Consider the following 57,671-nt stretch of genomic DNA (forward strand, 5'->3'; position numbering starts at 1 on the left):
CCGCCGGCCGCGCCGCCTACGACAAGGAGGCAGAAGGCTGGTATTTCGACGCGGCGGACAGGCAAGGCACCCTGCACGTGAAAGTGGCGGCGCAGGACATCCGCCAGCCTTTAGCTTTGCAGGTTGCCGGCGCGCTGGCCGTGGCCAGAGTCGATGCCGACTTCCCCGCCGCCCCCGTGCCGGGCCGCGCCTTGCCGGCCGATGCCATGCAGGTGGTGGCGCGCCCCGCGGAAGAAAGCGGTTATCCGTTGGAAAACGCCTTCGATGGCAAGCCGGAGACGTGGTTCCGCACCGTGCGCAGCCCGTCCGTGAAAAGCGGTCCGCACGAATGGGTGATCGGCTTTACGGAACGGCGCCTGGTCGATGGCATCGAACTGGCGCCGCGCAACGACCAGCACTGGAAGCATGGCCAGGTGCGCGATTATGAAATCTACATCGGCGACAACAATGGCGAGTGGGGCGCGCCGCTGGTGCGCGGCACCTTGAAGCTGCAGGAAGGCATGCAGACGATCAATTTCCCTGCCACGGCCGGACGCCTGCTGCGCTTCCGCGTCATGAGCACGCAAAATCCGGAAGGCGATGGCGCCGCATCTCTGGACCCGATGGTGACGGCGGCGCAAAGTGCGCCGGTGGCGCGCGCGTTCGATGCGGCGCTGGCCACCGACGTGGCGCCCGTCACCTTGTCTGCATTCCGCGTGCTCGAACACAGAGTGGCCGACGGCGAGGAAGTGCAGCGTTATCTGTCGGACCTGGCGCTGCCGAAGCATATCGCGAAAGACCGGCCGGCCGGCAAGGCGGCCGAGATGCGCATGAACGGGCTGTGGTTCCGCAAGGGCCTCGGCGTGGGACCAGCCAGCCGCATCGACTTGCAGCTGGCGGGCAACTGGAATCTGCTGCGCGCCGACCTGGGCGTGGACGATAGCTGCCGCAGCGCGGGCGGCTTGCAATTCCAGGTATGGAGCGGTGAGCGGCTGCTGTACGACAGCGGCCTGGTCACGGCTCCCGGGGTGGTCAAACCCGAAATCGACGTGCGCGGCCTGAGCCAGCTCAGTTTGCGCACCCTGGGCGCGCGCGGCGCCCACCCGGCCCAGGTCTGCGGCAACTGGGCCAACGCCGTACTCACCGGCACGGAAGGCGCGACAGTCAAGCCGCGCTAACTACTTCAATCATTTCACTAAAAAAGAGCCCCTCTTCGGACCGGGGAGGGGCTCTTGCAGCCTTGCGAAAACAAATCACTTATAAAAGGGGAGTTGAGAATGCACTTGAAAAAACTGATGGCCGCGATGGTGGCGGTAGGATTGGCGTCGACGGCGCTGGCGGCGGAGGAGGATAAACTGGCGCGTGTCGAAGTGACGGGATCGAGCCTGAAGCGCATCAACGCGGAAACGGCGTCGCCGGTGCAGGTGATCAACGCCAAGCAGATCGAAAACATGGGCGCGCTCACCTTGCTGCAAGTGCTGGACAACCTGCCCGCCGCCCGCCCGGCGCAGCAGGATTTCCGCTCGATGTTCACGGGTTCCGATGGCGGTTCGCAAGCGAACTTGCGCGGCATGGGCGCGCAGGGCACCCTGGTGCTTTTGAATGGCCGCCGCCTGTCGTTCTATGGTGCGCCGGCCGGCTTCCAGACCATGTTCGTCAATATCGACGCCATCCCCGCCGCCGCCATCGAACGCATGGAAATTTTGACGGATGGCGCCTCGGCCGTGTATGGCTCCGACGCCGTGGCCGGCGTCATCAACGTGATCACCAAGAAATCGTATCAGGGCCTGGAAGCGCGCGCCAACGGCGAGTTTTCGCCGAGCGTGAAAGCCTATGGCGAGCGCCAGGCCAGCGTGCTGTATGGCCTGGGCGACCTGGCCAGCGACGGCTACAACATCTATGGTTCCGTGAACGTCTACCAGCGCGACCGCATCGCGCTGGCCGATACGTACCAGAAGCGCCCCTCGTATTTTTATGTGAACAATCCCAATTTCATCCCGAATATGCGCGTGGGCGTCGGCAGCGAACCGGGCCTGATGAATCCCGGGACCTTCTTTGTCTTCGACAAAGCGAAGAACAATGCGCGCACCCAGCGCGCCGTGAATGGCTGCAACACCAGCATTACCGAAGCGTCGGGCACGCGCTGCGTGTGGAATGCGCTGCCCAACCAGCTTGACACGGGTCCCACCTCGGAGCGCGCCACGGCCTACGTGAGCGGCCGGCTGAAACTCGGCGGCGACATGGAAGCGTTCGCGGAAGGCGCTTTCACCCACATCAAGATGCGCGGCGAGAACGGCCCGTCCAGCTTCAACAGCGGCAGCACGAACAACTGGTTCGCGCGCAACACGGGCAATACCCTGAACACGTTTGCCACGCCTTTCCTGAGCCCCAACAACGTCTACCTGAAAGGCAAGCTCGATGCCGACATGGTGGCCAAGATGGGCGGCGCGGCCGGTCTGAACTACCTGCTGCAGGATGCGCAAGGCCACTTCGGCCAGAAGAACGTCGATGAAAACTACCGCGCGCTCGTCGGCCTGCGCGGCAGCATCGGCGGCGGCTGGGATTTTGAAACGGCGCTCAGCGTGGCGGGCAGCCATTCGACGCTGTTCCAGACGGCGAACATCAACATCAAGGGCTTCGAGCAGGCATTCGGGCCGTTCACGAAAGACCCCGTCAGCGGTCGCACGTATATCTCCGACAATCCCGCTTACAAGTTCGGCGAAATCAGCGAAGCGAATGCGGCGCTGGTGCGTGCCGCCTATCCGACCTTCGCCATCGAATCGTGGACCAAGCTGATGACGTGGGATGCGAAGCTGGAAGGCACCCTGTTCAAGCTGGGCGAGCGCGAAGTGCGCGCCGCCGTGGGCACCAACGTGATGCGCGAAAGCTTCCTCACGCCCGGCAACGCGGATGCGGCCAATGGCCTGATCACGCAGCAGGGCGGTTCCTGGTTCGACGGCCGGCGCACCATCGCGGCCGTGTTTGGCGAAGTGGTGGTGCCGCTCAGCGACACCCTGGAAGTCAACGCGGCCGCGCGACTGGACAAATATCCGCATTTCTCGGCCAACCTGGCGCCCAAGCTGGGCGTGATCTGGCGCGCGCGGCCCGACCTGATGCTGCGCGGGACGTATTCGGAAGGCTTCCGCGCGCCCAACCTGGCCGAATCGGGCACGGGCGGCGTCTTTGCGCAGGTGGGCGGCATCCGCGACACGGTGCGCTGCGATGAAACGAACGCCATGGCGCGCGCGCTGATGAAGTCGAAGGTGGCGACGGATGCGGACCTGGGCAAGAGCCTGCTCAATTCGAACTGCTCCACGACGGTGGGCGGCCTGACGCCGCCGAACCAGAACCTGCGCCCGGAAAAGGCCAAGATTTCCACCGTGGGCCTGGTGCTGCAGCCGGCCAAGGACGTGAGCATCTCCATCGATTACTGGTTCATCAACCGCCGCGACGAAATCGTGCGGCAGGACTTCAACGAGCTGTTTACGGAACTGGTGGACAAGTACGGCCCGACCCTGGCCGGCACGCCCAGCGCCATCCGCAACGAACTGACGGATACGGACCGGGGCAACGTGGCGGCGGTAGCGGCCATGTGCGCCAATCCCGCCAACGCGGGCGTGTGCGCGGGCGGCGTGCCCGGTTACTCGGTGGGCAACCTGGGCGGCTTGATCAACTCGTATTCGAACCGGGGCCGCACCCTGATGGATGGCGTGGACATCGATGCGCGCACGCGCTTCGGGCTCGGCGACTGGGGCAAGCTGAGCACGGGCATCGCAGCCACCATCCGCAAGCGCGACACCCACGACAGCGAAGACGGCAGCGACATCAAGGGCAACACCGTCGGCTACTACGATTCGCCGCGCTATCGCGCGACGGTCAACGCAGACTGGAGCTACCGCAACTTCGTCAGCAGCGTCTTCATCAACTATTCGGGCAAGACGCGCTGGGCCTATGGTCCCTGGGACAAGGACAACACGCCGGAAAACTGCACCGCCGCTTCGGTGGCGCTGCCGGCCGGCCAGTGCAAGGGCGCGCCGTCGTACACGACGGTCAACCTGGCCTTCAGCTGGAAGCCGGTGAAGAACCTCGACGTGGGCCTGAACGTGAAAAACGCGTTCAACAAGCAGCCGTACTACGACCCGAACGGCTGGGAAGGCTACAACCATAGCCAGGACCTGTTTGGCCGCCAGTTCGCCCTGTCGGCCAGCTACAAGTTCTTTTAATACGTGATGCTGCCCCGGCCCACCGAAGCGGGCCGGGGTATTGCCATAGAAAAGAAAAGACAATATTCCGAAATGCGCAATACGAAAGATAAACGTAAGTGAAAGCAGATGGCCATGGCTGCTTTCGCGTTTTTCTCCCCGGTTTTTGCGCCGATTCACCATTTCTGCTCACATCACTGCAGTCGCGTGTATCTGTCATACCACGATAACGAAAGTTATAGGACGCATCACAGATTAAATCGAAAGATAAAATGCCTTTATTTGCCGGATTTGGCGATAAATTGCCGTTATAACTTTCTTTTTGTTGACGATACTTATTTTTCTTTTTAAAGTAATCCCAAGAAAACGAAAATCAGCCGATGCGGACTGATTTCCCGGAAGGTGCAACTGCCTGGAGCTACCTTCCGACGACCACCATAAAAATTGCATCCCCCCGACTTCGCCCTGGAGCGGGGAGGGCGCGCATAACCCTCGATATAGACGGAGAGACACCATGCATACCACCCGACTCAAATTGCGCGACATCAGCCGCGCCGCCGCGATCGTGATCGCACTGGCGGCCGGCGTGCCAGGCCAGGCCTGGGCACAGTCGAACGCCACCAGCACCATTTTCGGCGAAGTGAGCGCACCGGCCGGCGCCACCGTGGTGCTGGAAAACCTGGCGACGGGCGTGCAGCGCACCTTGACGCCCGATACGTCGGGCCGCTATGTGGCCAACTCCATGCCGCCAGGGCGCTATGCGGTGCGCGTGCTGCGTGCCGGTTCGGTGGAAGCATCGCAGGAAGTCGAAGCCCTGATCGGCGCGGGCGCGGAAGCGAACTTCGGTCCGGCCAGCGCGGCTGGCGCCGTGGGCCAGGAGCAGACCGTCGTGGTGAAAGCGTCGCGCAATCCGATCGACGTGTCGAACACGAACAATGGCGTGATCTTCACGGCCAAGGAATTGAAGGCGCTGCCGGTCGGCAATGACGTCGCGTCCATCGTGCAGCTGACGCCGGGCGTTTCGCGCGGCACCAACAGCGTGTATGGCAATGCGCCATCGATCGGCGGCTCGGGCCAGTCTGAAAACGCGTTCTACGTCAACGGTTTCCCCATCACGAACATCCTGACGCAGGTGGGCGCGTCGGAGCTGCCATTTGGCGCGATCTCGAACCTGCAGGTGCTGTCGGGCGGCTACGGTTCCGAATTTGGCCGCTCCACGGGCGGCGTGATCAACATCACCACCAAGAGCGGCGGCAACAAGGTCGAATTCGGCGGCAAGGTCTCGATCATCCCCCGTTCGCTCAAAGGCGAGCCGGAAAACACCTATTATCCGAACACGGGCGCCAATCCCAAGACGGACGGCAATCTGCTGTACTGGAACCGCGACAATGGCAGCACCAGCAAGGTGGTGGGCCTGTACGGCAGCGGCCCGCTGATCAAGAACAAGCTGTTCGCCTTCGTGGCGCTGGAACAGACGCGCACGGACAGCCAGGCCGTTGCCGCCACCGCGGACTCGGGCACGGCCCTGGCGCGCGGCTGGAGCACGAGCCAGAGCAAGGTGGACCGCATGATGGCCAAGCTGGACTACAACCTGACGGACGACCATCACTTCGAATACACTAAATTGTATGACCGTACGAAAACAGACAGCCAGGCGTATGGCTACAGCTACGCCACGCACGCGAGCAATGGCGTACAGGCAGGCAAGGGCGAGACGACGGTCAACTGCTGCGGTTCGTCGGCCGCGCCGGGCGCCAACATCGACATCTTCAAGTACACGGGCTACCTGACGGACAACCTGACCGTGACGGCCATGATGGGCGAATCGCGCACCTCGCACACCCGCACGCCGAATGGCTACAATCCGCTGCTGGCGCAAACGTCGTCGAATACCTCGACCCAGGTGCCCGGCCTGACGTACGCCAATCCGCAAACGGTGACGGGCACCCTGGTCGACCCGTCGTCGGAAGACCGCCAGAAAGCCAAGCGCCTGGATCTCGAATACAAGCTGGGCAAGCACTCGCTGCGCGGCGGCATCGACCGCATCGACGTGGAATCGAAAGTGGGCCTGAGCCTGGCCGGCGGCTACCGCTGGAGCTATCAGCGTGCGACCGATCCGAACCGGGCCATCAACGGCGCCTTTGAAACGCCGGCCCAGGGCGGCGGCTACGGCGCGCAGGGCTATTACGTCAGCAAGGACTTGAACGCCAACCTGGCGCGTCCGACCAGCGTGCAATCGGCGCAATACATCCAGGACCATTACCAGGTCACGGAACGGGTGCTGCTGGACCTGGGCCTGCGCCGCGAGCAGTTCACCAACTACAGCACCGATGGCGTGGCCTTCATTTCGCAGCGCAACATGATCGCCCCGCGCGTGGGCGCCACCTGGGATTACCTGGGCGACGGCACCCTGAAATTCTTCGCCAACGGCGGCCGCTACCACCTGCCCGTGCCATCGAATTTGTCGAGCAACATGGCCAGCCCCTTCCTGGCCACGAGCGAGATGTACACGTACACGGGCATCGATCCCGTCACGGGCGCGCCGACGGGCCTGCACGCGATCAGCAAGCCGTATTCGGCCAACAATGCGTATGGCCAGAGCCGCGATGCGCGCGAAGTGACGGCCGTCGGCCTGAAACCGCTGTCGCAGGATGAATTCTCGCTGGGCTTCGAACGCGCCCTGAGCAAGAAGCTGGTGGTGGGCGCCAGCGTCCTGTACCGCAAGCTCAATGACACCAACGACGACACCTGCGACGCGCGTCCGCTGCAAGCCTGGGCCACGCGCAACAGCGTCGACACGAGCAACTGGGGCGGCTTCCAGTGCGCCATCATCAATCCGGGCCGCGACAACAGCCTGATGGTCGATTTTGACGACGGCAAAGGCTTGCGCCGCGTGGATATTTCGGCGGCGGAGTGGGGCAATCCGAAACCGGCACGCACCTACCGCGCCCTGAACCTGTTCGTCGAGCACCCGTACACGAACGGCTGGTACGGCAAGCTGACCTACACCTTGTCCGGCTTGAAGGGCAATATGGAAGGCCAGACAGACAGCATCGGCGGCGGCGACGTGGGCCTGACGGTCAGCGACGACCACAAGGAACTGATGTACAACGCCTATGGCTACCTGCCGGGCGACCACCGCCACGCCTTCAAGGCCTACGGCTTCATGCAGGTCATCCCGGACGTGATGGTCGGCGCCAACCTGTCGCTGACGTCGGGCGCGCCGCGCAACTGCATCGGCGCGCTGCCCGACAACCTGAAGTTCGAAAACGACTACGGCGATTCCTACTTCTATTGCGATGGCAAGCCGGCGCCGCGCGGCAGCCAGGGCCGCCTGCCTTGGCAAGCCCAGCTGGACATGAATCTGGCCTATACTCCCAGCGCCGTCAAGGGCCTGAGCCTGAAAGTGGACGTGTTCAATGTGTTCAACAGCCAGACCGTGACCCGCTACAACGAGACGCGCGAAGACCATGGCGCCATCGCCCGCAGCTATCTGCAGGTGGCCGGCCGCACGGCGCCGCGTTCCGTGCGCTTCACGGCGGAATACACCTATTAAACTGCAGCCGGCCTGCCGCGCGGCGGGCCGGCGACGATCATTACCAATGGAAGCGAGAAGAGACCAATGACGACACAAATCAATCGACGCAATTTCCTGTCCGCCAGCGCTGCGCTGGCCGGTGGCGCCATGGCCGGCAGCGCACTGCTGCCTGGCGAGGCCAACGCCGCACCCGCCGCCGGCCGCGACAAAGTCCGCCTGGGCCTGATCGGCACGGGCATGCGCGGCCAGGTGCTGCTGGCTGAACTGGTGCGCCGCGATGACGTGGAAGTGGTGGCCCTGTGCGATATCGAACCGATCATGCTGAAACATGCGCTGGGCCAGGTGGCCAAAGCCGGCAAGCCCCGTCCCCGCACGTACGGCGAAGACCGCGACCAGAAAGCCTACAAGCGCATGCTGGACGCGGGCGGCCTCGATGGCGTGATCATCGCCACGCCGTGGGAATTCCACGCGCCGATGGCGATTGCCGCCATGCAGGCGAAGATCGCCGTCGGCTGCGAAGTGGTGGCCGGCATCACCCTGCAAGACCACTGGGATGTGCTCAATACCCAGTTGAAGACTGGCACGCCGTACATGCTGCTGGAAAACGTGTGCTACCGCCGCGATGTGATGGCCGCGCTGCAGATGGTGCGCGCGGGCCTGTTCGGCGAACTGCTGCACCTTCAGGGCGGCTACCAGCACGATTTGCGCGCCGTGAAATTCAACAGCGGCAATCCGGCCAAGCCGTATGGCGGCGGCGTGGAATTCGGCGAGAAGGGCTGGTCGGAAGCCCATTGGCGCACGCAGCACTCGGTCGAGCGCAATGGCGAACTGTATCCGAGCCACGGCATCGGCCCGTGCGCCATGTACACCAATATCAACCGCGGCAACCGTTTTACGCGCATCAACGCCTTCGCCACCAAGGCGCGCGGCTTGCACGACTACATCGTCAAGCAGCCGGGCGGCGCCCAGCATGCGAACGCCAAGGTCAAATTCAAGCTGGGCGACATCGTCACCACCACGCTGGCGTGCGAGAACGGCGAAACCATCATCCTGCAGCACGATACGAGCCTGCCACGCCCATATTCGCTGGGCTTCCGCGTGCAAGGCACGGACGGCCTGTGGATGGACTTGAACAATTCGATCCACATCGAAGGCGTCAGCAAGCCGCACCAGTGGGACGACTTCAAGGCTTACCAGGACAAGTATGAGCACCCGGTCTGGCGCAAATACGCGGCGCAAGCGGAAGGTGCGGGCCACGGCGGCATGGACTTCTTCGTCATCCACGCCTTTGTCGAAGCCCTGAAGGCCAACGCGCCGATGCCGATCGATATCTACGATGCCGTGACGTGGAGCGCCATCACGCCCCTGTCCGAGCAATCGATCGCCGCCAACTTCCAGACCCTGGACTTCCCGGATTTCACGGGCGGACAGTGGAAATCGCGCAAGCCGATCTTCGCCCTCGACGGCAAGTACTAAGCTCCATTCGCCCGCTACCGCACCAGTTGCCGTAGCGGGTTTTTTCTATCCATCCAGTTTTTCAACCGCGGCGCAGGCGCGCAGGCCCGTGTTCGCCCGCCGCAAAGCTGTACCACCAGGAGACGTTGATGAAACACAGAAGTTCATTACTCTATGCCATCCTTCCCGCCATGCCCTTGCTGCTGGCAGCTTGCGGCGGCGCCACCGCCACGGGCAACGGCAATACGGCCTTGCTGGCCGCCAGTGTGGCGGCACCGGCCACGACGGCAACCGTGGAGCTGGCCGGCAACGCCTTCATCACCAGCGGGAACGCGGGCGCCGTCATCAACGATCGTGGCCTGGCCGGCTGGAGTGATCCGAATGCCGTCGCCAGCACGTATTTCCGCGTGGCCGAGGCGGGACCCGTGCAGGTGGCGCTCGACGCCAGCCTGGCCGATGGCGGCAACAGCACCATCCGCGTGAAGATCAACGGCACGCCGTTCGACGTCAAGCTGGCCGGAAAGGAACGCAAGACCTATGCCGTTGGCACGGTCAATGTGCCGGCAGCCGGCTATGTGAAGGTCGACATGCAGGGCTTGAAGCGCGTGAAGGGCACGTTCGGCGATGTCTCGGCGCTGAAGGTGACGTCGAACGCCGCGCTCACCTACGCGAATGACTCCGCCAATTACTACTGGTCGCGGCGCGGCCCGTCCGTGCACATGGGTTACACGGTGCCGGCCAATACCGAGTATTTCTATAACGAGATGACGATTCCCCAGGGCCAGGATGCCATCGGCTCCTACTTCATGGCCAACGGCTTCAGCCAGGGTTACATGGGTATCCAGGTGAAGTCGCCGAGCGAGCGCTGGATCTTGTTCTCCGTGTGGGACGCCGACAATGGCGCCAAGACCACCCTGGTCAGCAAGGGTGCCGGCGTGGTCGACAACGCATTTGGCGGGGAGGGCACCGGCGGGCAGACGTACCTGTCGTATAACTGGACGGCCGGCACGACCTACCGCTTCATCACGCGCGCGCGGCCAGACGGCAATGGCGGCAGCGATTATTCGGCCTGGTTCTTCGCGCCCGAAACGGGCAAGTGGCGCTACATCGCCACCTGGAAGCGGCCCGCGATCTCCACGTATCTGACGGGCGTGCATTCCTTCCTCGAGAACTTCATCGACACCCTGGGCTACACGGAGCGCCGCGTCCAGTTTGACAACCAGTGGGCGAGGAATGCATCGGGCACGTGGTCGGAAGTGACGGCGGGAAGGTTCACGGGCGACGCCACGGCCACGAATGCGCAGCGCATGGATTATGCGGGCGGGCTGGAGAACGGCAAGTTCTACCTGCATAACGGCGGTTTCTTTGCCGATTTCGTGAAAACCAGCCAGAACTTCACGCGCCCGGCCGCGGGCCAGGCGCCTGCCGTCGACGTGAGCGCCTTGCCGATGCAGTAAGTCTTACCCTGGCCGCTTGCCCACCATCGCATCGATGCCGCGATAGTAGGCGAGCGGCCGGCCTATCGTCACGCCCATCAGTGCCGCCGCCTGGATGATGTCGTCTGTATCGCGCCGGTAGACGATCAGCGCATCCATTTCATCGGAGCCGTTGCCGTCGATCTGGATCAGGTCATAGCCGCCTTCGTCCACGGCGCGCTGCGCCAGTTCCGTATCGAGCCACTCGAAATAGGGCAGCACGCTGCCGTCGCTTTCCTTGAGCAGTGCGTACGGGAAGTCGGGGAATTCGTCGAACATGTCCTGTATCTGTTCGTGCAGTTCATCGATCTTGTCGCTCGACGCCATGTAGCCGCCCAGTTGCGAGAGGAGTTCCACCGCGTAGGCTTGCGCATCGCTGTCGATCCACTCGTCGCGCGGGGCGGAATGCGCATCGGTGATGGCGGCGACGGCGTGGTCGAGTTCCTCGCCTTCCAGGTCGCCGCAGGTCAGCTTGGTCAGCAATTCGGATAGCAGCATGTTTGCCTTTCAGGGTGATGCGGGGCCAAGGTGGCCCGCCTGTCGATGAAGTTGCAAATATTATCATTGCTCTCCACTTGGGTGCGTCCGGTAGAACTGGGGCGCGCCGCAATCGCTCAGAGCGGCCAGGCCTGCTTGGTGACGGCCACGGCAACGATGTAGGCAAATACCAGCACGGCGAGCGCGAAGGCAGTGCCGCGCACGGCTGGCGTCTTGCCCCGTTTTAGCGCGATGGTGCCCAGCACGATGTAGGCGACCAGCGCGCACAGCTTGGCGGCCAGCCAGGGCTGGCTGCCCGGCGACTGGCCGCTCCACACGGCCAGGGTGATGGCGCTGGCCAGCAAGGCCGTGTCGACCAGGTGCGGCAGGATTTTTACCCAGCGCTGCTGCAAGGCGGGCGAGGCGCGCAGCATCCATGCGCCGCGCAAGAGGAAAAGCAAGCCGCTGGCGGCGGCGCAACCCATGTGGAAATGCTTGAGGCTCAGATAGTCCATGCGTGATGTGGTGGGCGTTGATTGACGGTGGCGCCAGCATAGCCGCCTTTGGCGCGCCGCGCCATACACCGTCGGGAGGAGACGACCTAAGGCAGGAATTTGACGTACACGAGCTCCGGGTCTCCGTCGTCGAGATGGTCGATCTGCCCGCTGCGCACGAAACCCGCGCTGGCGAACAGCCGTTGCGCGGCCAGGTTGGACTGGTTTGTCGACGTGAAAAGCTTCGCCGTCGTGCACGCGGCTTCGGCGGCGGCCAGCAGGCGCACGCCCACGCCGCAGCGCTGATGCGCGGGCGAGACCACCACCAGCGAGACAAAGCCGTAATCGAAGAAATCGTCGCGCGTGAGGACATAGCCTGTCACCTGGCCGGCCCGGATGGCCACCTGGCAATGGCCTTTGCCGACGGCGGTGCGCACGGCCTCGCCCCGGCTGGCGTGCGCCTGCGCATACGCGTCGCAGGCCAGCATGGCGTCCACATCGCTTGGCAGCGCGGCGCGCGTGATGATCCCGTCTGTTTCGTCTCTGTTCCGCATGGCGTTCCTTTTCTCCAGGCGCCGAGTGTGCCAAAAAAGCGTCCGTTTGTAAAACACCCGCCATCCAGGCTAGGTTCATACCCCGCCATCTAGTCACTTTTGCCGATGCGGCTATCCAGATTGCCTTTCCAGAATCACCCTGTGGCCGATAGTGCCTTTCGACTCTGCCACGTAAGCTGGTCGGGACGGCTGGCCAGACGGCCAGTGCATTCATGGAGAAACATCGTGGCTACCCTAGATGGCACTAAGAACAACAGTAGTAACAAGGCAGTCGAACCCGGCAAGCGGCGCAAGCAGGCGTCCGTGCTGATCAGCAGCACCTTCGCCTTCACCATCTGCTTCGCGGTATGGATGATGTTTGCCGTACTGGGCATCCCCATCAAGACCAGCCTGGGCTTGACTGAAACACAATTCGGCCTGCTGGCCGCCATGCCCGTGCTGACGGGCTCTCTCGTGCGCGTGCCCCTGGGCATCTGGACGGACAAATACGGCGGACGCCGCGTCTTCTTTTGGCTGATGCTGGCCAGCGTGCTGCCGATCTACCTGATCTCCTACGCCACCGCCTACTGGCACTTCCTCGTGCTGGGCATGTTCGTGGGCCTGGCGGGCGGCTCGTTTTCCGTCGGCACGCCCTACGTGGCGCGCTGGTATGAAAAGGAGCGCCGCGGCCTGGCGATGGGTATCTTCGGCGCCGGCAATTCCGGTTCCGCGCTGACGAAGTTCGTCGCACCCGGCATCGTCGCCGCCTTCGGCTGGCAGATGCTGCCCAAGGTGTATGCGGTAGCCATGCTGGCCACGGCCATCATCTTCTGGCTGTTTTCGTACACGGACAAATCGCATCTGGCGCCATCGGGCGAAAGCTTTTCGGCGCAGATGAAGGTGCTGAAGGACCCGCGCGTGTGGCGCTACTGCCAGTACTACTCGGTGGTGTTCGGCGGCTACGTGGCGCTGGCGCTGTGGATGACGAAGTACTACGTGGCCGAATACGGTTTCGACCTGAAACACGCGGCGCTGCTGGCCGCCTGCTTCTCGCTGCCGGGCGGCGTGCTGCGCGCCATGGGCGGCTGGATCTCCGACAAATATGGTGCGGCGAAAGTCACCTGGGCCGTGATGTGGGTGTGCTGGGTGTGCTTCTTCCTGCTGTCGTATCCGCAAACGCAGATGGTCGTGGAAACCGTCACTGGCCCGCTGGCCTTCCATATCGGCCTGTCGCCGCTGTGGTTCACCGTGCTGCTGTTCATCGTCGGCATCGCCATGGCCGTGGGCAAGGCGTCCGTCTTCAAGTTCATCGGCGATGATTTTTCCGACAATATCGGCGCCGTCTCGGGCGTGGTCGGCCTGGCCGGCGGCCTCGGTGGCTTCATCCTGCCCGTGATGTTCGGCGCCCTGGTGGACTTCACGGGCGTGCGTTCGAGTTCCTTCATGCTCCTGTACGGCACCGTCTGCGTCTCCCTCGTCTGGATGCATTTCTCGTTCAAGCCGCAGCGCGCGGCACCTACCAACCAACTCGCAGGAGCTAAAGCATGAGCCGCTACATGATCAATACGTGGGAGCCGGAAACCCCGAGCTTCTGGCAAAACACGGGCAAGGCCACGGCCGCGCGCAATCTGTGGATTTCGATCCCCGCGCTGCTGCTGGCATTTGCCGTGTGGATGGTGTGGAGCGTGGTGGTGGTCAACCTGCCCAACATCGGCTTCACCTACAGTAACAACCAGCTGTTCTGGCTGACGGCGTTGCCGGGCCTGTCCGGCGCCACCTTGCGCATCTTTTATTCGTTCATGGTGCCGATCTTCGGCGGGCGCCGCTGGACGGCCATTTCCACGGGTTCCTTGCTGATTCCCGCCATCGGTATCGGCCTGGCCGTGCAGGATGTGAACACCGGCTATCCGACCATGCTGATCCTGGCCTTGCTGTGCGGCTTCGGCGGCGGCAATTTCGCCTCGTCGATGGCCAACATCAGCTTTTTCTATCCGAAGGCCAGCAAGGGTTTCGCACTGGGCATGAATGCGGGCCTGGGCAACCTGGGCGTGTCGGTGGTGCAGTTCGTCGTACCGCTGGTGATCACGTTTGCCGTTTTCGGCGCCTGGGGCGGCGATTCGCTCACCTGGGTCAAGAATGGCGTGAGCAAGGAAATGTGGCTGCAAAACGCGGGCTTCATCTGGGTGCCGTTCATTGCGCTGTCGACCTTGCTGGCCTGGTTCGGCATGAATGACCTGGCGTCAGCGAAAGCCTCGTTTTCCGAGCAGGCCGTGATCTTCAAGCGCAAGCATAACTGGCTCATGTGCTGGCTGTACACGGGCACTTTCGGCTCCTTCATCGGTTATTCGGCCGCGTTTCCACTGCTGATCAAGATCCAGTTTCCCGACGTGAATCCGCTCGATTACGCCTTCCTGGGACCATTGGTCGGCGCGCTGGCGCGCGTGGCCGGCGGCGTGATTTCCGATAAACTGGGCGGCGCCCGCGTCACCCTGTGGTCTTTCCTGCTGATGATAGCCGCCGTGTTGGGCGTGCTGTACTTCATGCCGCAAGCGGGAGTGGGCGGAAGCTTCAGCGGCTTCTTCTGGATGTTCATGCTGCTGTTCGCCGGCACGGGCATCGGCAACGCGTCGACCTTCCGCATGATCCCCGTGATCTTTTTGACGGAGCATCAGCGCGCGGCCGCCGGCAAGGGCAAGGCGGTACAGGAGCAAGCCATCGTCGACGCCAACAAGGAAGGCGCTGCCGTCCTGGGCTTCACCTCGGCCGTGGCCGCGTATGGCGCCTTCTTCATCCCGAAAAGCTATGGCACGTCGATTGCGCTGACGGGCAGCCCCGACGCGGCCCTGTGGTGCTTCATCGGCTTTTATGTCAGCTGCATCGCGATCACCTGGTGGTGCTATGCGCGCAAGAATGCGCCGATGCCTTGCTAGTCAGCGTCAGAACGCCGGGCGAGTCCTGCTTGCCCGGCGTTGAACACAGTAAGAGGTAGTCATGGAAGAACTGGAAAAATTCGTCAACGGCTTCAGCCTGTTTCAGCAGCAGTACTTCAGCGAGCCGCAAACCCTGTACGACAGCCTGCGCGACGGGCAGCGGCCTTCGACCTTGCTGATCGGCTGCTGCGATTCACGGGTCGATCCCATGCTGCTGACGGGCAGCGACCCGGGCGACATGTTCGTCGTGCGCAATATCGCGAACCTCGTGCCGCCGTGCACGCCCGATGCGCCGCCCGGTGTCAGTTCGGCCATCGAGTTCGCCGTTTGCAAGCTGGAAGTGGCCAGGGTCATCGTGCTCGGACATGCGCGCTGCGGCGGCATCCGCGCGCTGCTGGAACCGCAGCCGCGCGCGGAGGGGCAGGAAACGGACTTCGTGGGCCAGTGGATGCGCATCGCCGAACCGGTGGCGCAAAGGGTGCGGCGCGAGCTGGCGCACCGCTCGTCGGCGGAACAGCACCACGCGTGCGAGCTGGCCAGCATATTGCAGTCGCTGGACAACCTGCTCACTTACCCGTGGCTGAAGCGCCGGGTGGAGCAGGGGGCGTTGAAACTGCATGGATGGTATTTCGACATCGACAGCGGGGCGCTGATGGCGTATTCGGCGCGCCAGCAGCAGTTTTTGCCCTTGGTCTGTCCGATAGAAAGGGCGCGTCATCTGCATGAGCGCCCTTGGCCGGATACGGGCAGGTAATCAAAACGTGCGGCCAACAAGGTGTCGGATTACGCTACGCTAATCCGACCTACCTTGCTCTACATCAATCACCTAGGTCGGATTAGGCCGCAGGCCGTAATCCGACAAGTTCCCTCAGCTAAAACGCAATAAATCCCCGCTGCGGTCAAACGCCAGCAGGCTGTCGATGCGGCCTTGCTCGATGGCCGTCACCATGGCGCGCAGGGGCGCTTCGCATTCCTGCGCGGCGGGCGGCTGGCCCTCGCGACCCGCCAGTCCCGCCACGAAGACCACGTCCCAGTGCGTCTGCATCTGTTTCGACTCCTCCTTCAATGTCTCGAAGCTGTCCAGTTCCTCGGGCAGCTTGTCGGCGCACATCACGGGCGTGAGGGACTTGCCCTGGCCGCCAGGCTGGGCCTGCGCCTGGGTAAAGGTGAACAGCAGGCGTTGCGGCTGCTCCTGGTTGCGGGCGCTGCTCAGCAGGCTGGCGTAATCGGTAATGCTCATTGTTTTCTCCTGATTGAACGATGGCGACAGGTATACCGCAGCTCCGCCTTGCCGCCCATAGGCAATAGTGACTATCCGGGTGACTACGCGCCTATGCATTCCTGGTGCCGGAAACCGACTTCTTGCCAATACCGCCGGGCGCGGCGCGTCGATAGACTGTTTGTATCGACGCTTGAGCCATCCTGCTTGCAGCGTTTTTTAAGACCTGGCGCCGCTGTCGGCGGCGCAATGTGGAGGTAGCATGAGTCACTTTCTGGACCGCCTGAAATTTTTTAGCAAGCCCGCCGAGTCGTTTTCAAACGGCCACGGCACCGTGGTCGATGAAGACCGTACCTGGGAAAACGCCTACCGCCAGCGCTGGCAGCACGACAAGATCGTGCGCTCCACGCATGGCGTGAACTGTACCGGCTCGTGCAGCTGGAAGGTATATGTCAAGAATGGCCTGATTACCTGGGAAACCCAGCAAACCGATTACCCGCGCACGCGGCCCGACCTGCCCAACCACGAACCGCGCGGCTGCCCGCGCGGCGCCAGCTATTCCTGGTACGTGTATTCGGCGCAGCGCGTGAAATACCCGATGGTGCGTGGCCGCCTGATGGAAATGTGGCGCGAAGCGCGCAAGACCATGGACCCCGTCACGGCCTGGGACTGGATCAGCCAGGACCCCGTACGCTCGCAGCAGTACAAGTCCATCCGCGGCCTGGGCGGCTTCGTGCGCGCCACGTGGGAAGAGTCGAATGAAATCATCGCCGCCGCGAATGCGCTGACGATCAAGAAATACGGCCCGGACCGCATCGTCGGCTTCTCGCCGATTCCCGCCATGTCCATGGTCAGCTATGCTTCCGGCACGCGCTACCTGTCGCTGATCGGCGGCGTGGCCCTGAGCTTCTACGACTGGTACTGCGATTTGCCGCCAGCCAGCCCGCAAGTGTGGGGCGAACAGACGGACGTGCCGGAATCGGCCGACTGGTACAACTCGACCTATCTGATGGTGTGGGGCTCGAACGTGCCGATGACGCGCACGCCGGACGCCCACTTTTATACGGAAGTGCGCTACAAGGGCACGAAAACCGTCGCCATCTCGCCTGACTATGGCGAAATGGTGAAGTTCGGCGACATCTGGCTGGCGCCGAAGCAGGGCACGGACGCCGCGCTGGCGCTGGCCATGGGCCACGTCATCCTCAAGGAATTCCATTCGGAAGGGCAGAGCGCCTACTTCCGCGACTATGCGCGCCAGTACACGGACTTCCCCATGCTGGTGCTGCTCAAGGAGCACAACGGCACCCTCGTGCCCGACTACTTCCTGCGCGCTTCGCACCTGGACAACAACCTCGACGAAACGAATAACCCGGAATGGAAAACCCTCGTCATCGACGAGACGACGGGTGCGATCACGGCGCCGGCCGGCTCCATCGGCTTCCGCTGGGGCGAGTCGGGCAAGTGGAACCTGGAACAGAAGGCCGGCGGCAGCGGCGCGCCCATCGTGCCGATGCTCTCCATGATCAACGACAGCGACGCCGTCACGGAAGTGGGCTTTGCCTACTTCGGCGGCAAGGATGCGTCCGACATGTTGCTGCGCAAGGTGCCGGTGAAAACCATCCGCCTGGCCGACGGCACGACGGGCCTGGTGACCACCGTGTTCGACCTGACGCTGGCCAACTACGGCATCGACCGCGGCCTGGGCGGCGAAAACGTGGCGGAAAGCTATGACGACGACGTGCCGTACACCCCCGCGTGGCAAGAGAAGCACACGGGCGTGAAACGCGCCGACGTCATCACCGTGGCGCGCCAGTTCGCGGAAAACGCGGACCAGACGCGCGGCAAGAGCATGGTCATCGTGGGCGCCGGCCTGAATCACTGGTACCACATGGACATGACCTACCGCGGCATCATCAACATGCTGATGATGTGCGGCTGTATCGGCCAGTCGGGCGGCGGCTGGGCCCATTACGTGGGCCAGGAAAAACTGCGTCCGCAAACGGGCTGGACGCCATTGGCCTTCGCCCAGGACTGGGTACGTCCGATGCGCCAGATGAACGGCACCTCGTTCTTCTATGCCCACACGAGCCAATGGCGCCACGAAAAGCTGGAAACGGGCGACATCGCCTCGCCATCGGCGGCCGGCGGCACGGGCGACCTGACTCTGCTCGACTACAACGCCAAGGCTGAACGCATGGGCTGGCTGCCATCGGCGCCGCAGCTGCAAACGAATCCGCTGGAAGTGGCCAAGGCCGCTGCCGCCGCAGGCCAGAAGCCGGCCGCGTATGCGCTCGACCAGATCAAGGCGGGCCAGCTGCAGTTTTCGTGCGATGACCCGGACAATCCGGCCAACTTCCCGCGCAATATGTTCGTGTGGCGCTCGAATATCCTCGGCAGCTCGGGCAAGGGCCACGAGTACTTCCTGAAATACCTGCTTGGCACGCAAAACGGCTTGCTCAGCGATGAAGACGACTGCCTCACGCCGAAACAGGTGAAAGTGCGCCCGGCCGCCGAAGGCAAGCTCGATCTGCTCGTGGTGCTGGACTTCCGCATGTCGACCACGTGTTTGTATGGCGACGTGGTGCTGCCGACGGCCACCTGGTATGAAAAAGACGATCTGAACACGTCGGACATGCATCCGTTCATCCATCCGCTGTCGGAAGCCGTGCAGCCGCTGTGGCAATCGAAGTCGGACTGGGAAATCTACAAGGGCATCGCCGAGAAATTCTCGGAAATCGGCGGCGAGCTGCTGGGCACCCAGCAAGACATCATCCTCACGCCGCTGATGCACGACACGCCCGGTGAACTGGGTCAGCCTTTCGATCCCAAGGATTGGCGCGCCGGCGAATGCGAAGCGATTCCCGGCAAGACCATGCCGAACATGACGGTAGTCGAGCGCAATTACCGCGACGTGTACAAAAAGTTCACCTCGATCGGCCCGCTGCTGGAAACCATCGGCAACGGCGGCAAGGGCATTTCCTGGAAAACGGGGCATGAAGTCGACGTCCTGCGCGGCATCAACCGCACGGTGCTGGACGAGGGCGTGTCGAAGGGCCAGCCGCGCCTCGATACGGCCATCGATGCGGCCGAGATGATCCTGTCGCTGGCGCCGGAAACGAATGGCCACGTGGCCGTGAAAGCCTGGGCCGCGCTGTCCTCCATCACGGGACGCGACCATACGCACCTCGCATTGCCGCGCGAGCATGACAGCATCCGCTTCCGCGATGTGCAGGCGCAGCCGCGCAAGATCATTTCCTCGCCCACCTGGTCGGGCCTGGAAAGCGAAGAAGTCAGCTACACGGCCGGCTATACCAACGTGCATGAACTGATCCCTTGGCGCACCCTGACGGGCCGCCAGCAGTTCTACCAGGATCATTTGTGGATGCGCGATTTCGGCGAGGGGCTGTGCGTGTACAAGCCGGCCATCAACACGAAGACGACGGAAGCGCTGCTGGGCACCAAGCCGAACGGCAACAAGGAACTGGCGCTGAACTTTTTGACGCCGCACCAGAAGTGGGGCATCCACTCCACGTATTCGGACAACCTGCGCATGCTGACATTGTCGCGCGGCGGACCGCACGTGTGGCTGTCGGAGACGGACGCGCAAGCTGCCGGCATCGTCGACAACGACTGGATCGAAGTCTTCAACGTCAATGGCAGCCTGACGGCGCGCGCCATCGTCAGCCAGCGCATCCCGGCCGGCATGACGATGATGTACCACGCCCAGGAAAAGATCATCAACGTGCCTGGCGCGGAGATGACGGGCAAGCGGGGCGGCATCCATAACTCGGTGACGCGGGCCGTGCCCAAGCCGACGCACATGATCGGCGGCTACGCCCAGCTGGCGTACGGCTTCAATTACTACGGCACGGTGGGCTCCAACCGCGATGAATTCGTATTGGTGCGCAAGATGAACAAGGTCGACTGGCTCGAAGGCCCGTTGCAGGAACAAGGAGCATAGTATGAAAATCAGAGCGCAAATCGGCATGGTGCTGAACCTGGACAAGTGCATCGGCTGCCACACCTGTTCCGTCACCTGCAAGAACGTATGGACCAGCCGCGACGGCGTCGAGTACGCATGGTTCAACAACGTGGAAACCAAGCCCGGCATCGGCTATCCGAAGCAGTGGGAAAACCAGGACAAGTGGAACGGCGGCTGGCGCCGCACGGATGCGGGCAAGATCGAGCCGCGCCAGGGCAGCCGTCTGAAAATCCTCGCGAATATCTTCGCCAACCCGAACCTGCCCGCCATCGACGAGTACTACGAGCCGTTCACCTACGACTACGAGCACCTGCAAAGCGCGCCGCTGTCGCAGACGCCGCCGACGGCCCGTCCGATCTCCGTGCTGACGGGGAAAAAGATGGAAAAAATCGAGTGGGGTCCGAACTGGGAAGATGACCTGGGCGGCGAGTTTGCCCAGCGCAGCAAGGACAAGCTGTTCGACAACATGCAGAAGGAGATGTACGGCACGTTCGAAAACACCTTCATGATGTACTTGCCGCGCCTGTGCGAGCATTGCCTCAATCCGACGTGCGTGGCGTCTTGCCCGTCCGGCTCGGTGTACAAGCGCGAAGACGACGGCATCGTGCTGATCGACCAGGACAAGTGCCGCGGCTGGCGCATGTGCATCTCCGGTTGCCCGTACAAGAAGATTTACTACAATTGGTCGTCCGGCAAGGCGGAGAAGTGCACGTTCTGCTTCCCCCGCATCGAAGCGGGCCAGCCTACCGTGTGCTCGGAGACGTGCGTGGGCCGTATCCGCTACCTGGGCGTGCTGCTGTACGACGCGGACAAGATCGAGGCTGCCGCCTCCGTGCCGCAAGAGCAGGACTTGTACCAGGCGCAGCTCGATCTGTTCCTCGATCCGCACGACCCGGCCATCATCGCCGAGGCGCGCCGTCAGGGCATCCCCGACCTTTGGCTGGAAGCGGCCGTCAAGTCGCCCGTCTACAAGATGGCCGTCGAGTGGAAAGTGGCGTTCCCGCTGCATCCCGAATACCGCACCTTGCCGATGGTGTGGTACGTGCCGCCCCTGTCGCCGATCCAGGCGGCCGCCGAATCGGGCAAGCTGGGCGTGAACGGCATGCTGCCGGACACCCAAAGCCTGCGCATTCCCGTGCAGTACCTGGCCAATCTGCTGACGGCCGGCGACCAGCCGCCCATCGTCTCGGCGCTGGACCGCATGCTGGCCATGCGTGCCTACATGCGCAGCAAGACCGTCGAGAAGGTGGAAAACCTCACGGTCCTCAAGCAAGTGGGCTTGAGCAAGGCGCAGGTGGAGGACATGTACCACATCATGGCCATCGCCAATTACGAAGACCGCTTCGTCATCCCCAGCAGCCACAAGGAAATGGCCGAGGACAGCTTCAACGAGAAGGGTTCGTGCGGCTTCAGCTTCGGCAACGGCTGTTCGGACGGCACCAGCGAACCGACCTTGTTCGGCAAGAAAAAACACGGTTCGGCCATCTTCATGCAGATGCCGAAGTCGCGCAAAACGGCGCCAGGCGCTTAAGGAGCTGATATGGAACACGCTATGCATCACTACCAAGTCCTCTCGCGCCTGCTGCTGTATCCGGAGCCCGAGCTGATCGCCCACCTGCCGCAGCTGGACGCCGCGCTGGCGGCCGTGCCGGAACAGCACGCGCTGCTGCGGCCCTTGCTGGCGCACCTGGAAAGCAGCAGCCTGATCGACCTGCAGCAGCAGTACGTGGCCACGTTCGACCGCAATCCGTCGCACTCGCTGCATCTGTTCGAGCATATCCACGGCGAATCGCGCGACCGGGGCCAGGCCATGGTCGACCTGATGGAGGAATACAAGCGTCACGGCCTGCAAATGGTGGGCGACGACTTGCCCGACTTCGTGCCCCTGTTCCTGGAGTTCCTGGCGCAGCTCGACGAGGAAGTCTCGGCGCCGCTGCTGGGCGACGCCGTCCACGTGCTGGCGCACATCGGCCGCAAGCTGACGGCCAACGGCAGCCCGTATGCACCCGTCTTCACCTTGCTCGAACGCCTGAGCCCCGTGCCGGCGGAAATGCTGGCCGAACCGCCGGTGCGCGACATGGATGAAGCGCTGGAAACATTCGGTCCCGGTGCGGACGGCGTCGAGCCCCTGCTGCGCCAAGGTCCGGCCCAGGTTCCGGGCGGCGTCCATCCCGTGCATTTTCACCCGCAGCCGCGGCGCGCCGCTTGAAGCGCGCCCGCATGAGGAGAGTACATCATGAGTAATTACTTGCATCAATTTGTGTATGGCATTTATCCATACATCGCGCTGGCCATCTTTTTCCTCGGTAGCCTGATCCGTTTCGACCGCGAGCAATACACGTGGAAGTCCGATTCCAGCCAGCTGCTGCACCGCGGCAGCCTGCGCCTGGGCAATATCCTGTTCCACATCGGCATCATCGGCCTGCTGTTCGGCCATGCGGCCGGCTTGCTGACCCCCGTCTGGGTGTGGGACACCCTGGGCGTGTCGCACAGCCTGAAGCAGGGCGTGGCCATGGCGGCCGGCGGCGTGATGGGCGGCCTGTGCCTGGTCGGCATCCTGATCCTGCTGGTGCGCCGCTTCAGTAACGACCGGCTGCGCGCGGTCACCACGGCAGGCGACAAGCTGGTGATGCTGTGGATCCTGCTGACCTTGCTGTTGGGCCTGTCCTCGATCTTCGTCTCGGCTTCGCACATGGATGGCCACATGATGGTCTTGCTGATGAACTGGGCGCAGCACATCGTGACCTTCCGCGGCGACGCGGCCAGCTTCATCGTCGATGCGCCGCTGGTGTTCAAGCTGCACCTGTTCATGGGCATGTCGCTGTTCGTCATCTTCCCGTTCACCCGCCTGGTGCACGTGTGGAGCGGATTCGGCGCCATCGGATATCTGGGCCGCGCCTATCAACTGGTGCGCCGCCGCTAAGAAAGGAGTCACATCATGGGAATCTCCGTCAATGGCATCGATATCGATGATGCCGACATCGCGCAGGAACTGCCGCATCACGACGGTGCCGGCAACCCTTTGAAACAGGCCGTGCATGAACTGGTGCTGCGCCGGCTGCTGCTGGACGAGGCCGAACGCCTCGGCGTGCAGGGCGGCAGTATTGACGACCGCATCGAAGCGCTGTTCGCGCAGGAAGTGCGCGTGCCGCCCGCCGACGATGCGGCTTGCCGCACCTTCTATGCGCAGCGCCCGCAGCTGTTTTGCAGCGGGGCGCTGGTCGAGGCGCGCCACATCCTGTTCCAGGTAACGCCCGAGGCGCCCCTCGAATTGCTGCGCACGACGGCGCAAGCCGTGCTCGACGCCCTCAAACTGGCGCCCGAGCGCTTCGGCGAACTGGCGGCGCAGTATTCGAACTGCCCGTCGGGCGCCCTGGGGGGGAATTTGGGCCAGCTGTCGCCGGGCCAGAGCGTGCCGGAATTCGACGCGCTGCTGTTCCGCCTGGAAGCGGGTGCGCTGGCCGGCCATTTGCTGGAAACGCGCTTCGGCTACCACATCGTGCAAGTGCTGCGCCGGGTCGAAGGCCAGCCCATCGCCTACGAGGCCGTGCAGGCGCAGATCGCCGACCGCCTGTCGCGGGCCGCGTGGCAGCGCGCCGTGCACCAGTATCTGCACCTGCTGGTGGGGCGCGCCGAGATCGCCGGCATCGAGCTCGAAGGCACGGCCAGCCCGCTGGTGCAGTAGGTAGAAATGCGTAGACCGAAAGGCGTAGGCCGCTAGGCCTTCTGGGGCACAGCCAGATCGTGCCCCAGCCTTTACAATCAAGGAAGAAACAGGAGTAGCGTCATGGGTAGCGTCAAGTTGCAGGACCGTTTTGGCCGTTCGATCGATTATGTGCGGCTGTCCGTCACCGACCGCTGCGACTTGCGCTGCAGTTACTGCATGCCCAAGGGCTTTCGCGGTTTCGAAGAGCCGAAGGACTGGCTGACGTTCGACGAGATCGAGCGCCTGATGGGCATCTTCGTTCGCCTCGGCACGCGCCGCGTGCGCCTGACGGGCGGCGAACCACTGTTGCGGCGCAACCTGCCGGAACTGGCGCGCAAGCTGACGGCGCTGCCCGGTCTGCAGGACTTGTCGCTGTCGACCAACGCCACCCAGTTGGGCAAGCACGCCGTGGCCTTGCGCGCGGCGGGCGTGGACCGCATCAACGTCAGCCTCGATTCGCTGGACCGCGCCTGCATGCAGCAGATCACGGGGCGCGACAGCCTGCAGCCGATTTTGGATGGGCTGATGGCGGGCAAGGCGGCCGGTTTCGACCCGATCAAGATCAATATGGTGGCCATGCGCGGCATCAATGACGGCCAGATCGAGGCCATGGCGGCGTTCTGCATCGAGCAGCAGTTCATCCTGCGCCTGATCGAAGCCATGCCGATGGGCAGCACGGGCCGCAATGCCAGCTATATGCCGCTCGGTCCCGTGCGCGAGCGCCTGGCGGCCCGCTTTGGCCTGGTGCCGCAGGCAACGGAGCTCGGTGGCGGGCCGGCACGCTACATGGCGACAGCCGATGGCCGCTCGAGCATCGGCTTCATTACGCCCATGTCGCAGCATTTTTGCGCCAGTTGCAACCGCGTGCGCCTGTCCGTCGATGGTACCCTGTATTTGTGCCTGGGGCAGGAAGAGAAATTCGCCCTCGGCCCCATGCTGCGCGGCGGGGCCACGGATGCGGAGATCGAAGCGGCGATCCGCGCCGCCATCGAACTGAAGCCGCAGCAGCATGATTTCAATACGCAGCCCGACAAGATTATCCGGTTCATGGCGCAGACGGGCGGCTGAGGCAGTTTGCATTTACATTCAAGGGCGGTATGAAATTCAAGGCGATGTTTTCCTCCTGGCAGAAGCTGTCGACCAAGATCGTCGGCGCGCTGCTGCTCATGCTGGTGCTGGCCTTGAGCGCCATCGGCTGCACCCTGTTTTTGTCGTGGCAGCTCGAAGGCAGTTCGGCCGCCATCAACGAGACGGGCCGGCTGCGCATGCAGACCTACCGCCTGACCCTGCTCCTTGCCAGCGACGCGCGCGAACAGGCGCGCCAGCAAGTGCTGCTGATCGACGAAACCCTGGCCAAGATCGGCCACGGCGACCCGCAGCGCCCCTTGTTCCTGCCTCCCAGCATGGCCATCAAGTCCGAATTCGAACGCATCGGCACGGCCTGGCGCGGCGCCTTGCGCCCGTCGGCCCTGGCCGCCGATTCCACCGCGCGCGCGCGCCAGTTCGAGCATGACGCCGATACCTTCGTCGGCCAGGTCGATCAACTGGTGCGCCTGATCGAGCACGATAGCGAACAGCGCACCTTCTGGCTGCGCGCCTCGCAGCTGATCCTCGTCGGCATGGCCGTCATCGGCACGGTCAGCATGATTTACCTGATGTTCATGCTCATCATCGAACCGGTGACGCGCCTGCGCCTGGGCATGCAGCGCATGAAGGAGCGCGATTTCAGCGTGCGCCTGGCCGTGGAAAGCAACGACGAATTCGGCCAGCTGGCCAGCGGCTTCAACCAGATGGCCGACCGCCTGCAGGCCCTGTACGGCAACCTGGAAGAGGGCGTGCGCAGCAAGACGGCCACCCTCGAATACCGCAACCGCGAACTGGCGCTGCTGTACGAAAGCGCCGCCTTTTTGCAGCGCCCGCAGCCGCTGGAAGATATCTGCGGCGGCTTCATGCAGCGCATCGTCGATTATTTCGAGGCGGACGGCTCCACCGTGCGCGTGCTCGACGCCGAGCGGGGCAACTTGCACATGGTCGTGCATACGGGACTGTCCGAGGAGCTGGTGGCGTCCGAACATTGCCTGAAGGTGGGCGACTGCCTGTGCGGCACGGCCGTCGAGATGAAGGTGGCGAAGGTGCACGACATGCGCCGCATCGACAAGGCGCACGAGCTGCGCTGCCACCGCGAAGGCTTTGCCACCGTTTCCGTCTTCCATATCCATGCGCACGAGCAGCACCTGGGCTTTTTCAACCTGCATTTCCGCCATGCGCGCGTGTTTTCCGCGCGCGAGCTGGCCTTGCTGGAAACCCTGGGCCAGCTGCTGGGCATCGCGCTGGAAAACCTGCGCCTGGCCGCACGCGAACGCGAAATGGCAATTTCCGAAGAGCGCAACCTGGTGGCGCAGGGCCTGCACGACAGCATCGCGCAAAGCCTCAATTTCCTCAACCTGCAAGTGCAGATGCTCGACGACTCCGTGCGCAACGCCCGTTTCGACGAGGTGGCGGGCATCGTGCCGGCCCTGCATGCTGGCGTGAAGGAAAGCTACGAAGACGTGCGCGAACTGCTGGCCAACTTCCGCAGCCGCCTGATGGAGGACGATCTGATCGGCTCCCTGCGCGCGGCCGTGGACAAATTCCGCCGCCAGACGGGCATCGACGCCGAACTGCTGGCCGACGTCGATGGCGCGCCATTCCCCCGCGAGCAGCAATTGCAGCTATTATTCATCGTGCAGGAAGCGCTGTCGAACATCCGCAAGCACGCCCAGGCCAGCCACGTCGAAGTGCGCCTCGCCGATCACCAGGACTTTACCTTGACGATCAGCGATAATGGCGTCGGCTTCGATGCTGCCGCCGTGCTGGAAAAGGGCGACAGCCATGTCGGCATCCATATCATGCGCGAACGCGCGCAGCGCATCGAGGCCACGTTCGACGTGCATGCCTGCCAGGGCGGCGGCACCACGGTCGAACTGCATTTGTCGCGCGAGCAGCGCCGCGCCGCTTGAGTAACTATCTGAAAGTACAAAACATGGAGACACCCGATAAACCGATCACCGTCATGCTGGTCGACGACCACGCGCTGTTCCGCAGCGGCATACGCTCGCTGCTGCAGCGGCATACGGAGTTTGCCGTCGTGGGCGAGGCGGCCGATGGCGTGGAAGGCATCAAGCGCGCCATCCAGCTGCAGCCCGACGTGGTGCTGCTGGACTTGAACATGGCCGGCATGTCCGGCGTGGAAGCGCTGCAGCTGATGCAGCACGACTGCCCCGATACGGCCATCGTCATGCTGACCGTGTCCGAAGACGCGGAAGACCTGGCCACGGCCCTGCGCGCGGGCGCCTGTGGTTACCTGATCAAGAACATCGACGCCGACTACCTGGTGCGCGCCATCCGCCGCGCGGCGGCCGGCGAAGTCGTCATCGCCGAAGCCATGACGGGCAAGCTGGTGGCGCAGCTGCAGGCGGGCACGCGGCGCGAGGAACCCGTGTCGGAGCTGGACAAGCTCACGCCCCGTGAAAAGGAAATCATCGATTGCCTGTCGCGCGGCGAGAGCAACAAGGGCATCGCGCGCACCCTCGACCTGGCTGAAAGCACGGTCAAGATCCACGTGCAGAACGTGCTGAAAAAACTCAATCTCACCAGCCGCGTGCAGGCGGCCGTGTACGCGGTCGAGCACCGGCAGGGCAAGTAGCCGCCGTTATCCCCGGTCTAGTTCTTTTTGCCGATGGCCGTCGCTGCGCTTTTAAAGTAGCATATTGAATATATCTTTAATAGCGAGTCCATCATGGCCATTACTCCCATCAGCGGACCATCCGCCCGCCGCCCCGCATCGGGCGCGGCGCCCTGGCAGGCCGGCCACGCCGTCTGGCAACTGGGTTTCCGCCCGTTCTATTTGCTGGCGGCCGTGTTTGCGGCCATCGGCATTCCCCTGTGGCTGGCCAGTTATGCGGGCTGGCTGACGGGCGGCCTGCAGGTGGGTCTGGGCTGGCACATGCACGAAATGGTGTTCGGTTTCGCGCTGGCCGTCGTCGTCGGTTTCCTCTACACGGCGGGGCGCAACTGGACGGGCTTGCCCACGCCGCACGGCGCGCAGCTGATGGCGCTGGTGGGGCTGTGGCTGGCCGGGCGCGTGGCCATGCTGTGCGGTACGGGCCTGCTGCCGGCGCTGGTCGACTGGCTGTTCCTGCCGCTGGCCGCCTGGCCTTTGTACCAGGTGCTGCGCCGCTCGGGCAATACGCGCAACCTGTTCCTCGTCGGCTTGCTGGCCTTGCTGGCGCTGGCCAATGGCCTGTTCCACGCGGCCGTGCTGGGCGCTCTGCCGCTGTCGCTGTTCCTGCCCGTGCAGGCGGCCATCTTCATCATCGTGCTGATTGAATCGGTGATCGGCGCGCGCGTGATCCCCATGTTTACCCGCAATGGCGCGCCGGGCAGCTCGCCCGTGGCCAGTCCGCAGCGAGCCGTGATCGCCGTGGCCTGCATGGCGGCCGCCGCAGTCGCGTGGCTGGCCGGCGCGCCGGCCTGGCTGACGGCGCCGCTGGCCTTCTGTGCCGCCGGCGTGTCGCTGGCCAACCTGCTGGCATGGCAGCCGCAGCGCACGGTGCGCGTGCCGCTGCTGTGGATTTTGCACCTGTCGTATGCGTGGATAGGCATCGGCTTCGCGCTGCTTGCGCTGGCCAGCCTGGGCCTGCTGCCGGCCAGCGCCGCCTTGCACGCGCTGACGGTGGGCTCGATGGCGGGCCTGATCATCGGCATGATGACGCGCACCACGCTGGGCCACACGGGCCGTGCGCTCAAGGGCGGCAGGGCGGAAGCGGCGATGTACTGGCTGATCCAGCTGGGCGCGCTGGCGCGCCTGCTGGCCGCCGTCGGTCCCGCCGCGCTATCCATGCCGCTGCTGCTGGCGGCGGGCGTGTGCTGGTCGCTGGCCTTTGGCCTGTATGCGTGCGTGTATGCGCCTTACCTGTGGCGCGCCAGGGTGGATGGCCGCGAAGGCTAGGCTGGTATCAGGAAGGGCGCCAGGCCAGCAGTTCCCTGATTTCCGGCGCCCAGTAGGACAGCGATTCGCCCACGACGAATAGCAGCATGCCCAGCATGAAGGCTCTCAGCAATAAATCCCTGCACCAGATCATGGCGTCTCCCGAAATTTCATGTTGACAGGTTTGGCATAGGCACGGGCGTCTGGTCTGCCGGTGTCTGTGCCGTGAATGCGGCGACGGCCTCGATGGCGTGCGCCAGCGCCTGTTCCAGGGCATCGAGCGCGGCTGACGCATCGTCGCCCGCGTGCAGCAGCTGTTCGGCTTGTTGGGCCGCATGCAGGGTGGCGGGCAGGGCCAGGCTGCCGGCCACGCCGGCCAACTGGTGCGCCAGCGCGGCGGCGTCGCCCCGTGCATTGGCCGCCAGCAGCGCGCGCATGGCGTCCACCGTGTCGCGGTAGGTGCTGCCGAAGTGCGACAGGTGCTGGCGGTAGGGTGTTTCATCGAGCCACTGCGCCATGCCTTGCGCTACGTCGATCGCGGGCGCCGCGCCGCTCGGAGGCACGGGCATCGCCATTTCGGCCACGGCCGGCAGCCCGTGCGCATGGCGCCGGTGCGCGCGCGCGATCAGGGCGATGGTCTCCGGCACGTCGAACGGCTTGCTGATGAAATGGTTCACGCCCGCTTCGAGGGCCGCGGCGCGCTGCGTCTGGAATGCCCCGGCTGTCAGCGCCACCACGGGCAAGTCCTGGAACTGCGGCAGCTGGCGCAGCGCGCGCGTCGCCTGCAAGCCATCCATGACAGGCATCTGCACATCCATCAGCACGATATCGACGTCGGTCGGGTGGGCCAGCAGCCAGTCCAGCGCCTGCTGGCCGTCGCAGGCGAACGAGGGCAGGGCGCCCTGGTCGCACAGGATATGGTTGACCACGTCGCGGTTGATGTCGCTGTCGTCGACCACCAGCACGCGCACGCCGGCCAGCACGCGCTCGCCCGGCGCTGCGTGGCGAGAGCCCAGGCCGGCCGCTTCGGCGCGCCGCTGGCGCGCTTCCATCGTCGCGTTGTACAGGCTGGAAGCCGTCACCGGTTCGTTGAGGATGGCGTCGGCCGGATTGGCCGGGTCCGTATGGCGGCGCGCGGGCGCTGCCGTCGGCGCGCCGCTGGCCGCCAGGATGACGATGGGGCAATCCTGCGGCGGCAGGTGCTCGCGCAGCGCGCGCGCCGTGGTCTCTCCGTCCATGTCCGGCATGCGCGCGGCCAGCACGATGACGCCGGGCCGCGCATCCTCGGCGCAGGCCAGCGCATGCTCGAAGGCCGCCTGGCCGCCGGACACGGCATGCACGCTCCAGCCCAGGCCTTGCGCCACGGCGGCCACGGCGCCGCGCGTGTCGGCCTTGCCATCGGCCAGCAAGACGCGCAAGCCCTGCATGTCGGGCGAGGATGGGGCGCTGGCGTGCAGCAGCTGCAGCGGCACCGTGAAACTGAATGCGCTGCCCTGGCCCAGGCCGCTTGTCAGGCGCAGGGAGCCGCCCATCAGGCGTACCAGCTGGCGGCAGATGGTCAGCCCCAGGCCCGTGCCGCCGAAGCGGCGCGTGGTGGAGGTGTCAGCCTGGGCGAAGGCGGAAAAGATCGCTTCCTGCACTTCGGGGGCGATGCCGATGCCCGTGTCGCGCACGCAAAAGCACAGCATGGCGGCGTCGCCGTCGCGGCTTTCCAGTGCGCTCGTCAGCTCGACCGTGCCTTGCGCGGTGAACTTGATGGCATTGCTGGTCAGGTTGACCAGCACCTGTTCCAGCCGCAGCGCGTCGCCCATCACGTGGTCGACGCCATCGGGCAGCGGCCCGATGCGCACCGCAATCGGCTTGTCATGCGCGGCCACGCCCATGCTGGCGGAGATCTTCTCGATCACGTCGGACAGGCGAAACGGCGCCTGCTCGATGGTCATGTGGCCCGCCTCGATTTTCGATACGTCCAGCACGTCGTTGATGATGCCCAGCAGGGACTGGCCGGCGGCGCGGATCTTGCGCGCCATCTGCAGCGCTTCGCCATCGAGGCCGTTCCGTTCCAGCAGCCAGGCCATGCCGAGGATGGCGTTGAGCGGGGAGCGGATTTCATGGCTCATGTTGGCGAGGAATTCCGCCTTGCTGCGGTTGGCCGCTTCGGCCGCGTCGCGCGCCAGCAGCATGGCTTCCTCGGCCTGCTTTTGCGCGGAGATATCCTGGGCAAAGATCAGGGTGGCCGGTCCATCCTTGAGCATGACGCGCGTGGTGGTCTTGAACATGGGCACGGGCAGGCCCTGCTTGCCCAGGCCGACGGCCTCGAACACCTGTTCGCTGGGCGAGTCCGCCTCGATCAGCGCTTCGTTGGCGGCCAGCGCCGCCAGCGATGGTTCGAAAATCATGGCGGACCAGGGCAGGCCGTTCAGATTGTCTTCCATCGTGTAGCCGTGCAGCCTGCGGTAGCGGGGATTCGAGTAGATGAAGCGGCCGTGGCGCAGGATGGCGATGGCCACGGGCGCATCTTCGATCAGGGTGCGAAAGCGCGTTTCACTGTCGGACACGGCTTGCATGGCCTGGCGCTCCCTTTCCTGTTCCGCATGCCAGGCGGCCTGCTGCCGGCGCCGCCGCTGGCTCCAGAACAGCAGGCTGGCCGTGGCCAGCGCCAGCATGGCAAAGGAGAGGATGTAGCCGAGCGCCTGGCGCCGCAGCGGAGCGGCGATGGCCGCTTCCTCGCGGCTCAGGCCAATGATCAGGGAGCGGTCCATGTGCAGCGCGGCGGGGGCGATGGTCGCCATGGCCATGACGCGGGGGGCGGCGCCGGCAATCTCGACACCGTTCAGGACGCCCGCCTGGTAGCGGCTGTCGCGAAAGCGCCGCAGGAAGCTGCCGGGGACGTCCATGTTGCCGCCATTGGCAATCCTGGCCGGATAGTTGAGGAATTGCCGGCCATCGCCATGCAGCACCACGGCCCAGACGTCGGGGGCGTACATGGCGGTGCGGAACTTGGCCGTAAAGTATTCGGGGGCGAAGGTGGCCACCACCACGCCGGCAAAGCGTCCCTGTTGATCCTGCACCATGCGCGATGCCGTGATGACCAGGTCGCCCTTGAAGGAATGGAAGGGCGCCGAAATGTACAGCATGCGCGCATCGGGGGCGTCGCGCGCCGTCTGGAAGTAGCCGCGGCGGGAAAAATCCTGGTCCGCCAGTTCCGGGACGCTGGTGGCGACCGGCTTGCCCTGCGCATCGATGACGAGCATGGTGCGCACGCCCGGCATGGCGTCGACCAGCGCGGCCAGGCGCCGGGGCAAGGCTTGCCCGACATCCGGGGCGGCGCCGGCGGCAAGATAGTCGCGGATCACGCCGCCGAGCACCAGGTTGGTCGCCTCCAGGTCGACTTCGATATTTTTTGCCAGCAGCGCCGTCAGCACGCTCAGGCGCTCGCGCTCGGCCTCGTCATGCCGTGTCGCTTCGGCCAGATGCGCATAGGCGAGGGCGGCAGCGACGATCAGCAGCCCGAGGAGCAGGAACAGCCATTCGATCCATTGCCTGCGCAGCGCCGCCGCATCTGTGTGATAGCTCATGTGGCGATGCTATACCCGATATGCACGGAGAACAACTTTTGCGCATCACTACGCAGATGATAGTGTGGTCAATTTGCCGCCTAGCGGCAGCCGCAGGCGGAAGACGGCGCCCTGGCCCGGCGCGGACGCCACGCCGAGGCTGCCGCCCATCAGCGCGACGAGCTGGCGCGCGATGGCCAGGCCCATGCCGGCGCCGTCATGGGCGCGGCTGGGCGAGTCGTCCGCCTGCGAGAATTTGTCGAAGATGACGCCCTGCTGCGCCTGCGCGATGCCGATGCCCGTATCGCGCACCTCGATCTGCAGGTCCGCGCCGCTGTGCATGACGTGCACGTCGACCCGCCCCGCGGGCGTGTAGCGGATGGCGTTATCGAGCAGGATATCGAGCACGCGCACGAGGCGGACGCGGTCGCAATCGATGCTGGGCGGCGTGGCGGGCGCGACCTGCGCGGCCAGCTGCAAGCCCTTGTGCGCCGCGCGCGGCCGGTGCGGCGCCAGCGCCAGTTCCAGCAACTGGTCCAATGGCGCGGCGGCCCGCTCCAGTCGCACCTTGTCGTGCTCGAGCGCGCTCAATTCCATCGCCGCCTCGACCATGGCCAGCAACTGGCGGCCGCTGTCGTGTATCGTTTGCGCGTAGGCGGCCTGCTCCGGCTCGCGCAGCTGTTCCTGCAGCAGTTCGGAGAAGCCGAGGATGCCGTTGAGGGGCGTGCGCAATTCATGCGACATGTTCGACAGGAAGCGCGACTTGGCCTCGCTGGCGGCGATGGCCCTGGCGCGGCTGTCGACCAGGCGGCCGATCAGCAGCACCAGCGCGGCCCACGCCAGCACGATCAGCGCGCTCGTGATGGCCGCCATCAGCAAGGCCTGGTTGCGGCGCGAGACGTAGTCGGCCAGTATCGTGTCGCGGTCCAGCCCGACCAGCATGTAAAGCGGGTAGCCGGCCAGTTTTTCAAACGCGTATAAACGCAGGGTGCCGTCGACGGGACTGCGCTCGGTGAAGCCGCCCCGCGCTTTACCCTGCATCAGGGAAAATACCTGGCTGCCGCCGATATCCTGGCCGATGGTGTCGACGGCGCCGACCCGGCGCGCGCGCACCACGCCGTCGCTGCCGACCAGTTCGGTGGAGCTGTTGTTGCCCAGGTCGACTTCGTCGTACAGGCGCGTAAAGTAATACGGGTCCATCGAGACCACCACCACGCCCTTGAAGCGGCCATCGGCATGGTTGATGCGGCGCGTCATCTGGATCGACCATTTTTTCGATACGCGGCCCAGCACCGGCTTGCTGATATACAGTTCGCCGCTGTCGCGCTGCATGTGTACGCGGATGTGCTCGCGGTCGGCCAGCCTGGTCGGCTGGAATGGACGGCTCGACAGCACCATGTCGCCCTGTTCGTCGACGATGGTAAACAGGTTGTACAGGGGGCCGGGTTTGAGGCCTTGCCGCAGGTCCGCCACGATGTCGAGGCTACTGCCCAGCGCCTGGTAGCGGCCGCGCAAATACGTGGCCGCCTGGTCCGCCGCTTCGATCGTGCGGATCGCGTGCTCGTCGAAGACGCGCGCCATGCCGCGCGCGTCGCGCCCGGCGCCGGCGATGGCGGCGTCGTAGGCGTGCCGCAGTTGCAGCACGGTGATGCTCCACAGCGCCGCCAGCAGGAAGGCCATGAAGAGCGACAGCAGGGTGCGCGCATCCCAACGCTCCCAACGCTCCCAACGTTCCCAGGCCAGGGCCTTCCAGTGTCTGTGCTGCCGCATGCTGCCTCCGCAAGGTCTGCCAGGTTTGCCGTTATGCGCGGATGCCCGGCGTCACCGGCGCGCCAGCCAGCGGTCGACCATGTCGCGCAGCTGGGCGGCCGTAAACGGCTTGGACAGGTAATCGTCCATGCCGGCCGCCACGCAGCGCTGCCGGTCGTCTTCGGTGACGCCGGCCGTGAGGGCGATGACGGGCAGGCGCGGCGCGCCGCTGGCCGCTTCGCGGGCGCGCAGGGCCTGGCACGCCTGGTAGCCGTCCATGACGGGCATCATGCAGTCCATCAGCACCAGGTCGTATTGCTGCCCGGCCAGCGCTTGCAAGCCCAGCGCGCCGTTCTCCGCCGTGTCGATGCCGTAGCCGCGGGCGGCCAGCTGCAGGCACACCAGCTGGCGGTTCAGCGCCGTATCCTCGACCAGCAGGATGCGCGCGCCGGGCTCCGAGGCGGGGGCCGGCCTGGCGGCATACGCCGCTTCCTCGCGCTCGTTCATGCTTGGGCTCCCGTATATTCCTGCATGCTATGGCGGACTTCCTGCTCCACTGCGCCGACCAGCGCCGCCGTCTCGTCCAGCCAGCCCGCTGCCGCCACGCCCTGGTGGCGTACCAGCTGCTCGAGTGCAGCCAGACGCGCCACCAGGGCGCTGGCGCCCAGCAGAGCCACGGTGCCGCGCAAGGTATGGCAGCTATGCACGATGGCTGGCACCGCGCCGCCGCGCACGGCCTGCTCGATGCGCGCAAACATGGCCGGCGACGTATCGAGGTAGGTCTGCGACAGGGCGCGGAACATCTCCAGGTCGTGGCCGGTGGCCTGGAACAGCACGGCAGGATCGATGTGGCGATAGGCTGGCATGGCGGCTCCAGGGAGAGGGGATGCGGTGGCGGGTCAGGCGGCCAGGCTGTTGCGCCGCGCATGGCCGGCGCAGCAGGCGCGCAGGTAGCCGCGCAGCTCGTCGTAATTGACGGGCTTGGCAAAGAACACGACGCCGGGCGGCACGCCGCCCCGTTCTTCCAGTTCTTCCTGCGTCAGGCTCGACAGCATGGCGATGTGCATGTCCGCCAGCAGCGGGTCGGCCAGGATGGTGCGGATCACTTCGTAGCCGTCGATGCCTTCCATGATGATGTCGGCCAGCAGGATGTCGGGCTGGTCGCGGGCGATTTCCATCAGCGCCTGGTAGCCGTTCTCGCAAAAGCGCAAGCCTGCCTGCAAGTCCCATGAACCGATCTGTTTTTCATACAGCGCGCGCTCGATGGGATTGTCTTCGATGACCAGGATGGACGGCGGGCGGCCCGATGGGGCGGGGCGGCTGGCGCGTGCCGCGCGCTGGTCCTGGCCCGGCTGGCCGGGATTGCCTTTGTAGGCTTCGACGGCCGCGAGGGGAATGCGCCGGTGGCCGCCCTTGGTCTTCCAGGCTTCGATCACGCCGGCTTCGACCAGTTGCTGCACCGATGTCACCGAAATGCCGAGGATTTCGGCGGCTTTTTGGGTAGTGCAAACGTCTGCAGTGTGCATGATGGGCTTTATGGTCGCGGATGTAGTTGAAGGGAATGATACGCAATCGGCCTTAAAAAATCAATTTCAACGAATTAGATGAATTCACTAAAAAACCTGGCATGTCGCGGACCGTGGCCTGGCGCGCTCATGGCCGGCTTCCCACGCCGCTGCGGTCGTCGGCCAGCGCCGCGTCCGTTTGCAGGACCGTGACGGCTTGCGACAGCACATCGAGCGCCATCAGCAGCTCAGCGTGCAGGCGGCGCAGCGCGTCGATATCGTTGGAAAAGCCCGCATGCACGGCCTGGCGCGAAAGTGCCTGCAAGGGGAGCAGGCTCATGGACTGGCTGCCGTCGAGGATTTCCTGTGCCAGCACTCTTGCCGGGGCCGCCCGCTCGCAGCGCAGCGCATGGGCGATGCCGGCCAGGCGGTCGCGCGTCTCGGCCACGAACAGGGCGAGAATTTCCCCTTGCAGGCGGCGGTCGTGGCCGAACATGGCGTCCAGGCGGGCTTGCTCGAACGGCGGCGCGTCCGGCGCCCTGGGCGCAGGCGGGGCGCTGTCAGCCACCTTGGCCGGCGGAGCCGCTTTGCGCAGCTGCAGCAGCGCATGCAGATCGGCCGGCGCCGCGCTGGCGGCTGGCCCGCTGCCAGCCTGCCAGCGGGTGCGGCGCCAGAGCAGGGCGGCCAGCAGCAACAGCAGGCCTGCCAGCGCCAGCGCCGGGCGCATCAGCGACAGGTCTTCGCAGCGAAGGAAGGGGTGAATGGCGAGGAAGGCGTTCATGGCAGTGCTCCAGTGCGGTCGATGCAAGTGGTCTGCGCGATGGCGGACCTGACGTGCTTGGCTTGGATGTTTTTTCATTCTACGATAAAAATTCGTTTTATTCGAGAAATTTGTTATTTATCTATTTTATTTAATTTTTTCCATAAAAATCGCATAATTGTGGCGGGCTGGACGGTAAGCGCGTGTATAAAAAGCCACACCGTACGCACGGGGCGTTGTGGCGTGTGGCACGCTTTAGCGATTAGTGAAAAAATGGAATTTCGTTGATCGCCATCAAATACGGTGCGCAGGCGCGTGCCGCCGACTGACTCTTGTAAAGGAGCATCATGACTGCCTCTGCCCGGCCTGGACCCTTGCTTGTCATCACCGCAGTCATCTTCATCTTGCTGGGCCTGGCGCTTGCCGGCGGCGGCGCCTGGCTCGTCAGCCTCGGCGGTTCCTGGTATTACGTCGTGGCCGGCATCGGCATGCTCGTCGCGGGCGCGCTCGTGTGGAAGGGGCGGCGCAGCGCCCAGCTGTTTCTCGCGCTGCTGCTGTTTGCCACCCTGATCTGGTCCGTCATTGAAGTGAAGTTCGACTGGTGGCAATTGCTGCCGCGCCTCGATATCTGGTTCGCCGCGGCCGTCTGGCTGCTGCTGCCCTTCGTCGACCGCCGCCTCGATCCGCCATTGACGGCCGGGGCCAAACCGCGCGACGCGGGCAAGAGCGCGCTGGCCGCCGCCGTGGTACTGACGGCTGCCGTGGGCGTGTTCTCGCTGTTCCAGGACTACACCACCTTGCATGGCGAAGTGCCGGCCGAAAACATGGCGGCCGCGCCGCAAGGCGATTTCGCGCCTGGCGTGGCGCCCAACGACTGGGCCGCGTATGGCCGCTCCGGCTATGGCGACCGCTATGCGCCGGCCGCGCAGATCACACCGGCCAACGCGTCGCAGCTGAAACAGGCGTGGGTGTACAACACGGGCGACTTCAAGGGGCCGAACGACCCGGGCGAGATCGCCAACGAAGTCACGCCGCTGAAAGTAAACGGCATGCTGTACCTGTGCACGCCGCATAACATCGTCATCGCGCTGGACCCGGACACGGGCAAGGAGATATGGCGCCACGATCCGAAGATCAACCGCGACGCATCGAGCTATCAGCACATGATCTGCCGCGGCGTGGCCTACTGGGACGTCAACGCGGGCCGCGCCAAGGACGACCCGGCGCCCGAGGCGGCCGGCATGGAGTGCCCGCGCCGTATCCTCGCGCCCACCATGGATGCCACCCTGATCGCCGTCAACGCCGATACGGGCGTAGCCTGCAAAAGCTTCGGCGAAAACGGCGTGATCGGCCTGTACCACGGCATGGGCATGAAGAAGCGGGGCTTTTTGATGCCGACGTCGCCGCCGGCCGTGGCGCAAAACGTGGTGGTGATGGCCGCCAGCGTCACCGATAACTTTTCCACGGAAGAACCGTCGGGCGTGATCCGCGGCTACGATCCCGTCACTGGCAAGCTGATGTGGAACTGGGATGCCTCGAACCCCGACGACACGGCGCCGATTGCCGACGGCAAGACGTACACCAACAACTCGCCCAATTCCTGGGGCGTGTCCAGCATCGATGAAAAACTGGGCATGGTGTACATCCCGATGGGCAATGAAACGCCGGACACGTGGGGCGGCAACCGCAATCCCCATGGCGAAAAATACAATAGCGCCATCGTCGCGCTGGACCTGGCGACCGGCAAGGTGCGCTGGGTCTACCAGACCGTGCACCACGATATCTGGGACATGGATATCGGCGGCCAGCCCACCCTGGTCGATATCGACACGCCGAAAGGCAAAGTGCCGTCCGTTGTCGCCACCACCAAGCGGGGCGACATCTATGTGATCGACCGCCGCGACGGCAGCCTGGTCGTGCCTGCGCCGGAAAAACCCGTGCCGACGAACAATCCCGCTCCGGGCGACCGCTTGTCGCCCACGCAGCCATTCTCGGCCCTCACTTTCCTGCCCGAGAAAAACATCAGCGAAACGGATATGTGGGGCACGACGCCATTCGACCAGCTGGCCTGCCGCATCATCTTCCGCCAGCACCGCTATGAAGGCCCTTTCACGCCGCAAACGGTGGCCGAAGGCAAGATCAAGGGCGCCATCATCTCGCCCGGCCCGCTGGGCATCTTCGAATGGGGCGGCGCAGCCGTCGATCCCGTGCGTCAATTGCTGCTGGTGAATCCCGACTACATGGGCTTTCTGGAACGCCTGGTGCCGCGCGCGCAAGCCAATGCGAAGGGCGGCACGGGGTCGGAAATGGGCTTGCAGCCGCAGACGGGCGTACCGTTTGCCGTGGAAATCAAGCCTTTCCTGTCGCCGCTGGGCTTCCCATGCCAGGCGCCGCCGTGGGGCTATATCGCCGCCGTCGACTTACGCACGATGAAAAAAGTGTGGATGCACAAGAACGGCACCACGCGCGACAGCGCCCCCGTGCCCATCGCCTTGCCGCTGGGCGTACCCAGCCTGGGCGGCATCAGCACCACGGGCGGCGGCGTGGCCTTCCTCAGCAGCACGCTCGACTACTACATCCGCGGCTACGACGTGCGCAACGGCAAGACCGTGTGGAAAGCCCGCCTGCCGGCCGGCGGCCAGGCGACGCCGATGAGCTATGTCTCGGACAAGACGGGCAAGCAATATGTCGTCGTCATGGCCGGCGGCCACGGTTCGCTGGGCACGAAGATGGGGGATAGCCTGGTGGCGTTTGCGTTGCCGGATGAGGCGGTGGAGAAGAAAAAGTAGGGACAAGAGAGGTAAGGCGGAAAGTGCCGGGCTTGGATCCTGATGGGCCGACCCCGGCACTTTGCTTTTGGGTTACTGAGCCGCCAATCCCAGCTTCAAGCCCACCAGCTTGCCCGGCGCAGCGTCCGTCTTTTCCGGCGCACCGGCGCTGACTCTGGCTGCCGGCGTGCCGTCCTGCTGCAATGCCGACAGAATCGCTGCGCTGCGCTGCGTGCCCAGCTTGCTCAAAGCATCGGCAGGCAGTGGCTGCTTGGCTTCCAGCTGCTCGCGCAAGCCGTTGTAGAAGGCGCCCGTGTCGGCCACTTGCGGCTCTCCCTCGATCAGCTTGCCCAGGCGCTGGAATACGGGGATCTTTGCCGCCGCCGGAGCGGTGGCGCTGGCGGATGCGGCCGCTGTGGCAGGCACGGCCGATTCCGCTGACTTCTTCTGCTTGTCCAGCTCGGCCTTGCCGAAGCGTTCGCCGTACAGGTCGCGCAGGGCGCCCCGGACCTTGCGTTCACCCAGGTTCAACGGTCCCGGTTCTTCGCCTGCTTCCAGCTTGATGCCGGCCTTGGCGGCGACGGCGCGGCGTACGGCCTGGGCACGCAGGGCGGCCGCATCCGTGTCGCTGTACTGGCCAGGCACGGCCAGCTTCAGCTGTTCACGCTTGGCGAGGATTTGCGCCACTTGCTTGAGTTTTTCCCGCTCGGGCGGCAGCAGCACGGCGCTGCCCGCATCGAAGTCGATAGCTTCGAGCTTGTCGGCGCTGATGCCCAGCAAGTTGCCCAGCGCGCGGAACGGCGCCGTGACGATTTTCGTCAGCACATTGCCCACGGCTTTCCAGATCAGGGCGCCATAGCTGAATTGCGGGTCGTTCATGTCGCCTGACACGGGCAAGCCCAGGTCGATGCGCCCGTCGCTATCCTTGAGGATGGCCAGCGCCAGCTCCAACGGCAGCTTCAACGCGTCCGGGCTGTCGATGCGCTCGCCCAGGGTCAGCTTGTCGAGCACGATCTGGTTGGTGCCGTCGAGCTGGCGGTTGCGCACCTTGTATTGCAAGTCCAGCGAAATCTTGCCTTCAGCCACCTTGTAGCCGGCGAACTTCATCGTGTACGGCGAGGCGGACACCATGTCGACGTTCTTGAAGACCACGTTCAAGTCCGTGTTGTCGGTCGGGGCGAACGGATTGAGCTGGCCACGCACGCGGGCCAGGCCGAATTCGTCGATGCGGCCGTCCAGTTCGATCTGGCTGCGCGCATCGCGTTTCGTCGACAGGCCCGTGACGACGCCATTGAGTTCATAAATCTTGGCGGCGAACTGGGGCCGCAAGCTGAGGTCGGCAAAGTCCAGCTTGGCGTTTTGCAGGCGCACGCGGCGCACACGCACGGGGAAGGCGGCGTCGGCCGCCGGCGTGGTGGCGGCAACGGGAGCCGGCGCAGGTGCGGTGGCCGTGGCAGGCTCGGGCGCCTTGACCAGCAGGCGCTGGGCATTGAGGCTGCGGTCGTTTTCGATGATCAGCTGGGCGTTCGGTTCCACCACACGCAGTTCGGGGATGTCGACGAAGTCGGGCCCCACGCTGGCTGTCATCTTGTCGGCGCGCACGCTTTTCCATGAGGCAAAGCGTTTGCCATCCGTTTCATTGAGCACGAGGCCGGCAATATCGACGCCGCCCACATAGCGGACCTTGGGCGCTTTCGGCGCGCCGCCGCCCGTCGTTAGGCGGCCGCTGCCGGAGAGCGACCCGCTTGCCAGTTTCAGTTTGATATGCTGCGCCAGCAACGGTTGCACGGGCGCCAGGGTCAGCTGCTTCAAATTCAGCTGCGCATCGACGGCGCCCGTGCCCGGCACGAACTTGCCATTGGCCGTCAACAGTCCGCCTTCGCGCAGGCCTACGCCCAGCTCGAACGGCAGCGCCTGTTTCATATCGTTGCTGACGTCTTGCAGCGACAAACGGGCATCTTGCAGCGTGACCTTGATGCCAGTGCCCGCGTCATCGAAACGGGCGACGAACTTGCTCAGTTCTACCTTGTCTACCTTGGTGGACCATGGCGCGGATGGCGCATCCTTGGCAGTGTCGGCCTTGCTGGAGGCAAACACGGGCAGCTTTTGCGCAATCGCAAATTCCCCCTGGCGGTTGCGCGCCAGGTCGATCTGCGCGCCGCTGGCTGTCACGGCGCCCAGGTGCACGGTATGCGCCGCCAGGTCGATCTTGCCTTCTGTAAAGCCCAGTTGGGCCAGCTTGAACGGCGTTTGCGCTCCCCGTTGCATGGTGAGGTCGGCCAGGCCGAACTGTGCGCCGTCGATGACGGTGGCCATGCCCGATGGACCTTGCTGCAAGCCCAGCTGCAAGTTCAGCTGCAGCTGCTTGGCGCTCAGCTGCAAAGCCGGCGAGACGGTTTCATCGATGGCGGACACGTCCACATTGGCCAGCGCCAGCTGTTTCAAATCCACTTTCCACTTGCCGGGCGTGGCTGGCGCTGCTGGCGTGGCGGTGGCCGATGCGGCAGGTGCGGGATTACCCGGCAGCATCAGGCTCGCCACATCGATCTCGCCCTTGCTGTCGCGGCGCACGGCCACCTTGCCGCCGACCAGGTTGACCTTGTCGACCGTGACGTTCTGGCGCGCCAGGTCCACGTTCACGCCGGCGATGCCCAGGGTGTTCAGCGACGTGAAGGCGTCGCTCTTGCCACTTTGCACCAGCGCCAGGTCGCGCAAGGCCAGGCCGGCGCCTTTGACGGTCGCTTCCAGCTTGCCGTCCGCATAGGAGAAGGCGTAGGGCAGGCGCGCCGACAGCTTGCCGCTGGCGACAGTCGCGCGCGTATAGGCTTTCAAATACGCGGCCAGGCCCGGCAGGGAAGCGTCGTTCAGTATCAGTTCGCCTTCGCCACGGATGGGGCTCAGCGAAGCCGTGCCGCGCCAGTGCAGCTTGCCGCCGCGCGCCGCATCGGCACTGAGGCTGTAGCTGCCGTTGGCGTCGGGCAGGGTGGAGATATTATCGAGCGTAAAGTTGATCGGCGTGAAGTTATCCGCATAGCCCGCCTTCTGGTCTTGCCAGTCCACTTTGCCTTGCTCCAGCGCAAAGTGGGCGATGACGAGGCGCGGCATGCCGCCTTCGCTCTTTTCCGGGTGATTGCGTTGCCAGGTGGCCAGCACTTCGGCCAGATTGAACTTGCCGTCCGGCGTGATCGTCAGCTGCGCCTGCGGCGCCGTGATGCGGATTTCCGCCAGGCTCCAGGCGCGGCGCACGATGGATTTCCATTCCAGCTGCACGGCCAGGGCGCCGATGGACAGCAGCGGCGCATTGTTTGCGCTGGCCGCTTCCTTAAAAGCGATCTGGTCCGCTTCCAGGCGCAGGGTAAACGGGTTGAAGCGCACCTCGGCGATGCTTGCCTGGCGCGCGAGTTCTTTCTCGGCAAATTTGGGGAGCTGGTTTTTGATGACGTAGGGCACCAGCCAGAAGCCGGCCGCGCTGTAGGCGGCCAGGGCGCAGCCTGTGCCCAGGGCCCAGCGCTGCCAGCGTTTCCAGCGAAATGTTTTCGTCTGCACGCTTTTGTTGTCGATTGTGTTCACGAACTTACCTTTTGATCTTGTTGGGCGGCGCACCGTGCGCGCCGTGACTGTCAGTATGCCTCTTTGCGGCCTCGTCTGCAAAATCCAAATGTGTTCAAGTGATAACAGGCGCCTAGGGGAACTAATTTCTCCTGCAAAACTCACACAAATCCATCCTTACTTGATAATGATTCTCATTATCGGTATCATGTCCGCTAACCGTAAGTTCTCATTTGCACATATTTTCTCATTGAAAGCCCGATGTCATGCCTGTCGTTACACCCCGCACCCGTTTACTTCCAGTCGCCGCCGCCCTGTCGCTGGCCTTCGCTTCCCACGCCGCGCTGGCTGCCAATGCGGCCAGCGGCCAGGACGAGCCGGCGGCTGGCGATGAGAAAGTCATGCAAGCAGTGCAAGTGACGGGCGCCCGCGCGCAAGGCCTGGTGCCGCTGACCACGGAGGCGGGCAGCTTTAGGGGCGCCAGCATCATGGACGTGCCGTCCACCGTCAACGTGATCACGCGCGAATTGCTGGAGCAGCAAGCCGTCTCCGGCCTATACGACGCCGTGCGCAACACGGCCGGCGTGACGCGCCAGCAAAACGGGGGAGAGACGTGGGATCAATTGGTAATACGCGGCATCCCCGTGGAAAACCGCACGAATTACCGCCTCAATGGCTCCATGCCCATCATGAACTTCTCGCAAGTGCCCATGGAAAACAAGGAACGGGTGGAAGTGCTGAAAGGCGCTTCGGCCCTGTACTACGGTTTTACCTCGCCGGCCGGCGTCGTCAATTTCGTCACCAAGCGGGCCGGCAGCCAGCCTGTCACCAGCATGGGCTTGAGCATCGACGACCGCGGCAGTGCCGTGGCGAATGTCGACGTGGCCCGCCGCTTTGGCGCGCAGCAGGAATTCGGCGTGCGCGTCAATGCCGCCGGCGGCACCCTCGGTTCCTACCTGGACCATGTCGGCAATGGCAACCGCCGCTTCATTTCCACGGCGCTCGACTGGAGAGTGACGAACAAATTGCTGCTCAAGGCCGACCTGGAATACGAACGCCGCAGGGTGACGGAGCAGGCGGGCGTGGCCTTGCCTGCGGCCGTGAAAGGCGTGATCAGCTTGCCGCGCGCCGTCGATCCGCGCAAGCTGATCGGCCCCGACTGGTCGAACTTTGAAGCGCAAACGAAAAACGCGCAATTGCGCGCCGACTACGCCATCACGGATGGCTGGGCCTTGACGGTGGAGGCGGGCCACTCGGAAACGGCGCGCGACCGCCGCCTGGCGATCTTCCGCCTGAACAACGCGGCCGCGCTGGCCACGGGCGCAGGCCGCATCACGGGCAATATCCAGCACAGCGTGATGGCGTCGGACTTGCTGCGCGCGGAACTGGCCGGCAATTTCAACACGGGTTTCATCGCCCATGAACTGACCCTGGGCGCCTCGCGCACGGACAAGTCGCAAGACCCTATCTACCAGAGCAATTACACGATCGCCTCGCAAAACCTGTACAACCCCGTGCCCGTGACGAACGTCGTGTTCGGCCCCAAGCCGACGTCACCCACGACGGCCGGGCTCGACACGCGCGACACGGGCCTGTATGCGCTCGACCGCATGGTATTCGGCCCGCAATGGCAAAGCGTCATCGGCGTGCGCCGCAGCAGCTACCAGAGCGACCAGGGCGCCAGCCACTACGACGTCAGCAAGACGACGCCGATGGCCTCCTTGATCTACAAGGCCACGCCCGAGCTGTCGTTCTACGCCTCCACGGCGCGGGGGCTGGAAGAGGGCGAGACGGGCCCGACGGGTACCGTCAACCAGGGCGTCAAGATGGCGCCTGGCGTGAGCAAGCAGAAAGAATTGGGCGCGCGCTGGCTGACGCCGGGCGGCACTTTGGTTTCCGCCGCCTTGTTTGACATCACGCGCCCCGGCTACTACACGAATGCCAGCAATGTGTTTACGTCGGACGGCGAACAGCGCTACCGCGGCCTGGAACTGTCGACGCAAGGCAAGCTGACGCGCCAGTTGTCGTGGCAGACGTCGGCCCAGTTCCTCGATCCCAAGTTTGCGCACATCAACGCCGACTACAACGGCAAGGCGCCGGAAAACGCGTCGAAACGCACGGCCAGCGCCTTCCTCGCCTACGCGTTTGACGCCGTGCCGGGCCTGTCCGTCAACGGCGGCGTGTATTACTACAGCGCCCGTCCCGTCAATGATTTGAACCAGGCCTTCCTCGGCGGCGTGAGCCTGTTCAGCGCGGGCGCCCGCTATGCAAGCCGCGTGATGGACAAGGCCGTCGTGTGGCAGCTGAACGTGGAAAACGCGGCCGACAAGCGCTACTGGGCCGGCGCCGGCACGCGCCTGGCGTCCGGCGCGCCGCGCGCCATCAAGCTGAGCATGAAGGTGGATTTGTAAGAATGGGTTGACCTGCGCGCTGTCCACAGAGTGACCTGCGCTGATACAATGTTGCCATGTTCATCAGCAAAGGCAAGGCCAGCATCGTCCTGTGGATCGCGTGTATCGCCATCTTCCTGGCCACGCTCGCCCCTACGGTGTCGCGCGCGCTGACGGTCGCCAGCGGCCTGGCCGTGCCCAGCCTGGAAATTTGCTCGGTGGCGGGCGGCATGAACATGCTGCCCGCGACATTTTCCACGGACGCGCCCGATACCTCCAAGAGCGGGATGCGCATGGGCGATTGCCCGTGCTGCAGCATGCATGCGGCCACCCTGGATATTCCCCCAACGACCCTCGTACTTGCTTCCGGCGAGCTCATCACGGGCTTGCTGCCCCTGCTGTTCTACCAATCCGCCACGCCGCTGTTCGCCTGGACACCCGTCCAGCCCCGCGGGCCGCCTGCCGCTTTCTGATCTGTCCTTTTCCCGAACTGCCTTGCGCCGCGCGTGTCGTGCGCTTGCGCCTGTTCGTCTTGCCTATACAGAATCTGAAAGCAGCACCATGAAACATTTCCCCTTGTTGATTTCCCTCGCCATCGCCATGCCCGCCATGGCGCAAACGCGCACCGAAGAGGTCTTGCCCGAGATGAAAGTCATCGTCACGGCCATAGGCGACGGCTACCGTCCCGCCGCCGACACGGCGTTGATGCTGTCGAGCACGCCCGGCTACAGCGTGGCGGCCGGTGGCGGCGTGTCCGGCTTGCCGGTAGTGAATGGCTTTGCCGATGACCGCATCAAGATCCGCATCGACGGCATGGAACTGACGTCGGCCTGCGCCAATCACATGAATGCGCCGCTGTCGTATATCGATCCGCAGCAGGTGCAGCGCATCAAGTTGGTCGCGGGCGTCACACCCGTCAGCGCGGGCGGCGACAGCATCGGCGGCACCATCGAAGTGCAGTCGAACGCGCCCGTGTTTGCCCCGCCCGGCGCGGGCCTGCTCACGCAAGGCAGCTTTGCCGTGTCGGGACGCAGCGTCAACAACAGCGTGGCCACCAGCGTGAACGCGTCGGCCGCCAGCGACGTGCTCAGCATCGGCTACAGCGGCGCCTACACGCGCGGACACAGCTATGAAGATGGCTACGGCAACAAAGTGCTGGCCAGCATGGTTGAAAGCATTAACCAGTCCATCGTGCTGGCGGCCAAGCGCGATGGCCAGCAGCTGACCCTGCGCGCCGGCGTGCAGCATATCCCGTACCAGGGTTTCCCGAACCAGTACATGGACATGACGGATAACCACGGCCAGTTCGCCAACCTCGCTTACAAGGGGGCATTTGCCTGGGGCGTGTTTGAGGCACGTGCCTACTGGCAGCAGACGGACCATGAAATGGGTTTCTTTACCCCCGAGCGCACGGGCACGATGCCGATGATCACGCACGGGCGCAACACGGGTTATGCGCTGATGGCCAGCTTGCCAATGGCTGCGGGCGAGTTGCGCCTGGGCCAGGAGTGGCACGGTTTTCGCCTTGACGATTACTGGCCGGCCGTGCCCGGTTCCATGATGATGGGGCCGCGCACCTACCTGAACATCAACGACGGCAAGCGCGACCGCACCGTGCTGTTTGGCGAACTGGAAACGCGCCACGATGCGCGCTGGACGAGCGTGCTGGGCTTGCGCGGCGAATCCGTGCGCATGGAGTCGGGCGACGTGCAATCGTACGGCACCAATATGATGAACATGCCGGACGTGATGGCCGCCAGGGTCTTCAATGCGCGCAGCCGCAGCCAGCGCGACACGAATATCGATGCTTCGGCGCAAGCCACATTCACGCCAGACGCGGCCAGCAGCTATGAATTCGCGCTGGCGCGCAAGGTGCGCTCGCCCAACCTGTACGAGCGCTACTCGTGGGGCCGCGGCTCGATGGCCATGACCATGACCAACTGGTTTGGCGATGGCAACGGCTATGTGGGCAGTATTGATCTCAAACCCGAGACGGCTACCACGGCGGCCTTCACGGCCGACTGGCATGGCGGCGGCGAGGAGGGCTGGTTCGTGCGCCTCAATCCCTATTACAGCAAGGTCGACAATTACATCGACGTCGACGTGCTGGCGTCTTTCAACCCGTACATGAAAATGGGCGCGAAGGGCAACTTGCTGCGCTTTGCCAACCACGACGCCAAGCTGTACGGCGCCAATCTGGCGTGGCAGCTGCCTTTGGCGCGCAGCGCGCGCTGGGGCAGCTTCATGGCGACAGGCAACGCCGCATACACGCGGGGCAAGCGCAGCGATGGCGGCGACCTGTACCGCATGATGCCGTTCAACGCCTTGCTGGCCGTCGAGCACAAGCTGGGCGCCTGGAGCAACCGCATCGAAACGAAGATCGTGGCCCGCAAGGACAAGGTCGATGCGCGCCGCTTCGAACCGGAAACGGGCGGCTACGCGCTCGTCAACCTGCGCAGCAGCGTAGCGCTGGGCAAGATGGCCAGCCTGAGCGCAGGAGTGAGCAACCTGTTCAACCGCGCGTATGCGGACCCGCTGGGCGGCGTGTACCTGTCAGGTTTGAAGGCGAACGGCGGCGCGCTGCAAGCCTTGCCGGCCGAGGGCAGGTCGATTGATCTGGGGCTGCAACTGAAGTTCTAAAACGGAAATAACGCGCCTTCGTCCTGCTCGTCAAACGGTGGACGGGGCGTGTTATCGGGAATGAAAGTAATGGGTGGACTTTCCCATGAGTTTAATAATAGACTATCAACAACCGCCATCCGCAAAAAGAAAAATGAGAAAATCCACATGTCTTGCCGCCATGCTGTCTAGTCTTTGCTCCATCGGCTCGGCCCAAGACGTCCTGCTTGCCGGACACGTGCAGCGGGTCGTTCTGCAACCGTCAGGCACCGAGCATTGCCCTCCGCCTTGTCCTCCCGCGTTACCAGCCGTTGCCGGCAAGCCGCAGGCGGTCTGCATCTCGAACACCGGCGGCTGCCAGATGATGGAGGTCAAAGTGGACCACGTCTATCGTGGCGTGGTGCCGTCGCAGACACGCCAATTCTCGTCGCGTATCGGTGAATTTGGCCCCAGTTTCCCCGTGACGCAGAAACAAATCGTGGTCAACGAAGAAGACGGCAAGGTCTCCTGGTCGTTTGTGGATAATCGGAATGGGAAGATTTTCATCGATCCGAAACGCCTGCGCAGTGTCGCTGGCATTGCCTCCGCCACGCAAGGCGATGGCGAATGGGTGGCGCTGGACGAGGTGCTGGCGCGTAAGCACGGCCATGAACATTAATTGCAAGCGCCATCTCCGGAACAAGAAAGGCATGCATGATCGCATTTAAAGATTTTCGCTCGAGCACCCCGGGCAGCCCGCTCTCTGATGGCATGGACAGGTCGCTGGTCCTGGCCAATGAATGGCTGACAAAAAACGGCGTTCGCCCTGTCTCCATCGAAACCATCACGGAAACCAGGGGCTGGATGGCGCTAGCCAAGGTTGAGCGAGGGATACGGGTTTGGTATGAAGTGGCGTCTATTCCCTTGAAACCCTGACGTGTTCAACCAGGCTGCCTCAGATAATCCCGCATAGCCCCATCAATTCGCGCCGCCGCTCTTTTTCCGCCGCGACCCCGTCAGCACGCGCAGCGCGGTGGCGATCGGCACCTTGTTCTTGGCGAGGTAGGCGGCGGCCGTGGCCGTATCGAGCATTTCCTGAAAAATAATGCCGACTTCGACCTTTTGGGCCGTCAAATCGTCCTGCCTTGCGCAGTCGAGAATATCCATATTCGTAGCAGTGACCTTGTCATTCTTGGAGCGCATTTTTGCCTCGGTAGAAAAGAGAAAAAATGTCTCCTTTTATTTGCCTTTAAGATAACTTATTTTTGTGACTTTGTGGAAATTTTTCTTTAATCGATAGTGCATTGAGGAATTAAATTTATCTATCGTCCAAGTTCAGGGCCCAGACATGCACGGACGATGAATACGGCATAGATGATCTCCCGTCACCCATTGCCTGATCAACCATCCTTTGCCAGCGGCGCCCGGATGCGGTCTAATCATGGCTTGTTCTTTCACGAGGTTGCCATGCTGCCCACTTCCGCCATCGCCGCGCTGCGCGAAAAATTTCCCCTGATTACAGAGTTGATGGCCTTGCAGCCCTTGAGCTGGTTCAATCCCGGCATCGCGCCGGCGGCCGAGGGGCTGAACGACGTCGGCTTGACGGCGGATGACGTGGCGCAGGCCAGCGCGCGCCTGGCGCGCTTTGCGCCGTATCTGGCCAAGGCGTTCCCGGAAACGCAGGCCAGCGGCGGCATCATCGAGTCGCCCGTCGTGCCGCTGCCGGCCATGCAGGCGGCGCTGGGTTTGGCATCAAGCATGACGAGCGGTCAGCTGTGGCTCAAGCAGGATAGCCATCTGCCCATCTCCGGCTCGATCAAGGCGCGCGGCGGCATCTATGAAGTGCTGAAACACGCGGAAACGCTGGCGCTGGATGCCGGCTTGTTGAGAGAGGGCGATGATTACAGCCTGCTGGCCAGCGACGCCGTACGGGCCTTCTTTGGCCAGTACGCGATTGCCGTCGGCTCCACGGGCAACCTCGGCTTGTCGATCGGCATCATGAGCGCGCGCCTGGGCTTTCGTGCCACCGTGCACATGTCGGCCGACGCACGGCAATGGAAGAAGGATAAATTGCGCGGCCACGGCGTCACCGTCGTCGAGTACGCGACCGACTACAGCGTGGCCGTGGAAGCGGGGCGCAAACAGGCGGAGAACGACCCCACCTGCCATTTCGTCGACGATGAAAACTCGCACGATCTGTTTCTCGGCTACGCGGTGGCGGGCCAGCGCCTGAAAGCCCAGTTCGCCGCAAAGAACGTCACGGTCGATGCGCAGCACCCCTTGTTCGTGTACTTGCCGTGCGGCGTGGGTGGCGGCCCCGGCGGCGTGGCCTTTGGCTTGAAGCTGGCCTTTGGCGATGATGTCCACTGCATCTTCGTCGAGCCGACGCACTCGCCATGCATGCTGCTGGGCGTGTACACGGGCTTGCATGATGGCATCAGCGTGCAGGAGATCGGCATCGACAACCTCACGGCCGCCGATGGCCTGGCCGTGGGGCGCCCGTCCGGCTTCGTGGGACGCGCCATGCAAAGGCTGATCGACGGCTACGCCACCGTCAGCGATGAAGACCTGTACCGCTTGCTGGCGACGCTGGAGCAGACGGAGCAGCTACGTCTGGAACCGTCGGCCGTGGCCGGTTTCGCGGGCATTCCTGCCGTGCTGGCCGCGCCGCAGTATCAGCCGCACCTGGAAACGGCCACGCACCTGGTGTGGGGCACGGGCGGCAGCATGGTTCCCGAGGCGGAAATGTCCGCCTACGTGGCGCGCGGCCGCGCGCTGCTGGCGGCCGGCGCCGCCTGATGCCGCCCGGCGCACCGCGCATGGCGGCGCTGACGGCCAGCCAGTTCGCCAACCTGCACACGTTTCTCGTGGCGGCACGTCACGCGAGTTTTGCATTGGCGGCGCAGGAACTGGCGCTTACGCCCAGCGCCGTCAGCCACCGCATCGCGCGGCTGGAAGCGGGCCTGGGCTTGCTGTTGTTCGAGCGCCTGACGCGGCAGGTCAAACTGACGCAGGATGGCGAACGCATCTTTGCCGCGCTGCAAATTGGCTGGGATGGCTTGCATGCGGCGCTGGCCGGCGGCGATGCGCTGACGGGCAGCATCACCGTGCATGCGCGCCCGTCCATCGCCCAATGCTGGCTGGTGCCGCGCCTGGCAGGCTTTACGGCGCAGTATCCGGACGTGTCGATTGATTTGCGCGTGGGGAACGACGCTGTCGACTTTCGCGCCGGCCAGGTCGACCTGGCCTTGCATTACGGCGACGGCAGCTTTCCCGGCCTCGCATCGCGCAAGCTGATGGGCGAATGGCTGGCGCCCGTGTGCAGCCCGGACTATGCGCGCGAGCATGGCTTGCAGGGTGCGCCGCATCAGCTTCAAGGGGCGACGGTGCTGCACGACACCCTGGCCTGGCCCGCCTGCGCGCCCGATGCCGAGTGGCGGCTGTGGCTGAACGGGCAGGCGCCAGAGGTGAGTTTGCCCGCGCGCAGCCTGCGCTTCGACCGCGCCGACCTGTGCGCGCAGGCGGCCATCCACCACGCGGGCGTGGCCATGGGCCGGCGCCAGCTGGTGCAGCCGTGGTTGGACAGCGGCCAGCTGATCCTGCCTTTTTGCGGCTTTGCCTTGGCCAGCCCGCAGGCGTACTACCTCGTGCACAGCGGGCGTGCCGCGCTGCCGGCAAGAGTGCAGGCCTTGTCCGACTGGCTGCTGGGGCAGGCAATTTGATACACTGCGCCCCTCATTGAAAAACGTGCCAGAAAGCAGTCCCATGCATCTACCTCCACTGATCTCCACGCCGCCACAGGAATTGCGCACGACGGCGCTGGCCTGCCTGCTCGAACCGGACCCGGCAACCAAGGTGGCGATGGTGGCCGCCATGGCCGAAGCGCAGCTATCTCTCGATGCGCATGCGCCTTTGGCGCCGACCGGCCCCGTGCCGGGCCGTCCCGAACGCCCGGAACTGGTGCCGCCGCGCCTCGTGGGGCGGCGCTCGATGATCACGCCGGAAGGGCGCGCCATGCTGGTCCACGCGCTCGCGCATATCGAATTCAATGCGATGAATCTGGCGCTCGACGCGCTGTGGCGCTTCCCGGACTTGCCCTTTGATTACTACTCGGACTGGCTGCGCGTGGCGAAAGAGGAAGCCACGCACTTTGCCATGCTGCAAGCGCACCTGCAGGTGCTGGGCCACACGTATGGCGACTTCCCCGGTCACGACAGCCTGTGGGAAATGGTCGACAAGACGCGCGGCGACGTGCTGGCGCGCATGGCGCTGGTGCCGCGCACCCTGGAAGCGCGGGGGCTGGACGCGATTCCGCCGCTGCGCGCCAAGCTGGCGCAGGCGGGCGACATGGAGGCCGCCGCCATCCTCGACATCATCTTGCGCGATGAAGTGGGGCACGTGGAAATCGGCAACCGCTGGTATGGCTACCTGTGCGATGAAAGGGGCCTGGAATTGCGCGCCACCTATGCCGAGCTGGCGCTGCGCTACGAAGCGCCCACCCTGCGCGGCCCGTTCAACCTAGAAGCGCGGCGCCGGGCGGGCTTTTCGGAACTGGAACTATCCGATCTGCCCGCCTGAATCCAGCTAGGGGTGGGCCGTGATGCTGATGTGCCAGTGGCTCAGGTGTCCCGCCTCGATGTGCACTTTTGCCGGCTTGGTCCAGGCGCCTGCACCGGGGATCTTGTCGGTAGTGGCGGCGGAAAAACGTCCGTCGACGAGGGCCAGCTTGATGAAGCTGGGGCCGATGTAGATGACGCGCGTGCTGGCCGGCGCCGCTTCCTGGGCCAGCATGGCCCGGTTCGCCGCGATCCACGCCTGCAGGGACGCCAGTTTCGGCTTTTGTGCGGGATTGGCCACCACTTCCGCCTTCGCATCATTGATCAGCTTGTGAATGGCGGCGCCATCGTTCTGGCCGCCCAGCGCGTCCGTGTAGCCGCCCGCGCCGTCAGCGTAGCGCAAGTCGATCTGCTGGCCGTCGCTGTGGCCGCTGTGGCCGAGGATGGAGCGGCCCGTCGCCGTCTGCGTCACATGCTGGCCGCTGATGTCGTCGAAACGGTAAGCCTTGCCCGCCAGCCAGGCGATGGCCAGGCGCGTGGCCCACGAATCGCCGCCAGCGTCACGCGTGCCGTAGCGCCGCGCCGCCAGCGCCGCCTCGTCGTTGGCCAGGTACAGGGGGATGTAGGCCGTGTCGCCCTTGAATTCCACTTGCCCCCCTTCGGCCGGGTCGGAGCTGGCATCGACATTGTCGATGCGGCCCTTCAGGCGCACCGTGATGACTGCCTTCTTGTCGAGCTTGGCGCCGGCAAAGGCGGGCAGCACCAGGCTGGAAAATTTCACGCTGCCGGCAGTCTTGGTATTCGTCTGGGACAATAAATTCTCCGTGCTGAAGGCGGGATCGCCGCCGCCCGACGAGATGCCGATATTGACTTCCGTAATCGTCGCCGCCGCTGGCGTGTAGTGCAATTCCAGCGGCACGGTGTGCGTGGCCGTGGCCGCTCCCTGCGACACGGATACATACGGCCCCGCCAAATTGCCCGTCAGCTTGATCGGCTGCAGCACGGGATGGGCGGCCTGGTTCGGCGAGCTGAACTTCGCCTGCGTCACCTTCAAGCCCTTGCAGGCGAGACTCAGTTCCACCGTCGTCACGGTGGCCAGGGCGCTGTCGCCGATATTCGTGGCGCTGACGTTGCCGCCCAGGCTCAACGCCCCATCCTTGGTTTGCTTGCTGACGTCGATGCACTCCGTCCTGACGATGGTGCCTTGCGTGAAGTGCGTCTGGTTGACGGCGCCCGTGGCGGCCAGGTTGACCCCGGGCAGCCCGGTCACGGCGTACGACCAGGTATCGTTGTACTGGCTTTGCGCCGTCGTGTAGGTGGGATATTCGGCCGTGCTGACGGTGATTTTCACGCCCACGTTTTTCGTGCCCTTGGGTACCGTGAAGGCGATGGGCGAGGTGATGGTCTGATTTTGCGCGGCCGCCGTGGCCGTGAAGGTCTTGCTGCCCTCGTCATCCTGCTGCGTGACGTCGCCCGCGGCACGGGGGCTGGCGGGCACCGCGCGCGCGGGCGGCCCGGCGCCATCCTGCGTGACGCTGCCGGCCGCATAGGTCTGGGCTCCGGCGCGCAGGGCCAGGCTCGTTGCGTACGGATAGACGATGTCGACGTTGACGTTGCTGCTGCTGTTGAAGACGACGGCGCTGACGCTGACCACGTTCGGGTGGACGAGGTCGTTCAAGGTCAGCTGGTAGGTATCGGGCAGCACGCCATCGAAGTGGAAGGCGCCCGTGGCGTCGACCACGGCCACCTGGCGCTGGTGATTGTTGTAGCCGGCCAGTAACATCTTCTTGCCGGCCAGTCCCGTGGCGTTACCGCCCGCTGGCGTGCGCAGCTGTCCTTGCAGCACGATGCCGGACTTGATGACGATCAAGGCATAGCTGGCCGTGAACTCGCCATCCTGCGAGACGAAATTGAGGTTCAGGTCATAGCTGCCGTTGGGCAAGGATGCCAGCAGTTGCTGCATGGCCGTGGCGCCGATGCTGAAGATGCCGCTGGCCGCATCGAACGTCCAGTAGGTCTTGAGGCTGACAGCCACGCCACCCGGGGTGGACAGCAGGCCGTCGCTGTCGTCCTGCAGGGCCATGGGCGCCGCGCCCACGAGGCGGAAGCCCAGGGCGCCTGGCTGCAGGCGGTTGTTCGGTCCCAGTCCCGTGATGGCCAGCACGGGCGCCGTGGTCGGCACGCTGCCGTCGTCGTTCGGCTCCACATAGGTTTCCACGGCGGTGGGCAGTTGCGTCTGGATCAGCAGGTCCAGGATGGTGATCTTGCCGCCCTTGCTGAGGGAAAATTGCGCGTGCTGGTCCACGCCCGTGTCGCCGGGCGTGGAAAAGCGCAGGCTGCCGTCCTGCAGCAGCACGTCCGTGACGGCGCCGCTGGCCTTGACGCTGTCTGCGCCGTCGGGAAAGCCCAGCTCGGCCAGCGGCAGCACGACCACTTGCGCGGGCCGCACGGGGTCGAGGGCGATGCCGTCGCTGGTGCTGAAGGTCCACGTCAGCCCGGCGCTCTGGAAGGCGATGCTGCGCTCGATGCGCAGGGTGATGGTGTCGGCGGGCGTGACGGTGGCCCCCGCGCCGATGCTGCCGGCCAGCACGTCGCCATCGATGATGGTGCTGCCTGCAGGCGTACTGGCCAGCACGGCTTGCACATTGCCGGCCGCTTCGCTGCCATTGTTGCGGATGTGCACGCGGTAAGTGTAATCCCAGGCCGTGCGGTTGATGCGCTGCTCGGCCACTTTTTCCAGCAAGGTCACTTCCAGGTCGCCGGCGGCCTGAGGGGCGGTCGCGGCGGCGGCCAGCATGACCTTCGGCGCGGGCGGCTGCATGGAATCGTCCGGGCCGCCGCAGGCGCACAGGCTCAGTGCCAGCCCCGTGGCCAGCGCGGCGCCCGCCAACTGCCGGCGCCGCAGGCAGGCCATGGCCAGCACGCCCGCCAGCAGCAGCCATGGGGTGGAGGGCAGGGCGATGGCGGCCGCTTGCGTGATGCCCGTCTCGAGCGCGATGAAGGAGACGGGGTCGAGGATGGAAAACGGCTGGGCGCCGGGGCTGCCCGCGCCCAGGTAGTCGAAGGTGACGGAAAAGCCCGTGGCCATGGCGCCGGGGACGATGCCGCCTGCCAGCGCCAGCGCGTCGAGGTAGCCGCTGGCGGGAATGGCGGGATCGGGCTGCACCAGCAGCAGGTCCCAGCCGGGTAGCGTGGAGGCGCTGTGCAGGTTGGCGTACTGGCCCACGCTGAAGAACAAGGTGAATTCCTCGATGGGCACGGCCAGGGTGGTATTGCTGACCGTATAGTCGTAGCGCCATTGCGTGCCGCCCAGCGATGTGGCCGTGTAGCCGATGCTGGCGCCGTGTGCGGCAGACATTGCGCACAGCAGCAGCGCCAGCAGCGCCTGTTTGATAAAGCTCATGATCGTTCCCCCCGTAGACTGGCGCCAAGCGTGCCCAGGCAGGAGGTCAAGCAGGAAGCGTTCCTGAAAATTTATCGTTTTTAAAACAAGGACTTGGCTACGGCGCTCCCTTTGTTGCCGGCGCACTGTCAAATATGCTGACAGTCCTGTCCCGGTTCTGGTCCAGGCCGTCCGCGTGGCTGGCGTTTGTTTTTTCAATTAAGGAATTTAATTAGCGTTAGCCCGTTAATATATATTTTTCAAAGTGACAAAGCGTGACAATAAATCAAAAAATTGGGTCCATACTGACTTTGCTGTAAAACAGCTCCGTTAATATATTATGCTGCCAGCCCGATAATATTAACGTCGATAACCCCATTGGAGATATAGCATGACTGCATATGTAATCCAAAGCTTGCAAAATACAAATCTGTGCATCGGCGTCACCAGCGCCGCGGCAGGTTCCCTCGTTACCCTGCAAGTTCTTTCTGGCGTCGGCGGCACGACTTCGCAATGGAATATGGACCCGAATACCGGCTATATCACGCTGGCGGCCAACCCCAGCCTGTGCCTCGATGTACAAGGCTACGATGGCCAGCAAGGCCAGGTGATCGTCAGCACGATGACCCTGGGCCGCACCAGCCAGTTGTGGAATTGGGTGGGCCGTGCGCCGAACATCTCGAACGTGCAATACCCGCAAATGGTGCTGGACAACGCCAACAACAACGCCAGCCCTGGCAATGCCATCCTCGTGTGGCCATATAACGGCGGCCAGAACCAGAAGTGGAGCTGCCTTGCCGTGCCGGCCCTGAAGGCCATGCTGGAAGCGGCGTAAAGTTGTTTGCATGTAAACATGCCGGAAAATTAATGGCCGCGCCTGTTTGAAAGGTGCGGCTTTTATTCCGTTTCTTTTATCCGGGGGCGCGCGATTACCTTGCGCCATTTTATGCGAACTGCCGGACGATATTTATTTTCAAGGAAATTAAAATAAATAAGATCTTGTTTTATTTCAATCAATTATATTTCCTGTCGATATTTTCATATTGGCTCGAATATCCGCGCCCGTCACTTGTTGATAATCCCGGCATGCCTGCTTTATTCACCTTGCCATTTCAAATGCGCGCCAGCTGATGCATGGCTGAGTCTGTCAGCGCTGTCCTACCCGCCTTGTCGAAACTGTCTGATTGTATGCTTTGCGGAAACACGCGATGATCGTGTCCATGCTGCAACAGCCAACCAGTCCGACGGAGTATGCGATGCAAAAGCCAGACCAGTCCATCCACGTGAACAAGCCCTTCGTGCTGATCTGCCTGTTCACTTTCTCGACCCTGGCGGCCACCTTGATGACGACGGGCGAGGCGCCGGCAAGCGATGCCGCGCCGGCGCCAGTGGCGCGCGAAGCAGGCCACGGCGCCTTGCCCGTTTGCAGCAGCGACGCCCTTACGCTGTCGGCCCAGTGCCAGCCCCAGCCTGCGCGCCAGGCTTGACCGCGCCCTGCAGGCGCTGCTGCAGCAAGGCCAGCACGGCCGCTTCCTCCGGCGCCAGCGCCTGTAAATCGTCCTGCATCTGCTGCCGCGCCCGTGCGCGCATGCCTTCCAATAAGCTGCCATCCAGATACGATTCCAGCACGGCCGGGTGCACATAGCATTTGCGGCAGATCGTCGGCGTATTGCCCAGCTTTTTAGCCACGGACTCGATCGCCTGCACGATGTTTTTCTTCGCTTGCGCATCGGAATCGACCTGTTCGAACGCCTGCAGGGCCAGCGCGGCCAGCAGCGTGCCGGACCAGGTACGGAAATCCTTGGCCGTGTAGTCTTCGCCCGTCACCTCGCGCAGGTAATCGTTGACGTCGCCCGAGCCGATGCCGTGGCGCGCGCCGTCCTCATCGACATATTGAA

43 protein-coding genes (1 of these 43 cut by a window edge) are annotated in these 57,671 nt (G+C 64.2%); 28 read left to right on the plus strand and 15 right to left on the minus strand.

The window, feature by feature from the left end; genetic code table 11:
* The 5 genes from VM94_RS29150 to VM94_RS20060 form a co-directional block, all read left to right on the plus strand.
* Positions 1–1,157: NPCBM/NEW2 domain-containing protein (locus VM94_RS29150; RefSeq protein WP_046685663.1), on the plus strand; the 1,157-nt coding region annotated here is incomplete at its 5' end.
* 99 nt (positions 1,158–1,256) lie between these two features.
* Positions 1,257–4,202, plus strand: a complete 2,946-nt coding sequence (locus VM94_RS20045) for a TonB-dependent receptor plug domain-containing protein (RefSeq protein WP_046685038.1) — start codon at positions 1,257–1,259, stop codon at positions 4,200–4,202.
* A gap of 493 nt (positions 4,203–4,695) precedes the next feature.
* Positions 4,696–7,737 carry a TonB-dependent receptor gene (locus VM94_RS20050; protein ID WP_046685039.1) on the plus strand — a complete coding sequence of 1,014 codons (3,042 nt, stop codon included), beginning with the start codon at positions 4,696–4,698 and terminating at the stop codon, positions 7,735–7,737.
* Positions 7,738–7,803: 66 nt separating this feature from the next.
* On the plus strand, positions 7,804–9,195 hold the full coding sequence (locus VM94_RS20055; protein ID WP_200899242.1) for a Gfo/Idh/MocA family protein: 1,392 nt from the start codon (positions 7,804–7,806) through the stop codon (positions 9,193–9,195).
* A gap of 128 nt (positions 9,196–9,323) precedes the next feature.
* Positions 9,324–10,631 (plus strand): DUF3472 domain-containing protein, encoded by a 1,308-nt coding sequence (locus VM94_RS20060; protein ID WP_235432963.1) that lies wholly within the window; start codon positions 9,324–9,326, stop codon positions 10,629–10,631.
* Positions 10,632–10,634: 3 nt separating this feature from the next.
* Here VM94_RS20060 and VM94_RS20065 read toward each other — a convergent pair whose 3' ends face one another.
* The 3 genes from VM94_RS20065 to VM94_RS20075 form a co-directional block, all read right to left on the minus strand.
* Positions 10,635–11,147, minus strand: a complete 513-nt coding sequence (locus VM94_RS20065) for a hypothetical protein (protein WP_046685040.1) — start codon at positions 11,145–11,147, stop codon at positions 10,635–10,637.
* Between the two features lie 116 nt (positions 11,148–11,263).
* On the minus strand, positions 11,264–11,641 hold the full coding sequence (locus VM94_RS20070; RefSeq protein WP_046685041.1) for a SirB2 family protein: 378 nt from the start codon (positions 11,639–11,641) through the stop codon (positions 11,264–11,266).
* Positions 11,642–11,727: 86 nt separating this feature from the next.
* Positions 11,728–12,174, minus strand: a complete 447-nt coding sequence (locus tag VM94_RS20075) for a GNAT family N-acetyltransferase (RefSeq protein ID WP_046685042.1) — start codon at positions 12,172–12,174, stop codon at positions 11,728–11,730.
* Positions 12,175–12,399: 225 nt separating this feature from the next.
* Here VM94_RS20075 and VM94_RS20080 point away from each other — a divergent pair, with 225 nt between their 5' ends.
* The 3 genes from VM94_RS20080 to VM94_RS20090 all read left to right on the plus strand — a co-directional run bounded on the left by VM94_RS20080 (position 12,400) and on the right by VM94_RS20090 (position 15,837).
* Entirely contained in the window at positions 12,400–13,701 is a 1,302-nt protein-coding gene (locus VM94_RS20080) for an MFS transporter (RefSeq protein ID WP_409929572.1), read from the plus strand.
* Positions 13,698–15,083 carry a NarK family nitrate/nitrite MFS transporter gene (locus VM94_RS20085; protein ID WP_046685044.1) on the plus strand — a complete coding sequence of 462 codons (1,386 nt, stop codon included), beginning with the start codon at positions 13,698–13,700 and terminating at the stop codon, positions 15,081–15,083. The genes VM94_RS20080 and VM94_RS20085 overlap by 4 nt, the downstream gene beginning before the upstream one ends.
* Positions 15,084–15,144: 61 nt before the next feature.
* Complete coding sequence (locus tag VM94_RS20090; RefSeq protein ID WP_046685045.1) at positions 15,145–15,837, plus strand: carbonic anhydrase; 693 nt, start codon at positions 15,145–15,147, stop codon at positions 15,835–15,837.
* 114 nt (positions 15,838–15,951) lie between these two features.
* Here the strand turns inward: VM94_RS20090 and VM94_RS20095 are convergent, their stop codons facing one another.
* The gene (locus VM94_RS20095; protein WP_046685046.1) at positions 15,952–16,323 is read right to left on the minus strand and encodes a hypothetical protein; all 372 of its coding nucleotides are present in this window, start codon (positions 16,321–16,323) and stop codon (positions 15,952–15,954) included.
* Positions 16,324–16,564: 241 nt separating this feature from the next.
* Here VM94_RS20095 and VM94_RS20100 point away from each other — a divergent pair, with 241 nt between their 5' ends.
* The 9 genes from VM94_RS20100 (at position 16,565) to VM94_RS20140 (ending at position 28,980) form a co-directional block, all read left to right on the plus strand.
* On the plus strand, positions 16,565–20,263 hold the full coding sequence (locus VM94_RS20100) for a nitrate reductase subunit alpha (protein WP_046685047.1): 3,699 nt from the start codon (positions 16,565–16,567) through the stop codon (positions 20,261–20,263).
* A gap of 1 nt (position 20,264) precedes the next feature.
* A complete protein-coding gene (gene narH, locus VM94_RS20105; RefSeq protein ID WP_046685048.1) occupies positions 20,265–21,815 on the plus strand; it encodes a nitrate reductase subunit beta in 1,551 nt (516 codons plus the stop codon).
* 9 nt (positions 21,816–21,824) lie between these two features.
* Entirely contained in the window at positions 21,825–22,493 is a 669-nt protein-coding gene (gene narJ / locus VM94_RS20110; RefSeq protein WP_235432964.1) for a nitrate reductase molybdenum cofactor assembly chaperone, read from the plus strand.
* A 27-nt stretch (positions 22,494–22,520) separates the two neighbouring features.
* Positions 22,521–23,207, plus strand: a complete 687-nt coding sequence (gene narI / locus VM94_RS20115; protein ID WP_046685050.1) for a respiratory nitrate reductase subunit gamma — start codon at positions 22,521–22,523, stop codon at positions 23,205–23,207.
* 15 nt (positions 23,208–23,222) lie between these two features.
* Positions 23,223–23,969, plus strand: coding sequence for a peptidylprolyl isomerase (locus VM94_RS20120; protein ID WP_046685051.1), 747 nt, complete (start codon positions 23,223–23,225; stop codon positions 23,967–23,969).
* Positions 23,970–24,071: 102 nt separating this feature from the next.
* Complete coding sequence (gene moaA / locus VM94_RS20125; protein WP_046685052.1) at positions 24,072–25,058, plus strand: GTP 3',8-cyclase MoaA; 987 nt, start codon at positions 24,072–24,074, stop codon at positions 25,056–25,058.
* A 44-nt stretch (positions 25,059–25,102) separates the two neighbouring features.
* On the plus strand, positions 25,103–26,989 hold the full coding sequence (locus VM94_RS20130) for a type IV pili methyl-accepting chemotaxis transducer N-terminal domain-containing protein (protein WP_313902975.1): 1,887 nt from the start codon (positions 25,103–25,105) through the stop codon (positions 26,987–26,989).
* A gap of 23 nt (positions 26,990–27,012) precedes the next feature.
* Positions 27,013–27,675 (plus strand): response regulator, encoded by a 663-nt coding sequence (locus VM94_RS20135; protein ID WP_046685054.1) that lies wholly within the window; start codon positions 27,013–27,015, stop codon positions 27,673–27,675.
* Positions 27,676–27,768: 93 nt separating this feature from the next.
* Entirely contained in the window at positions 27,769–28,980 is a 1,212-nt protein-coding gene (locus VM94_RS20140; RefSeq protein ID WP_082127812.1) for an NnrS family protein, read from the plus strand.
* 7 nt (positions 28,981–28,987) lie between these two features.
* Here the strand turns inward: VM94_RS20140 and VM94_RS29365 are convergent, their stop codons facing one another.
* The 7 genes from VM94_RS29365 to VM94_RS20170 form a co-directional block, all read right to left on the minus strand.
* Complete coding sequence (locus VM94_RS29365; protein WP_260687154.1) at positions 28,988–29,113, minus strand: hypothetical protein; 126 nt, start codon at positions 29,111–29,113, stop codon at positions 28,988–28,990.
* A 16-nt stretch (positions 29,114–29,129) separates the two neighbouring features.
* Entirely contained in the window at positions 29,130–32,537 is a 3,408-nt protein-coding gene (locus VM94_RS27385) for a response regulator (protein WP_052755844.1), read from the minus strand.
* A 48-nt stretch (positions 32,538–32,585) separates the two neighbouring features.
* Entirely contained in the window at positions 32,586–34,286 is a 1,701-nt protein-coding gene (locus VM94_RS20150) for a sensor histidine kinase (protein ID WP_052755845.1), read from the minus strand.
* 51 nt (positions 34,287–34,337) lie between these two features.
* Complete coding sequence (locus tag VM94_RS20155; RefSeq protein WP_046685055.1) at positions 34,338–34,772, minus strand: response regulator; 435 nt, start codon at positions 34,770–34,772, stop codon at positions 34,338–34,340.
* Positions 34,769–35,131: an Hpt domain-containing protein gene (locus VM94_RS27390; protein ID WP_052755846.1), complete on the minus strand. Its 363-nt coding sequence runs from the start codon at positions 35,129–35,131 to the stop codon at positions 34,769–34,771. The genes VM94_RS20155 and VM94_RS27390 overlap by 4 nt, the downstream gene beginning before the upstream one ends.
* A 33-nt stretch (positions 35,132–35,164) precedes the next feature.
* Complete coding sequence (locus tag VM94_RS20165) at positions 35,165–35,791, minus strand: response regulator (protein ID WP_046685056.1); 627 nt, start codon at positions 35,789–35,791, stop codon at positions 35,165–35,167.
* A 127-nt stretch (positions 35,792–35,918) separates the two neighbouring features.
* Entirely contained in the window at positions 35,919–36,551 is a 633-nt protein-coding gene (locus VM94_RS20170; protein ID WP_046685057.1) for a hypothetical protein, read from the minus strand.
* Between the two features lie 326 nt (positions 36,552–36,877).
* Here VM94_RS20170 and VM94_RS20175 point away from each other — a divergent pair, with 326 nt between their 5' ends.
* Positions 36,878–39,319 carry a membrane-bound PQQ-dependent dehydrogenase, glucose/quinate/shikimate family gene (locus tag VM94_RS20175; protein ID WP_046685058.1) on the plus strand — a complete coding sequence of 814 codons (2,442 nt, stop codon included), beginning with the start codon at positions 36,878–36,880 and terminating at the stop codon, positions 39,317–39,319.
* Between the two features lie 72 nt (positions 39,320–39,391).
* Here the strand turns inward: VM94_RS20175 and VM94_RS20180 are convergent, their stop codons facing one another.
* A complete protein-coding gene (locus VM94_RS20180) occupies positions 39,392–42,868 on the minus strand; it encodes a DUF748 domain-containing protein (RefSeq protein ID WP_235432965.1) in 3,477 nt (1,158 codons plus the stop codon).
* Between the two features lie 245 nt (positions 42,869–43,113).
* Here VM94_RS20180 and VM94_RS20185 point away from each other — a divergent pair, with 245 nt between their 5' ends.
* The 5 genes from VM94_RS20185 (at position 43,114) to VM94_RS20205 (ending at position 48,771) form a co-directional block, all read left to right on the plus strand.
* Entirely contained in the window at positions 43,114–45,258 is a 2,145-nt protein-coding gene (locus VM94_RS20185; protein WP_046685059.1) for a TonB-dependent siderophore receptor, read from the plus strand.
* 56 nt (positions 45,259–45,314) lie between these two features.
* Positions 45,315–45,710, plus strand: coding sequence for a DUF2946 domain-containing protein (locus VM94_RS20190; protein ID WP_046685060.1), 396 nt, complete (start codon positions 45,315–45,317; stop codon positions 45,708–45,710).
* An 88-nt stretch (positions 45,711–45,798) separates the two neighbouring features.
* A complete protein-coding gene (locus VM94_RS20195; protein WP_046685061.1) occupies positions 45,799–47,877 on the plus strand; it encodes a TonB-dependent receptor in 2,079 nt (692 codons plus the stop codon).
* Positions 47,878–47,962: 85 nt separating this feature from the next.
* Positions 47,963–48,514, plus strand: coding sequence for a hypothetical protein (locus VM94_RS28300; RefSeq protein ID WP_138829176.1), 552 nt, complete (start codon positions 47,963–47,965; stop codon positions 48,512–48,514).
* 35 nt (positions 48,515–48,549) lie between these two features.
* Entirely contained in the window at positions 48,550–48,771 is a 222-nt protein-coding gene (locus VM94_RS20205; protein ID WP_046685063.1) for a hypothetical protein, read from the plus strand.
* A 42-nt stretch (positions 48,772–48,813) separates the two neighbouring features.
* Here VM94_RS20205 and VM94_RS20210 read toward each other — a convergent pair whose 3' ends face one another.
* Positions 48,814–49,002, minus strand: coding sequence for a hypothetical protein (locus tag VM94_RS20210; RefSeq protein WP_138829177.1), 189 nt, complete (start codon positions 49,000–49,002; stop codon positions 48,814–48,816).
* 300 nt (positions 49,003–49,302) lie between these two features.
* On the opposite strand from VM94_RS20210, the gene VM94_RS20215 reads away from it, so the two are divergent.
* Genes VM94_RS20215 through VM94_RS20225 form a run of 3 tightly spaced genes read left to right on the plus strand, consistent with a single transcriptional unit; the run spans position 49,303 to position 52,413 of the window.
* Positions 49,303–50,634, plus strand: coding sequence for a D-serine ammonia-lyase (locus tag VM94_RS20215; protein ID WP_046685065.1), 1,332 nt, complete (start codon positions 49,303–49,305; stop codon positions 50,632–50,634).
* Positions 50,634–51,557 (plus strand): DNA-binding transcriptional regulator DsdC, encoded by a 924-nt coding sequence (gene dsdC / locus VM94_RS20220; RefSeq protein WP_046685066.1) that lies wholly within the window; start codon positions 50,634–50,636, stop codon positions 51,555–51,557. Before VM94_RS20215 ends, dsdC begins: the two co-directional genes overlap by 1 nt.
* Before the next feature lie 43 nt (positions 51,558–51,600).
* A complete protein-coding gene (locus VM94_RS20225; RefSeq protein WP_046685067.1) occupies positions 51,601–52,413 on the plus strand; it encodes a ferritin-like domain-containing protein in 813 nt (270 codons plus the stop codon).
* Positions 52,414–52,419: 6 nt separating this feature from the next.
* On the opposite strand, the gene VM94_RS29155 is transcribed toward VM94_RS20225, so the two are convergent.
* Complete coding sequence (locus VM94_RS29155) at positions 52,420–55,794, minus strand: hypothetical protein (RefSeq protein WP_046685068.1); 3,375 nt, start codon at positions 55,792–55,794, stop codon at positions 52,420–52,422.
* Positions 55,795–56,164: 370 nt separating this feature from the next.
* Between VM94_RS29155 and VM94_RS20235 the strand changes: the two genes are divergently transcribed.
* Positions 56,165–56,608, plus strand: a complete 444-nt coding sequence (locus VM94_RS20235) for an RICIN domain-containing protein (RefSeq protein WP_058050424.1) — start codon at positions 56,165–56,167, stop codon at positions 56,606–56,608.
* Positions 56,609–57,029: 421 nt separating this feature from the next.
* Positions 57,030–57,260 (plus strand): hypothetical protein, encoded by a 231-nt coding sequence (locus tag VM94_RS20240; RefSeq protein ID WP_138829178.1) that lies wholly within the window; start codon positions 57,030–57,032, stop codon positions 57,258–57,260.
* Here the strand turns inward: VM94_RS20240 and VM94_RS20245 are convergent.
* Positions 57,214–57,671: the end of a DNA topoisomerase IB gene (locus VM94_RS20245; RefSeq protein WP_046685071.1), read on the minus strand. 640 nt of this gene lie beyond the right edge of the window; 458 of the gene's 1,098 nt are visible here — the last part of the coding sequence; its start codon lies off the right edge, out of view — the gene reads right to left on this strand; it ends in the stop codon at positions 57,214–57,216. The two genes, VM94_RS20240 and VM94_RS20245, sit on opposite strands and share 47 nt — an antisense overlap.

It is taken from the genome of Janthinobacterium sp. KBS0711, assembly GCF_000988085.1.
Taxonomy (GTDB): Bacteria; Pseudomonadota; Gammaproteobacteria; order Burkholderiales; family Burkholderiaceae_D; genus Janthinobacterium; species Janthinobacterium lividum_E.

Coding starts and splice junctions, on each gene's coding strand:
- dsdC (WP_046685066.1), top strand. CDS start 50,634: ATGCCGCCCGGCGCACCGCGCATGGCGGCGCTGACGGCCAGCCAGTTC.
- VM94_RS20130 (WP_313902975.1), top strand. CDS start 25,103: ATGTTTTCCTCCTGGCAGAAGCTGTCGACCAAGATCGTCGGCGCGCTG.
- VM94_RS20235 (WP_058050424.1), top strand. CDS start 56,165: ATGACTGCATATGTAATCCAAAGCTTGCAAAATACAAATCTGTGCATC.
- VM94_RS20055 (WP_200899242.1), top strand. CDS start 7,804: ATGACGACACAAATCAATCGACGCAATTTCCTGTCCGCCAGCGCTGCG.
- VM94_RS20135 (WP_046685054.1), top strand. CDS start 27,013: ATGGAGACACCCGATAAACCGATCACCGTCATGCTGGTCGACGACCAC.
- VM94_RS20090 (WP_046685045.1), top strand. CDS start 15,145: ATGGAAGAACTGGAAAAATTCGTCAACGGCTTCAGCCTGTTTCAGCAG.
- VM94_RS20185 (WP_046685059.1), top strand. CDS start 43,114: ATGCCTGTCGTTACACCCCGCACCCGTTTACTTCCAGTCGCCGCCGCC.
- VM94_RS20210 (WP_138829177.1), bottom strand. CDS start 49,002: ATGGATATTCTCGACTGCGCAAGGCAGGACGATTTGACGGCCCAAAAG.
- VM94_RS27385 (WP_052755844.1), bottom strand. CDS start 32,537: ATGAGCTATCACACAGATGCGGCGGCGCTGCGCAGGCAATGGATCGAA.
- VM94_RS20060 (WP_235432963.1), top strand. CDS start 9,324: ATGAAACACAGAAGTTCATTACTCTATGCCATCCTTCCCGCCATGCCC.
- VM94_RS20095 (WP_046685046.1), bottom strand. CDS start 16,323: ATGAGCATTACCGATTACGCCAGCCTGCTGAGCAGCGCCCGCAACCAG.
- VM94_RS20085 (WP_046685044.1), top strand. CDS start 13,698: ATGAGCCGCTACATGATCAATACGTGGGAGCCGGAAACCCCGAGCTTC.
- VM94_RS20050 (WP_046685039.1), top strand. CDS start 4,696: ATGCATACCACCCGACTCAAATTGCGCGACATCAGCCGCGCCGCCGCG.
- VM94_RS29365 (WP_260687154.1), bottom strand. CDS start 29,113: ATGATCTGGTGCAGGGATTTATTGCTGAGAGCCTTCATGCTGGGCATG.
- VM94_RS20070 (WP_046685041.1), bottom strand. CDS start 11,641: ATGGACTATCTGAGCCTCAAGCATTTCCACATGGGTTGCGCCGCCGCC.
- VM94_RS20170 (WP_046685057.1), bottom strand. CDS start 36,551: ATGAACGCCTTCCTCGCCATTCACCCCTTCCTTCGCTGCGAAGACCTG.
- VM94_RS20075 (WP_046685042.1), bottom strand. CDS start 12,174: ATGCGGAACAGAGACGAAACAGACGGGATCATCACGCGCGCCGCGCTG.
- VM94_RS20190 (WP_046685060.1), top strand. CDS start 45,315: ATGTTCATCAGCAAAGGCAAGGCCAGCATCGTCCTGTGGATCGCGTGT.
- VM94_RS20120 (WP_046685051.1), top strand. CDS start 23,223: ATGGGAATCTCCGTCAATGGCATCGATATCGATGATGCCGACATCGCG.
- VM94_RS20195 (WP_046685061.1), top strand. CDS start 45,799: ATGAAACATTTCCCCTTGTTGATTTCCCTCGCCATCGCCATGCCCGCC.
- VM94_RS28300 (WP_138829176.1), top strand. CDS start 47,963: ATGAGTTTAATAATAGACTATCAACAACCGCCATCCGCAAAAAGAAAA.
- VM94_RS20240 (WP_138829178.1), top strand. CDS start 57,030: ATGCAAAAGCCAGACCAGTCCATCCACGTGAACAAGCCCTTCGTGCTG.
- VM94_RS20155 (WP_046685055.1), bottom strand. CDS start 34,772: ATGAACGAGCGCGAGGAAGCGGCGTATGCCGCCAGGCCGGCCCCCGCC.
- VM94_RS20045 (WP_046685038.1), top strand. CDS start 1,257: ATGCACTTGAAAAAACTGATGGCCGCGATGGTGGCGGTAGGATTGGCG.
- VM94_RS20140 (WP_082127812.1), top strand. CDS start 27,769: ATGGCCATTACTCCCATCAGCGGACCATCCGCCCGCCGCCCCGCATCG.
- VM94_RS20100 (WP_046685047.1), top strand. CDS start 16,565: ATGAGTCACTTTCTGGACCGCCTGAAATTTTTTAGCAAGCCCGCCGAG.
- narI (WP_046685050.1), top strand. CDS start 22,521: ATGAGTAATTACTTGCATCAATTTGTGTATGGCATTTATCCATACATC.
- VM94_RS27390 (WP_052755846.1), bottom strand. CDS start 35,131: ATGCCAGCCTATCGCCACATCGATCCTGCCGTGCTGTTCCAGGCCACC.
- VM94_RS20165 (WP_046685056.1), bottom strand. CDS start 35,791: ATGCACACTGCAGACGTTTGCACTACCCAAAAAGCCGCCGAAATCCTC.
- VM94_RS29155 (WP_046685068.1), bottom strand. CDS start 55,794: ATGAGCTTTATCAAACAGGCGCTGCTGGCGCTGCTGCTGTGCGCAATG.
- VM94_RS20175 (WP_046685058.1), top strand. CDS start 36,878: ATGACTGCCTCTGCCCGGCCTGGACCCTTGCTTGTCATCACCGCAGTC.
- narH (WP_046685048.1), top strand. CDS start 20,265: ATGAAAATCAGAGCGCAAATCGGCATGGTGCTGAACCTGGACAAGTGC.
- VM94_RS20215 (WP_046685065.1), top strand. CDS start 49,303: ATGCTGCCCACTTCCGCCATCGCCGCGCTGCGCGAAAAATTTCCCCTG.
- narJ (WP_235432964.1), top strand. CDS start 21,825: ATGGAACACGCTATGCATCACTACCAAGTCCTCTCGCGCCTGCTGCTG.
- VM94_RS20065 (WP_046685040.1), bottom strand. CDS start 11,147: ATGCTGCTATCCGAATTGCTGACCAAGCTGACCTGCGGCGACCTGGAA.
- VM94_RS20205 (WP_046685063.1), top strand. CDS start 48,550: ATGATCGCATTTAAAGATTTTCGCTCGAGCACCCCGGGCAGCCCGCTC.
- VM94_RS20225 (WP_046685067.1), top strand. CDS start 51,601: ATGCATCTACCTCCACTGATCTCCACGCCGCCACAGGAATTGCGCACG.
- VM94_RS20150 (WP_052755845.1), bottom strand. CDS start 34,286: ATGCGGCAGCACAGACACTGGAAGGCCCTGGCCTGGGAACGTTGGGAG.
- moaA (WP_046685052.1), top strand. CDS start 24,072: ATGGGTAGCGTCAAGTTGCAGGACCGTTTTGGCCGTTCGATCGATTAT.